At 72.4% G+C, this 51,340-nt stretch carries 33 protein-coding genes; 23 read left to right on the top strand and 10 right to left on the bottom strand.

All coding sequences use genetic code 11. The features are described 5' to 3' along the window. Positions 1-695: alcohol dehydrogenase catalytic domain-containing protein (locus AB1460_RS19150; protein ID WP_368962983.1), on the bottom strand; the 695-nt coding region annotated here is incomplete at its 3' end. 181 nt (positions 696-876) lie between these two features. Between AB1460_RS19150 and AB1460_RS19145 the strand changes: the two genes are divergently transcribed. The 4 genes from AB1460_RS19145 (at position 877) to meaB (ending at position 4,934) form a co-directional block, all read left to right on the top strand. Then, the gene (locus AB1460_RS19145; protein WP_051102613.1) at positions 877-1,434 is read left to right on the top strand and encodes a SigE family RNA polymerase sigma factor; all 558 of its coding nucleotides are present in this window, start codon (positions 877-879) and stop codon (positions 1,432-1,434) included. Then, on the top strand, positions 1,431-2,420 hold the full coding sequence (locus tag AB1460_RS19140) for an FG-GAP repeat domain-containing protein (RefSeq protein WP_368962981.1): 990 nt from the start codon (positions 1,431-1,433) through the stop codon (positions 2,418-2,420). Before AB1460_RS19145 ends, AB1460_RS19140 begins: the two co-directional genes overlap by 4 nt. A 256-nt stretch (positions 2,421-2,676) precedes the next feature. After that, positions 2,677-3,861 (top strand): acetyl-CoA C-acetyltransferase, encoded by a 1,185-nt coding sequence (locus tag AB1460_RS19135; protein WP_368962979.1) that lies wholly within the window; start codon positions 2,677-2,679, stop codon positions 3,859-3,861. Next, positions 3,858-4,934: a methylmalonyl Co-A mutase-associated GTPase MeaB gene (gene meaB / locus AB1460_RS19130; RefSeq protein WP_368962977.1), complete on the top strand. Its 1,077-nt coding sequence runs from the start codon at positions 3,858-3,860 to the stop codon at positions 4,932-4,934. Before AB1460_RS19135 ends, meaB begins: the two co-directional genes overlap by 4 nt. Before the next feature lie 101 nt (positions 4,935-5,035). Here the strand turns inward: meaB and AB1460_RS19125 are convergent, their stop codons facing one another. Continuing rightward, a complete protein-coding gene (locus AB1460_RS19125) occupies positions 5,036-6,505 on the bottom strand; it encodes an ATP-binding protein (RefSeq protein WP_368962975.1) in 1,470 nt (489 codons plus the stop codon). A 234-nt stretch (positions 6,506-6,739) separates the two neighbouring features. Here AB1460_RS19125 and AB1460_RS19120 point away from each other — a divergent pair, with 234 nt between their 5' ends. Beyond that, a complete protein-coding gene (locus AB1460_RS19120; RefSeq protein WP_368962973.1) occupies positions 6,740-7,036 on the top strand; it encodes a thiamine-binding protein in 297 nt (98 codons plus the stop codon). Positions 7,037-7,319: 283 nt separating this feature from the next. After that, the gene (locus AB1460_RS19115; RefSeq protein WP_368962971.1) at positions 7,320-8,249 is read left to right on the top strand and encodes a tetratricopeptide repeat protein; all 930 of its coding nucleotides are present in this window, start codon (positions 7,320-7,322) and stop codon (positions 8,247-8,249) included. Positions 8,250-8,442: 193 nt separating this feature from the next. On the opposite strand, the gene glgB is transcribed toward AB1460_RS19115, so the two are convergent. From glgB to AB1460_RS19095, 4 genes are all read right to left on the bottom strand, one after another. After that, positions 8,443-10,917 carry a 1,4-alpha-glucan branching protein GlgB gene (glgB, locus tag AB1460_RS19110; protein ID WP_368962969.1) on the bottom strand — a complete coding sequence of 825 codons (2,475 nt, stop codon included), beginning with the start codon at positions 10,915-10,917 and terminating at the stop codon, positions 8,443-8,445. Positions 10,918-11,036: 119 nt separating this feature from the next. Beyond that, entirely contained in the window at positions 11,037-12,452 is a 1,416-nt protein-coding gene (locus AB1460_RS19105; RefSeq protein ID WP_368962967.1) for a maltokinase N-terminal cap-like domain-containing protein, read from the bottom strand. Positions 12,453-12,626: 174 nt separating this feature from the next. Next, positions 12,627-14,372 carry a maltose alpha-D-glucosyltransferase gene (gene treS, locus AB1460_RS19100; protein ID WP_420497315.1) on the bottom strand — a complete coding sequence of 582 codons (1,746 nt, stop codon included), beginning with the start codon at positions 14,370-14,372 and terminating at the stop codon, positions 12,627-12,629. Then, a complete protein-coding gene (locus tag AB1460_RS19095; RefSeq protein ID WP_368962965.1) occupies positions 14,369-16,477 on the bottom strand; it encodes an alpha-1,4-glucan--maltose-1-phosphate maltosyltransferase in 2,109 nt (702 codons plus the stop codon). Before AB1460_RS19095 ends, treS begins: the two co-directional genes overlap by 4 nt. Positions 16,478-17,471: 994 nt before the next feature. Between AB1460_RS19095 and AB1460_RS19090 the strand changes: the two genes are divergently transcribed. The 13 genes from AB1460_RS19090 to glgP all read left to right on the top strand — a co-directional run bounded on the left by AB1460_RS19090 (position 17,472) and on the right by glgP (position 41,353). Further along, positions 17,472-18,047, top strand: coding sequence for a TerD family protein (locus AB1460_RS19090; RefSeq protein WP_368962963.1), 576 nt, complete (start codon positions 17,472-17,474; stop codon positions 18,045-18,047). A 443-nt stretch (positions 18,048-18,490) separates the two neighbouring features. After that, on the top strand, positions 18,491-19,711 hold the full coding sequence (locus AB1460_RS19085; RefSeq protein WP_368962961.1) for a DUF475 domain-containing protein: 1,221 nt from the start codon (positions 18,491-18,493) through the stop codon (positions 19,709-19,711). Between the two features lie 158 nt (positions 19,712-19,869). Beyond that, positions 19,870-20,547, top strand: a complete 678-nt coding sequence (locus AB1460_RS19080) for a TerD family protein (protein ID WP_368962960.1) — start codon at positions 19,870-19,872, stop codon at positions 20,545-20,547. A gap of 189 nt (positions 20,548-20,736) precedes the next feature. After that, on the top strand, positions 20,737-23,406 hold the full coding sequence (locus AB1460_RS19075; protein ID WP_368962958.1) for a hypothetical protein: 2,670 nt from the start codon (positions 20,737-20,739) through the stop codon (positions 23,404-23,406). A 203-nt stretch (positions 23,407-23,609) separates the two neighbouring features. Next, positions 23,610-25,334 carry an Hsp70 family protein gene (locus tag AB1460_RS19070; protein ID WP_368962956.1) on the top strand — a complete coding sequence of 575 codons (1,725 nt, stop codon included), beginning with the start codon at positions 23,610-23,612 and terminating at the stop codon, positions 25,332-25,334. 127 nt (positions 25,335-25,461) lie between these two features. Next, complete coding sequence (locus AB1460_RS19065; protein ID WP_368962954.1) at positions 25,462-29,286, top strand: zinc ribbon domain-containing protein; 3,825 nt, start codon at positions 25,462-25,464, stop codon at positions 29,284-29,286. A gap of 470 nt (positions 29,287-29,756) precedes the next feature. Then, complete coding sequence (locus AB1460_RS19060) at positions 29,757-31,493, top strand: glycoside hydrolase family 26 protein (RefSeq protein ID WP_368962952.1); 1,737 nt, start codon at positions 29,757-29,759, stop codon at positions 31,491-31,493. Positions 31,494-31,787: 294 nt separating this feature from the next. After that, on the top strand, positions 31,788-32,981 hold the full coding sequence (locus AB1460_RS19055) for an HpcH/HpaI aldolase/citrate lyase family protein (RefSeq protein ID WP_368962950.1): 1,194 nt from the start codon (positions 31,788-31,790) through the stop codon (positions 32,979-32,981). Further along, positions 32,978-34,450 carry a phosphoribosyltransferase family protein gene (locus AB1460_RS19050; protein WP_368962948.1) on the top strand — a complete coding sequence of 491 codons (1,473 nt, stop codon included), beginning with the start codon at positions 32,978-32,980 and terminating at the stop codon, positions 34,448-34,450. The genes AB1460_RS19055 and AB1460_RS19050 overlap by 4 nt, the downstream gene beginning before the upstream one ends. Next, positions 34,447-35,616 (top strand): cysteine protease StiP family protein, encoded by a 1,170-nt coding sequence (locus AB1460_RS19045; protein ID WP_368962947.1) that lies wholly within the window; start codon positions 34,447-34,449, stop codon positions 35,614-35,616. Before AB1460_RS19050 ends, AB1460_RS19045 begins: the two co-directional genes overlap by 4 nt. Beyond that, complete coding sequence (locus AB1460_RS19040; RefSeq protein WP_368962945.1) at positions 35,613-36,470, top strand: sucrose-6-phosphate hydrolase; 858 nt, start codon at positions 35,613-35,615, stop codon at positions 36,468-36,470. Before AB1460_RS19045 ends, AB1460_RS19040 begins: the two co-directional genes overlap by 4 nt. Before the next feature lie 193 nt (positions 36,471-36,663). Beyond that, complete coding sequence (gene acs / locus AB1460_RS19035; protein WP_368962985.1) at positions 36,664-38,691, top strand: acetate--CoA ligase; 2,028 nt, start codon at positions 36,664-36,666, stop codon at positions 38,689-38,691. A 100-nt stretch (positions 38,692-38,791) separates the two neighbouring features. Next, a complete protein-coding gene (glgP, locus tag AB1460_RS19030; RefSeq protein WP_368962944.1) occupies positions 38,792-41,353 on the top strand; it encodes an alpha-glucan family phosphorylase in 2,562 nt (853 codons plus the stop codon). A 10-nt stretch (positions 41,354-41,363) separates the two neighbouring features. Here the strand turns inward: glgP and glgX are convergent, their stop codons facing one another. After that, on the bottom strand, positions 41,364-43,556 hold the full coding sequence (gene glgX / locus AB1460_RS19025; RefSeq protein ID WP_368962942.1) for a glycogen debranching protein GlgX: 2,193 nt from the start codon (positions 43,554-43,556) through the stop codon (positions 41,364-41,366). 231 nt (positions 43,557-43,787) lie between these two features. Here glgX and AB1460_RS19020 point away from each other — a divergent pair, with 231 nt between their 5' ends. Further along, positions 43,788-44,564, top strand: coding sequence for an enoyl-CoA hydratase/isomerase family protein (locus tag AB1460_RS19020; protein WP_368962941.1), 777 nt, complete (start codon positions 43,788-43,790; stop codon positions 44,562-44,564). A 63-nt stretch (positions 44,565-44,627) separates the two neighbouring features. Here the strand turns inward: AB1460_RS19020 and AB1460_RS19015 are convergent, their stop codons facing one another. The 3 genes from AB1460_RS19015 to AB1460_RS19005 all read right to left on the bottom strand — a co-directional run bounded on the left by AB1460_RS19015 (position 44,628) and on the right by AB1460_RS19005 (position 47,877). Next, positions 44,628-45,917: an endonuclease/exonuclease/phosphatase family protein gene (locus tag AB1460_RS19015; RefSeq protein WP_368962940.1), complete on the bottom strand. Its 1,290-nt coding sequence runs from the start codon at positions 45,915-45,917 to the stop codon at positions 44,628-44,630. Between the two features lie 26 nt (positions 45,918-45,943). Continuing rightward, positions 45,944-47,413 (bottom strand): transcriptional regulator, encoded by a 1,470-nt coding sequence (locus AB1460_RS19010; protein ID WP_420497314.1) that lies wholly within the window; start codon positions 47,411-47,413, stop codon positions 45,944-45,946. A gap of 296 nt (positions 47,414-47,709) precedes the next feature. Continuing rightward, the gene (locus AB1460_RS19005; RefSeq protein ID WP_368962938.1) at positions 47,710-47,877 is read right to left on the bottom strand and encodes a hypothetical protein; all 168 of its coding nucleotides are present in this window, start codon (positions 47,875-47,877) and stop codon (positions 47,710-47,712) included. Positions 47,878-47,966: 89 nt separating this feature from the next. Here AB1460_RS19005 and AB1460_RS19000 point away from each other — a divergent pair, with 89 nt between their 5' ends. From AB1460_RS19000 to AB1460_RS18990, 3 genes are all read left to right on the top strand, one after another. Further along, positions 47,967-48,752 (top strand): electron transfer flavoprotein subunit beta/FixA family protein, encoded by a 786-nt coding sequence (locus AB1460_RS19000; RefSeq protein ID WP_368962936.1) that lies wholly within the window; start codon positions 47,967-47,969, stop codon positions 48,750-48,752. A 12-nt stretch (positions 48,753-48,764) separates the two neighbouring features. Further along, on the top strand, positions 48,765-49,727 hold the full coding sequence (locus AB1460_RS18995) for an electron transfer flavoprotein subunit alpha/FixB family protein (protein ID WP_368962934.1): 963 nt from the start codon (positions 48,765-48,767) through the stop codon (positions 49,725-49,727). Between the two features lie 173 nt (positions 49,728-49,900). Continuing rightward, a complete protein-coding gene (locus tag AB1460_RS18990) occupies positions 49,901-50,452 on the top strand; it encodes a PadR family transcriptional regulator (RefSeq protein WP_368962933.1) in 552 nt (183 codons plus the stop codon). Positions 50,453-51,340 lie beyond the last annotated feature (888 nt).

Genomic DNA, 51,340 nt, shown 5'->3' with positions numbered 1-51,340 from the left:
AGATGTGTATCAGAGCCAGTCCCCGCACCGTTCCGCGACACCAGCTGCCGATACGCCGTCGAGTTCACCAACCCCGGCGCCGCCGCCTCCTCCCAACTCAGATGATCAGGCTTCGGCATCAACTGGTTCGCCTTCACCAACGCCAGCTCCGCAAGACCACCGAAATTCGTCTCGAACCCCCAGATCCGCTGCTCCGGATCCAGCATCGTGTCGTTGTGACCCTCGGGCCGCTCCAACTCCACCGACAGACAGTGCGCCACCACCTCATCCCCCGGGAACCACGCATGCACCCCCGGCCCCGTCCGCAACACCACACCCGCCAGATCCGACCCCACCACGTGATACGGCAGATCATGCCGCGCCGCCAACGGCGACGTCCGCCCATAACGCTCCAGGAACCCGAACGTCGACAACGGCTCAAAAATCGACGTCCACACCGTGTTGTAGTTCACCGACGACGCCATCACCGCCACCAGCGCCTCACCCGGCCCCAGCTCCGGCGTCGCCACCTCGTCCACATGCAACGACTCCCGCGGATCCTTGTCCCGCGACACCCGCCCCTCGAACATCCCCACCTCGTCGCGGCGCACCACCACACCCCGGTACGACGCCGGAACCGGCAACGCGGCGAACTCCGCCCGCCGCTGCGCCGACCGCGGCGAACCGGCCATGATCGCATCAACCAGCTGCTTCATCTTCGAGCTACCTCCGGCTGTGATCGGGGGACGAGTGACGGTCCGCCGCCGGCCGGCCCTGCGGACCCGCAGGTCGGCGGGCCGGCTGAACTGAGGGGTGTCGGCGTGCCGCGCGACGCGATAGAACTTCTGGGACAACCTTGGAGCCTCGGCGCGCGTCAGACTTGTTGTGACCGCGCCCATGACAGTCGTGGAAGGGTGGCGACCCGTGCCTGCGCGGAGCGACGCCGCCCGTAGCGCAGTCGCGCGCGACGCCGACGCCGCTCTGACGGCCCTGTACTCCGAGCACTACCGTTCCCTCGTCCGTCTCGCCGCTCTGCTGCTGGATGACGTCGGTCTGTGCGAGGAGGTCGTGCAGGACGCCTACATCCGGGTGCACGGAGCCTGGGGTCGGCTTCAGGACCGGGACAAGGCCCTCGCCTACCTCCGTCAGACGGTGGTCAATCTCGCACGATCGACCCTCCGTCGTCGACTGGTTGCTCTGAAGCACGCTCCCAAGCCGATGCCCGACGCCGCGAGCGCGGAGGAGGGGGCCTACTCTCTGGTCGAGCGGGCCGCGGTGGTGCAGGCGCTGCGCGAGCTGCCCAGACGTCAACGAGAGGCGGTCGTGCTCCGCTACTACGCGGACATGTCGGAGGCCGATGCCGCCGCGGTCATGGGATGCAGTGTCGGGTCGGTCAAGGCCTACACCTCGCGTGGGCTGACGGCCCTGAGCGGCAAGCTGGAGGGCCTGCGGTGAATGGCGGGCTCGAACCGGAGGAGCTGACCCGGCTCCTGCGGGCGGCAGTGGAGCCGGTGCGCGCGTCCCCGGACGCGCTGCACCGCATCCGCGCCGGAGTGGAGCATCGTGCCTGGTGGCGGTTGCCGCTGATGGCTACCGGAGGTGTCGCGATGGCGGCGCTGATCGTCCTGGCCTTCGTCGCGGTCCGGCCGCACTCGTCCCCCTCGGAGCAGACAGTCGAGCCGGCGGCACCACCGCTGGTGTCCTCGGTGATCCCGGAGTCGAGCCGGCCTGTGGCCTCCTCGTCGCCGGACCGCGGTGGCACGGGCAGCGGCGGCCAGGGCTCGGGCGGCACCACGCCCCGGACCACGACAGCCCCCCGGGCCACGGCCACGACGACCCCGCCGACCAGCGCCGGGACGTCCACTCCGAGCGCGAGCGCGACGACCGGGCCGGGCGGTTCGGGCTCGCTGGACCTGCCTACCCCGGTCGCCCGCCCCGCCGGTGTGAACGACCTGGACGGCGACGGCGCCCCGGACCAGGTCCGGATCAATGGCACCAAGGTGGAAGTGACGTTCTCCCGCGGGGGCTCCGACTCCGTCGACCTGGTCGGTCTGCAGCTCCCCGCCTCCTACGCGGTCGTGGACGCCAACGTCGACGGGTTCGCCGACCTCCTGGTCCGCACGGCGACCCGGGACGGCGTCGTTGACTACGCCCTGCTGCGCTACGCCGCCCGCGGTGACCTCGCGCAGGCGACACTCGCGCCCGGCCTGCGCCTCGCGGCCGGGGCGACGGGCACCTCCGGCTCCGGTTTCCGCTGCGACGAGAACGGGCTCCGGATCATCGCGGGGACGTCGTCGGACGGCGCCGAGTTCCAGATCGTCACGACGGCCGTTCAGATCACGCCGGACGGGGTGGTCCCCACCGGAGCGCCGGTTCCCGGCCAGCTGACCCTCACGAGTGCCAACTCCCCGTTCATCCCGGCCTGCGGCGCCCTCTCCTGACCTACGCGGCCGCGGCCGTGGAGCCGGTCCGGGTCCTGTTGGGGGATGTTCGTCACATCGGTGCCGCCAGGTCCCCTTCTGACGGCCCGCGACCCCGGCGCGGGAACCAAGATCACGTTATTGTTACTGGGAGAGTTTTCTGTTTCCCCCCACCCGGCAGGCCGTGGTGCGAGCCCGACACGGCCCGTGCACCACGGGGAAGCCGTGGCGGGCCGGTACCGCGTGAACCGGTACCCGTGATCCCGAGGAGGCGTCCATGCCTGGTTCTGTCATCGTGGCCGGTGCCCGCACCCCCGTCGGCAAGCTCTCCGGCGCCCTCAAGGACTTCACCGCGGTCGAGCTCGGCGGCATCGCCATCGCGGGCGCGCTGAAGCGGGCCGGGCTGTCCCCCGAGGCGGTCCAGTATGTGATCATGGGTCAGGTGATCCAGGCCGGTACCGGCCAGGCGTCCGCCCGGCACGCCGCCGCCAAGGCCGGCGTGCCGCTGACCGTGCCGGCCATGACGCTCAACAAGGTCTGCCTGTCCGGCCTGAACGCCATCGCGCTTGCCGACACCTACATCAACCAGGGCGAGTTCGACATCGTCGTCGCCGGTGGCATGGAGTCGATGACCCGTGCGCCGCACCTCATCCCGGCACTGCGCCCGGGTGTGAAGTACGGCGACACGACCGTCACCGACGCGATCGCGGCCGACGCGCTCACCTGCGGCTTCGACCAGGTCTCGATGGGTACCGTCACCGACGGCTACAACGCCCGCTACGGCATCACGCGCGCCGAGCAGGACGAGTTCAGCGCCCTGTCGCACCAGCGCGCCGCCGCCGCGGCGAAGAACGGGCTGTTCGAGAACGAGATCGTGCCGATCGAGGTGCCGCAGCGCCGCGGGGAGCCGATCGTGGTCAGCGCCGACGAGGGCGTCCGCGGCGACACCACCGCGGAGGGCCTGGCGAAGCTGCGCGCCGCCTTCCGGGACGGCGGGACGATCACCGCGGGCAACGCCTCCCAGATCTCCGACGGTGCCGCCGCGGTGATCGTCATGAGCCGGGCCAGGGCCGAGGAGCTGGGCCTGCCGATCCTGGCCGAGATCGGCCACGCCGGCTACGTCGCCGGCCCGGACAACTCCCTGCAGTCGCAGCCGGCCGAGGCCATCAAGGCCGCCCTGGCCAAGGAGAAGCTCACCCCGGCCGACCTCGATCTCGTCGAGATCAACGAGGCGTTCGCCGCGGTCGGCATCCAGTCCATCCGCGAGCTGGGGATCAGCGCCGACATCACCAACGTCAACGGCGGCGCGATCGCGGTGGGGCACCCGGTCGGCATGTCCGGGGCCCGCATCGCGCTGTCCCTGGTGCTGGAGCTGCAGCGCCGCGGTGGCGGCATCGGCGCGGCCGCGCTGTGTGGCGGTGGCGGCCAGGGTGACGCCCTGGTGCTGCGCGTCCCGGCGTGAGCACCGGCTCCGCCGGGGTGAGGCCAGCGGCGTGGGAGGGCGATTCTCGCCGGTGGCCCGCCCGCCCGCGGCCCGCCCGCCCCGGCCCGGCGGAGCTCACCGCCGCCGCGCTGGCGGGTGACCGCCGCGCGGTGGCCCGGCTGATCTCGCTCGTCGAGCACGAGTCCGCCGCGCTTCGGGAGGTCAGCGCACTGCTGGCCCCGCACACCGGCCGTGCCCGGGTCGTCGGGCTGACCGGCGCGCCCGGGGTGGGCAAGTCGACGTCGACGTCCGCGCTGGTTGGCGCGTACCGGGCGCAGGGCCTGCGGGTCGGGGTGCTCGCGATCGACCCCAGCTCGCCCTTCACCGGCGGGGCGCTGCTCGGCGACCGGGTGCGGATGGTGGAGCACGCCACCGATCCCGGCGTCTTCGTCCGGTCGCTGGCCACCCGCGGCAGCCTCGGGGGGCTCTCCTGGGCCACGCCGCAGGCGCTGCGCGTGCTCGACGCCGCCGGCTTCGACGTCGTGCTGGTCGAGACCGTCGGGGTCGGTCAGGCGGAGGTGGACATCGCCTCGCTCGCCGACACCACGCTGGTGCTGATCGCGCCGGGAATGGGCGACGGCATCCAGGCGGCCAAGGCCGGGATCATGGAGATCGCCGACCTGCTGGTCGTCAACAAGGCGGACCGGCCCGGGGCCGACCACACCTGCCGCGATCTCGCCGCGGCCATCCGGATGTCGGGGTCGGACTCCCGGGCAGGCACCGCGACCGACTCGCCGGACGGCTGGCGGGCCGAGGTGCTGCGGCTGGAGGCGGTCACCGGGCAGGGTCTGCCCGAGCTGGTGGCGGCGATCGGTCGCCACCACAGCTGGCTGGAGGAGAGCGGAGAGCTGGCCCGCCGCCGGCTCCGGCGGGCCAGCGAGGAGATCTCCCAGATCGCCCTGGCCGGGCTGCGGGCCCGCCTCGGCGCCCTCGATGCCGGTGGACGCCTGGCCCGCCTGGCGGAGGCGGTGACCGAGGGCCGGCTCGATCCCTACACGGCCGCCGACACGCTGCTGCGCGAGCTGCCCCGGCCCCAGACCGCCGACAGCTGACATCCGCCCCCCAGCGGGCCCTACAGCCCCTTTCAGGGCGCAAGCAGGACCAGCGTGGCGCGCGCTCCGGTGCCGGTCACGGCACGGGAGCGCCGTCCGGCTCAGGAAGCGGTGAGCTGGGAGGTGGCGGCGACCAGCGTCGTGACGTCCAAAGGCATGCCGAGCACGTGGGCGGCGCCTGCCCGGCGCAGCCGGGTCCACTCGTCCGGGTCGGCATCCGAGGTCAGGACGAACGCCGGCACCATGCCGGCCACCGGGTCCGCGGCGAGGCGGGGGAGCAGGTCGACCGCGGCGACGTCCGGCATGTCCCGGTCGAGCAGCACCAGCGACGGGCGGGCCCGCCGGATGGCCTCGACCGCCAGCGCCCCGCGCGGCACGCTGATCGTGTCCGCCCCCAGCGCGCTCGCCAGGGTGTCGGTGACCAGCTCGCGCAGCCCCGGATCACCGCTGACGTGGACCACCCGCAGGCCGCCCGGCTCGAGCTGCCCCTCGCCGGTCAGTTCGCCCGCGTCGTCCTCACTGTGGTCGTAACGAACGTCCACCGCGTCGAGGACCACCGCGAACACACTGCCCACCCCGGGCCGGCTGGCCACGGTCAGCACACCGCCCATCGCTGTCACCAGCGCGTGCGAGAGGGCCAGGCCAAGGCCGCTGCCCTCGACCCCGGTGTCCTCCGCTCCGAGGCGCTCGAACGGGCGGAACAGCCGGGACAGCGAGGACGGCGACAGCCCGACGCCGTCGTCCTCCACCTCGATGCGCAGGCGCGAGCCCGTCACCGGGACGATGCCGACCCGGACGTTCCCGCCCTCGCGGCCGTACTTCAGCGCGTTGCCGATCAGGTTGAGCAGCACCTGCCACAGCCGGCGGCGGTCCGCGTCCGCGATCAGCGGTCGGGCGGGATGGATGATCCGCCGGATGCCGCGCCGCTCGGCCAGCGGCTCGACCAGCTCCACCACGCCCTGGACGATGTCCAGGACGTTCACCGGGCCCTTGTTGATGTCACCGCGCCCGGCGCGCAGCCGCGCCAGGTCCAGGACGTCGTCGATGAGGGCCTGCATGTGCCGGCCGCCGGTGATGATCCGCTCGACGTCCTCATGCAGGTCGGGCGTCAGCTGCTCGAGCTCCATGAGCTGGGCGAAGCCGAGCATGGCGTTGAGCGGCGTGCGCAGCTCGTGGCCGAGCCGGGCGACGAACTCGTCCTTCGACCGCGACTCGGCCTCGGCGGCGCCGCGGGCCCGGGCGTCGACCGTGTCGCGGGCGACGATGACGATGCCGCCGGCCGGGTCCAGCCTGGCCGTCACCGCGTACGGCGCCACCCCACCGGCGGTGTCCACCAGCCAGACGGTGCCCCGCCACACCCCGCCGCGGGTCAGCGCCTGGGACACCGGGCTGGCGAGCTCCGCCCGGCAGGTGGGCTCGACCACGCCGGACAGCTCGTGCAGATGCGGTGCCGCACCGACGCGCTCTCCCAGGAACGCGCGCGCACTGGCGCTCAGCTCCCGGACACGCCCGTCCGAACCGACGATCACCACCAGGTCCGTCAGCGTCTCGAGGAGGGTAGTCAGCCCCACCTAGACCTCGTCTGTCTCGTCATAAAACTGCATCCACCCCACGGCGGGTCATGGTAGGGCGTACCGTCTGCGGACGTTGTCCCGGGTTTGGCTCGAGCGGGTTGATTCACGCGTCCCGTTTACATCTGGTGACACCATCGTCGCGCAGGTGGTGCCCCAGGTGGGGGAGCGTCACCCGGTCGGGCCACACCGGGACCGCACCGGCGGCGCCGTCCCGCGTGGTACGCCTGTCGCATGCTTGTTGCCTTCAGCGTCACTCCCATCGGGGCCGGCGAGGGTGTCGCGGCCGCTGTCGCCGAGGCCGTCCGGATCGTGCGCGACTCGGGGCTCCCCAACGAGACCAACGCGATGTTCACGCTGGTCGAGGGCGAATGGGCCGAGGTCATGGACGTCGTACGGCGGGCGGCCGAGGCGGCCGCGGCCGGCGGCGGGCGAGTCAGCCTGGTGCTGAAGGCCGACATCCGGCCCGGCGTCACCGACGCGCTGCACGACAAGGTGGCCAGCATCGAACGGCACCTTTCGGGCGACTGAACGGGCGGCTGACCAGGCGGCCGGGGCTCCACCCGGCCCGTGCCGCACCCGTCCTGGCCCGTCCTGCCGGGGATCCGGCGGAGGTACGGCGGGGGCACGGCGTCGGTTCCTGCCGGGCGGCTGGTCACCCGGCGGAGCGCCCGTGCACTCGGCCGCGTGAGGGCCACGCGGGAAAAAGTCGACCGGTGGCGCCCGAGGTTCATCCGCCGGGTGTAACGATGGAACCATGCAGCGGAGGTCACCTGTCCCCCCCGGCTCGCCGCGCAGGGGCGGGCCGGGCCGAATGCCCGAGTCACTTGGCGGTCTGCGGCTGGCCGGCGCCGTGCCCCTCGATCCCAAGCCCGCCGCACCGCCGCCCCCGGCGGGGCGTCCCGGCACCCCCCCGGCGGGCGGGCCGGGCGGCTCCGGCGGCCAGCCGGGCGTCGCCACCGGTCCCGTCGTCATCGATGTGACGGAGGCGACGTTCACCACCGAGGTGGTGGACCGGTCCATGGAAGTGCCCGTCGTCCTCGACTTCTGGGCGGAGTGGTGCGGGCCGTGCAAGCAGCTCAGCCCGGTGCTGGAGCGCCTCGCGGTGGCCGACGGCGGCCGGTGGATCCTCGCCAAGATCGACGTCGACGCCAATCCCGGTCTCGCGCAGGCCGCCCAGGTGCAGGGCATCCCGGCGGTCAAAGCCGTCGTCGGCGGCCGGATCGTCGGCGAGTTCACCGGCGCGGTGCCTGAGCGCGAGGTCCGCAGCTGGCTCGACCAGCTGCTCAGCGCGGTCGGCGAGCTCGGTGGCGCCGCGGCGGGAGCGGAGCCGCCGCCGCACCTCGCCGCCGCCCAGGATGCGATGGCCCAGGGCGACCTGGACACGGCGGCGGAGGCCTTCCGGGCTCAGCTGGCGGAGTCGCCGGGCGATCCGGAGGCGACCCTCGGGCTGGCCCGGGTCGAGCTGCTGCGCCGGGTCGGCGGTTACGACACGGCCTGGCTGCGGGAGCGGCTGGCCACGGATCCGTTCGACGTGGAGGCCGGTCTGGCGGTGGCCGACCTGACGGTTGCCCAGGGCGACCCGGCCACGGCCTTCGGCCGGCTGGTGGAGCTGATCCGCCGCACCTCCGGGGATGACCGGGAGAAGGTGCGCGCCCACCTGGTCGGGCTCTTCCAGGCGCTGGGTGACGACGAGCCCGCGGTCGCCCCGGCCCGGCGGGCGCTCGCCGCGGCCCTGTTCTGAGCCGCCGAGTTCTGGTTCTGAGACGCCGAGTTCTGAGCCGCCGGCCTCTTCCCGCGTGACCGGCGGTCGCGCGAGACGCCCCCCGGACCTGCCCGCCCGTCAGCCGTCACGACTGGCGGGCGGGGGCAGCGGGGGGCGCGGCAGGCGGAAGCAGAGCCGTCCGCCGGGGCGCTGATCTGACCGGCGTGGTCTGTCAGTCGCCGGGGGCGGTGGTGGGAAGCGCCGACGGCTCCTCCGGCTCGTAGCGGAACCAGAGCGTGCCGAGCGGCGGCAGCGCCAGCGTCGCCGAGGCCGGCAGGCCGTGCGACGGTTCCGGCACCGCGGTCACCGCACCGAAGTTGCCCATGCCGCCGCCGCCGTACTCGGTGGCGTCGGTGTTGAGCACCTCCAGCCAGCGGCCCGCGAACGGGAAGCCGAGCCGGTAGTCGACGTGGCCGACGCCGGCGAAGTTCGTCACGCAGGCCAGCACCTGGTTGCCGTGTTCCGACCAGCGGGCGAACGCGAAGACGTTGCTCTCCGCGTCGTTCGCGTCGATCCAGGAGAAGCCGCTGGGGTCGGTGTCGCGCTCCCACAGTGTCGGGTTCGCCCGGTAGGTGTGGTTGAGGTCCTGGACGAGACGGGCGATCCCGGCGTGCCCCGGGTCGTCCAGCAGGTGCCAGTCGAGGGTGGTGCCCTCGTTCCACTCGTTGTCCTGACCGAACTCGCAGCCCATGAACAGCAGCTGCTTGCCAGGGTGGGCCCACATGTAGCCGTACAGGCACCGCAGGTTCGCCAGCTGCGCCCACCGGTCGCCCGGCATCCGGCGCAGCAGCGAGCCCTTGCCGTGCACGACCTCGTCGTGGCTGAACGGCAGGATGAAGTTCTCGGAGTAGGCGTACATCATCGAGAACGTCATCTGGTGGTGGTGGTAGGTACGGAAGACCGGCGCCCGGGACGTGTAGTCGAGGGTGTCGTGCATCCAGCCCATGTTCCACTTGAACCCGAAGCCGAGGCCACCGAGATGGGTCGGGCGGGTCACCCCCGGCCAGGCCGTGGACTCCTCGGCGATCATCATGGCACCGGGCACCACCCGGTAGACGGTGGCGTTGACCTCCTGCAGGAACTCGACGGCCTCCAGGTTCTCCCGGCCGCCGTGCCGGTTCGGCGTCCACTCGCCGGAGGGGCGGGAGTAGTCCAGGTAGAGCATCGAGGCGACCGCGTCGACCCGCAGCGCGTCGACGTGGAACTCCTCCAGCCAGTACAGCGCGTTGGCGACCAGGAAGTTGCGCACCTCGCGCCGGCCGAAGTCGAACACGTAGGTGCCCCAGTCGGGCTGTTCGCCGCGGCGGGGGTCGGGGTGTTCGTAGAGCGGGGTGCCGTCGAAGCGGGCGAGCGCGAAGGCGTCCCGCGGGAAGTGGGCGGGCACCCAGTCGACGATCACGCCGATGCCCGCGAGATGCAGGGTGTCGATGAGGAAGCGCAGATCGTCCGGACTCCCGAAGCGGGACGTCGGAGCGTAGTAGGACGTGACCTGGTAGCCCCAGGAGCCGCCGAACGGATGCTCGGCGACCGGGAGGAACTCGACGTGGGTGAAGCCGTTCTCCACGACGTACTCGACGAGCTGCTCGGCGAGTTCCCGGTAGCTCAGGCCGCGCCGCCACGAGCCGAGGTGGACCTCGTAGATGCTGACCGGCGAGGCGTGCCAGGTGGTGCTCGCCCGGCGCTGCAGCCAGGCCGCGTCCTGCCAGGTGTGGTCCGACTCGTGCACCACGCTGGCGGTGGCCGGCGGGCGTTCGGTGGCGAAGGCCATCGGGTCGGCCTTCTGCCGCCAGACGCTGTCGGCGCCGAGGATCTCGTACTTGTAGCGGGTGCCCACGCCGACTCCGGGCACGAACAGCTCCCAGACGCCGGACGTCCCCAGCACCCGCATCGGCAGCGCGCGGCCGTCCCAGAAGTCGAAGTCGCCGATCACGCGGACGCCCCGGGCGTTCGGCGCCCAGACGGCGAAGCTGACCCCGGACACCTCGACGTCGCTCCCGGGCGCGCGCAGCCGGCGTACCTGCGCGCCGAGGACCGTCCAGAGCTGCTCGTGCCGGCCCTCGCCGATCAGGTGCAGGTCGACCTCGCCGAGGGTCGGCGCGTGGCGGTAGGGGTCGTCGACGAGGTGGGTGGAGTCCGGGTAGGTCACCTCGAACTGGTAGTCGGGTACGCCGCTGTCGGAGGTGCGGCCGGAGCCGCGGCTGGTGTCAAAGCTGCGGCTGGGCACTGCGACGCCGAAGACCCCGCCGCTGTGCAGCCGGGCCATGGGGTGACGCTCGCCGTCCACGAGCACGTCGACGGACGTCGCGTCGGGGCGCAGCGCGCGCAGCACCGTCCATGCTCCGCTCGGGTGCGGCCCGAGGATGCTGTGCGGGTTGTGGTGCGCGCCGCCGACAAGGCGGTCCAGCTCCTCCCGCGGCAGGTCGGCCGGGGGCGCCCCGGCCGGTGAGGCCGCGGCGGCCGGCGCGCGCGTGCCGGCGGTGCTGGCGGGGTCGACGGGGTCGACGGGGTCGGCCGGCCGTGCCGGATCGGCGGAGTCGGCCGTGCCGGGCCGGTCCGCGACCGCGGTGTCGGCGAATCTCGTCAGGCGCACCGCGTCCGGGAGCCCGTTCACGGACCCGGCCCGCCCGATGTCGCGGGGATCGTCCACTACGGCCACCTGTCCCTCTCTCGTCGTCAGGGCCTCGTCATCGATGACCCCTCCCGCGGGCGCCGCGGGCGCTGCCGCGGTCACCACCGTGCCCGCCGCCGCGACACCCGCCCGACGGGCTACTGCGTGCTCTCGTCCGACCCCCGCAGAGCCGGCTGGGCGCGTTGCTGTTCAGGATCGCCGGTGAGCCGCGCCACCGAGCGCAGCGGGATGCCGATCCAGCCGGGCCGGTGGCGTGCCTCGTAGAGCACCTCGTACACGGCCTTGTCCAGTTCGAAGGCGCTCAGCAGGGCGCCCTCGTCGCGCGGGTCGGTGCCGGAGCGGGCGCCGTAGCCGCGGCAGAACGCGTCCCGGTTGCGGTCGGCCCACTCCAGCGCACGGTAGGCCAGCGCCGGCTCGTCCTGACGCTCGAGCAGCATCGACTGGGCGGCGTAGTCGAACGACCGGAGCATGCCGGCGACGTCCCGCAGCGGGGACTCGAGCACGATGCGCTCGGGTACCGGCCGGGCCGGCTCGCCCTCGAAGTCGAACAGCACCCACCCGGACTCGACCCGCAGCACCTGCCCGAGGTGCAGATCGCCGTGGATGCGCTGGAACGGCGCCGGATGCTCGATGCCGCGGACAGCGTCGTAGGCGGTCCGCAGCGCCGTCTCGAACGGCGCCAGCTCGGTCACCGCGGCCAGTGCGCCGTCGAGCCGCTGGTGCAGGTAGTCGGCGACCGCGCCGAGGGTGGCGGCGTCGGCCGGCCGGGTCGGCAGTGCGCTCGCCAGGTCACGGTGGACCTGGGCGGTGGCGGCGCCGAGACGCTCGGCCTCGGCGGCGAAGTCGCCGCCGACCTCGTCGGCGTGCAGATCGCCCTCGGCGTACAGATCGCGCACGCTGGCCAGGGCCAACAGCCAGCCCTCGGCACCGGTGCGCAGGTAGTCCTGCATGAACGCGAAGGTGGTGGGGATGCCGGAGAGCTGCCCGCTCAGCCAGGCGACCGGGCGCGCCACGTGACCGCTGCCAGCTCGCGCCAGCACCTGGGTGATCTCCAGGTCCGGGTTCATCCCGGGCCACAGCCGGCGGAACACCTTCAGGATGTAGGCCTCGCCGTACACGACCGAGGTGTTCGACTGCTCCGCGCCGACCGGGCGGGCGGTGAGGTCCTCCAGGGTCTCCACCGCGGTCGCGGTCAGGCCCTCGCGGCTCGCGCCGCGCCGCAGGTAGGTCAGCAGGGCGGCGTTGCCGTCGGCGTCGCGCAGGCCGTCGTAGACCATGCCGCCCGCCGACTCACCGATCAGGAAGCCCTCGTGACCGAACGGGGAGTCGCCCCGGATCACCACCGGGACCTGGTAGTAGTCGCCGGGCCCGCCGTCGTCGTAGCTGACCTGGATCACGAGCAGGCGCAGCACGGCCTTCGCATGCGCGTCCAGCGTGAGCCGGATGTCCTGTTCGACGCGCAACTGCCCGCCGGCCCGGCCCTTGCCCGCGAACCATCGCTGCCGGGGCAGCCAGTCCGAGAGCAGGGCCGTGAGCTCGGAGTGGTCCGTCATGCTCGACCTCCCTGCGCGTCGCTGCCGCTGCCGCGTCGTCGTCGGCGCGGCCTTCCGGCCACCGCTCGGGCGGGACCGACGTGCCGCGCGATCCGTGCGTGAGCGTGTGGGCCGGCAGACCTCATCGTGACGGCGGCACACACGAAGATCAAGGCGCGGCCGCCGGCTGCCTCACTAAGTCGTGAACTCCCCCGAACTGGTCAGCGCGAACCAGTAATGGCCGTGCCCCGGCAAAGTCAGCAGATAGGGCAGCTCGCCAACCGGCGGAAAATGGACCCGGCCGAGCAGCTCGACGGGCACCAGCCCGGTGAACCGCCGCAGGTCGAGCTCGACGGGCTGCGCGAACCGGGAGAGGTTCGCGACGCACAGCACCCGGTCGTCCCCGAACTCGCGGACGAAGGCGAACACCGACGGGTTCGATGCTCCGAGCTCCTCGTAGGTGCCCAGGCCGAACACGGGGTGCCGCTTGCGGACCTCGATCATCCGCTTCGTCCAGGACAGGAACGAGGTCGACATGCGCTGCTCGGCCTCGACGTTCAGCGCCTGGTAGCCGTACACCGGATCCATGATCACCGGAAGGTACAGCCGGGCCGGATCGGTGGTCGAGAACCCGGCGTTGCGGTCCGGGGACCACTGCATCGGGGTGCGCACACCGTCCCGGTCGCCGAGATAGATGTTGTCGCCCATGCCGATCTCGTCGCCGTAGTACAGCACCGGGCTGCCGGGCAGGGAGAGGAGGAGGGCGGTGAACAGCTCCATCTGGTCGCGGCTGTTGTCCAGCAGCGGGGCGAGCCGGCGGCGGATCCCGATGTTCGCCTTCATACGCGGGTCCTTCGCGTACTCGGCGTACATGTAGTCCCGCTCCTCGTCGGTGACCATCTCCAGGGTCAGCTCGTCGTGGTTGCGCAGGAAGATGCCCCACTGGCAGTTCGGGGGGATCTCCGGGGTCTGCGCCAGGATCTCCGAGATCGGGTAGCGCGACTCCCGGCGCACCGCCATGAAGATGCGCGGCATCAGCGGGAAGTGGAACGCCATGTGGCACTCGTCGTCGTTGCCGAAGTACTGCACGACGTCCGACGGCCACTGGTTCGCCTCGGCGAGCATGACCCGGTCGGCGTACTTGGCGTCGATCTCCTTGCGGACCCGGCGCAGGTACTCGTGGGTCTCCGGCAGGTTCTCCCCGTTCGTGCCCTCACGCACGTACAGGTAGGGCACGGCGTCCAGCCGGAAGCCGTCGAGGCCGAGGTCGAGCCAGAAGCGCAGGACCTCCAGCATTGCCTCCTGGACGTCCGGGTTGTCGTAGTTGAGGTCGGGCTGGTGGGAGAAGAACCGGTGCCAGTAGTACTGGCCGCGCACCGGGTCCCAGGTCCAGTTCGACTTCTCCGTGTCGACGAAGATGATCCGGGCGTCCGGGTACTTCTCGTCGGTGTCGGACCAGACGTAGAAGTCCCCGTAGGGGCCCTCCGGGTCCGAGCGGGAGGCCTGGAACCAGGGGTGCTCGTCCGAGGTGTGGTTCATCACCAGGTCGGCGATGATCCGGATGCCGCGCTTGTGTGCCTCGTCGACGAGGTTCACGAAGTCACCCAGGTCGCCGAACTCCGGCAGGATCTGGAAGTAGTCGGCGATGTCGTAACCGCCGTCGCGCAGCGGCGAGGAGTAGATCGGCAGCAGCCACAGGCAGTCGACGCCGAGCCACTCCAGGTAGTCCAGTTTGCTGACCAGCCCGCGCAGGTCGCCGGTGCCGTCGCCGTTGGAGTCGGCGAAGCCGCGTACCAGGACCTCGTAGAACACCGCCCGCTTGAACCACTGCGGGTCGTGCGGGGTGACCGGCGGGCCCGGGTCGGCCCCGTCGGCTCTCGCCGCGGCGGGCACCGACGGCAGGCGCAGGGCCTCCTCGGTGAAGGGCTCCGCGGCGCTCACGTCAAGCGTCGCACGGTCAGCACGTGGGCGGGCTCGCTCGGCTCCAGGCGGACGTAGTTGTCCCGGCCCCACCGGTAGGTGGCGCCCGTGATCTCGTCGTGCGCCTCGAAGGCGTCACCCCAGTCGAGGCCGAGGGAGGGCATGTCCAGTCGCACCGTGGTCTCCCGGGCCGTATGCGGGTCGAGACTGACGACGACGATCACGAGGTCGTCACCGGGGCCGAGGCGGTCGGGGACGGACGTGGTGGCGGCGGTGGTGGTGGTGGCGGTGGTGGCCAGGCCCGCCGCGGCCGTCACGGCCGGGGCGAGTGTCGGATCCGCGGCGTTGGCCGCGGCCGACGCCGCGGCGGTGAGCCGCTTCGAGAACACCATGATCTCGGGCGCGTCCGACTGGTGGATCCGCAGGTTGTGGAGCCAGTGCAGAGCCGGGTGGGCGCGCCGGATCTGGTTCAGCTGGGTGAGGTACGGCGCGAGCGAGCGGCCGTCCCGCTCGGCGCCGGCCCAGTCCCGCGGCCGGTACTGGTACTTCTCCGAGTCGAGGTACTCCTCGCTGCCGGCCCGCACCGGGTCGTTCTCGTACAGCTCGTACCCCGCGTAGACACCCCAGGTGGGGGAGAGCATGGCCGCGAGCACGGCGCGGATCCGGAACGCGGCGGGCCCGCCGCGCTGGAGGTACTCCGGCAGAATGTCCGGCGTGTTGACGAAGAAGTTCGGCCGCATGTAGTGGGCCGAGTCGACCAGCTCACGCGCGTACTCCTCCAGCTCCGCGCGTTCGTTGCGCCAGGTGAAGTAGGTGTACGACTGGGTGAAGCCGACCTTGGCGAGGCTGTGCATCATCGCGGGCCGGGTGAACGCCTCCGCGAGGAACAGGACGTCCGGCTCGGTCGCCTTGACCTGGCCGATGAGCCACTCCCAGAACTCGACCGGCTTGGTGTGCGGATTGTCGACGCGGAAGATGCGCACGCCGCGGGCCGTCCAGAAGCGGACCACGCGCAGGATCTCGTGGTAAATCCCGATCGGATCCGCGTCGAAGTTCAGGGGGTAAATATCCTGATACTTCTTTGGCGGATTCTCCGCGTAAGCGATGGAGCCGTCACTGCGGACGACGAACCATTCCGGATGGTGCTTGGCCCAGGGATGGTCCGGAGCGCACTGCAGCGCCAGGTCGAGCGCCACCTCCATGCCGAGGGAACGGGCCCGCGCGACGAAGAGGTCGAAATCGTCCAGTGTCCCCAGGTCGGGGTGCACGGCGTCGTGGCCGCCGTGCACACTCCCGATGGCCCACGGCGAACCGGGGTCGTCGGGGCCGGTGACGAGTGTGTTGTTGGGGCCCTTGCGGTTCACCTCGCCGATCGGGTGGATCGGTGGCAGGTAGACCACGTCGAAGCCCATCGCGGCGACGGCGGGCAGCCGCTCGGCGGCAGTCAGGAACGTCCCCGAGCGCGGCGGGTCCAGGCTGGCCCCTTCCGAGCGGGGGAAGAGCTCGTACCAGCTGCCGTACAGCGCCCGCTTCCGGTCGACCCAGACGCGGTACAGCGGCGAGCGGGTAACCAGCTCACGCAGGGGATGGGCGTCCAGCAGGACGGCCAGTTCCCGCGCGCAGGCCAGCGCGATGCGCTCGTGCGGGTCGGTGCGGCTGTCGTCGCGCAGGGCGGCCACCGCCCGGGCGACCTCGGCCCGCCGGGACTCCGGGACGCCGGGCAGTGCGCGGAGGAGCAGCCGGGCACCATCCTCGAAGTCGACGGCGAGCTCGTCGACGGACTGGCCGGCACCGACCTTGAGCTCGATGCCGTGGCGCCAGGTGGCGACAGGGTCGGCCCAGGCCTCGACACGAAAGCCCCACAGGCCCTCGCGGCCCATGACGAGATCGGTCTCGTAACGGTCCGTGCCCGCACCAGTCATGATCATCCGCGTGAACGGAGCACCCTGACCGTCGGGCCCGGAAAAGACGACATTTGCTCCGATCAGGTCATGACCTTCACGGAAGACCGTCGCGCTGACGGTGAGGGTTTCGCCCTCCACCGCCCGCGACGGCCACTGGCCACAGGAGACGACCGGGCGCACGTCGGAGATGACAACCCGGCCTACTGAACGTCCGATCATCATGGGGACCTTATCCAGACGAACCACGACTCAATGGTCGACCCTGCACATGGCGTTCGATGACACCGCCACGTGAACTGCATGCAACCACCGGATGGGTCTGCGTTGTTTCCACGGTGTGTCTGGTCGTGCTGTCCGGATGGTTACGGTCCTGACCGATGTTCCCGGCTTGCCGGGGTCGTTAACCCTCCGGCGTCGATATTGCTTCTGTTGATCTTGTTGGGTGTCCGGTGGGGGTCTGGCGCGGGCCGCGTCGAGGTCGTCGCGATCTGCGCTGCCGCCCATTTCTGACGGTGTGCCCATCGGGCTGGCGATGTCACTCCGCAGCCGGCTGATGTGTCGGCGACGTGACAGACCATCTGGACATCGATGGACCTTCGGTGGTGGCACGCTCATCGATCAGGGAACTTCGTCGAGCCGTCGTTCGTCTCGCTGGGCACGGAACTGTCGCACAGGAACTGCTGAACACCCACACTCATCGGCTGGCGCACCGGAGCGCAACCGCACCGGGCCGGGCGATGCACCGCACGGGGAGGCGTGGCCGGGGCTGTGGCAAGGGGACAGTACGGCCGCCGGGGCCGCCGCCCTCGCGCGTGTTCGCGTCGCCCGGGGTCGCCAGCTCGGCTTCGCCGTGCCCCGGCCGGTGCGCGGTCGCGTGCGCGGCGGGCCGGCCATGTGACGTTCGTGGGCACTTCGCGTGCCGGCGTGGGTGAGCGGTGGAAACTCCGGGCCCGCGTGGGGCCTTCGGCGTGAAGTGTGACGCAGTAGGCTGCCGCCGCCCGTACGCCCGGGTGGCGGGGCCTGTGCGCGACCGGTCCGGACGCGGGGGCGGCCGGGCGGCGGACCGGGTGCCCTGGGGAGCCTGACGCACGTGTCCGGCGAGCCTGGCGTGCGGCGCGCCTGACAGGCGGCGGGCCGGCACGGGCCCGGTCCGTCGTTGATCCGAAGCCCGAACCCGACCTGAACATCGACCCTGAACATCGAAACTGGAGGAGCAGTGGGAGTCAGCCTCAGCAAGGGCGGCAACGTTTCGCTGACCAAGGAGGCGCCCGGTCTCACCAACATCGTCGTCGGTCTCGGCTGGGACGTGCGGACGACCACCGGCGACGACTTCGACCTGGACGCCAGCGCCATCGCGTGCCGGGCCGACGGCAAGGTCGTCTCGGACGGGCACTTCATCTTCTTCAACAACCTGAAGAGCCCGGAGGGTGTCATCGAGCACCAGGGAGACAACCTGACCGGTGAGGGCGAGGGCGACGACGAGAAGATCAACGTCAGCCTCGTGGGTCTGCCGGCCGAGATCGACAAGATCGTCTTCCCGGTCTCGATCTACGACGCGGACAACCGCTCGCAGAGCTTCGGTCAGGTGCGCAACGCCTTCATCCGGGTGGTGAACGCGGCCAACCAGTCCGAGATCGCGCGCTACGACCTGACCGAGGACGCCTCGACCGAGACCGCCATGGTCTTCGGTGAGGTCTACCGGCACGGCGCGGAGTGGAAGTTCCGCGCGGTCGGCCAGGGCTACGCCTCCGGGCTCGCGGGCATCGCCCGCGACTACGGAGTCAACGTCTGACCGGTCCGCCGGTCGCGGTGGCGGTCCCGGGCGCGGCCGGTCGCGGTCCGTGCGGGCCCGCCCCGCTCTCCGCGGATCCGTGCGGCTGCGCGGAGAGCGTCCGGCTCTGCCGTCGTGCGGGCCGTGCTGTCGAGTGGACGGTGCTGTCGTGACGGCAGCGCCGTCCCGCCAGGGCACGCTGGTGCCCACCAGGCTGTGATCTCGCCATAGCCGCGGCGGACGAAGCAGGCCAGAGCCGATGTCCGTCAGATTTCGGTCGTGTCCCCGGGGCCGTGTCTTAATACGATGCGCTCGACCACACGGCCGGCACAGCCCGGTGAACTGGACCCAGTGTCCGGCGACAGCGCGGTGATCTGTAAGTGGTGGGGCCGGTACGGACCGCGGTCCCCGTCGCGAATGCCTGTCGGAACATCGCGAGCCGGTCCGGGAGGTGTTCCCCAGCAGTGCACGCACTTCGGATTTTCGGCTGGTCCATCGCGATCACAGTGATCGGGATCGCCGCGGCAGGCGTCATCGGCGGCGCCGACGCCGCGGCGATCGTCGCGATTCTGGCGGTCCTGGAGATCAGCCTGTCGTTCGACAACGCTGTGATCAACGCGACGATTCTCGGCCGGATGAGCGAGTTCTGGCAGCGGATCTTTCTGAGCGTCGGCATCATCATCGCCGTCTTCGGCATGCGGCTGGTGTTCCCCATCGCCATCGTGGCGCTGACCGCGCACCTGAACCCGGTGGAGGTCTTCGACCTCGCACTGAACGACGAGGCCGAGTACGCGGCCCGGCTGCACGAGGCGCACCCCTCGATCGCCGCGTTCGGCGGGATCTTCCTTTTCATGATCTTCCTGGACTTCATGTTCGACCCGGAACGTGACATCCAGTGGCTGAAGCGGCTGGAGGAGCCCTTCCGCAAGGCCGGGCAGCTCGACGTGCTGCCCGTCGTGACCGGGCTGGTCGCGCTGCTCGTCGTCGCCGAGGCGTTCTCCGGCGATCACACCCAGCAGGTGCTGACGGCCGGCGTCGCCGGTCTTGCCACCTACCTGGGCGTACGCGGGCTGGGCGAGTTCTTCGAGGCCCGCGGAGTCGGAGTCGAGGCCGACGATGACGACGAGGGCGCGGCGGACGCCGGCAGCGCCGTGGCGGGCGAGAGCGTGGCGGGCGGGGCACCGCAGCGCCGGACCGGCACGCCCGAGGTCGTGCTCGCCACCGGCCGGGCCGCGTTCTTCCTGTTCCTCTACCTCGAGGTGATCGACGCATCGTTCTCGTTCGACGGTGTCGTCGGTGCCTTCGCGATTTCACAGAACATCTTCATCATCGCGGTCGGCCTCGGTATCGGTGCGATGTACATCCGATCGGTCACGGTGTACCTGGTCCGGCGCGGAACGCTGGGCGAGTACATCTATCTCGAGCACGGAGCGCACTACGCGATCGGCGCGCTGGCCGTCATCCTGGCCATCTCCATCGAGACCGAGGTGCACGAGATCGTCACCGGTCTGATCGGTGTCGGGTTCATCGGGTTGGCGTTGCTGTCGTCGATCCGGCACCGCGCGATGCAGCGCAAGGCGGCAGGCGGTGGCACGGGTGCCGTCGACAGCGGGGACGGGGACGGCGAATCCGCCGCGGCCGGTGACGGCGAGGAGAACGCGCCCGCCATCGGAACCCGGACCTGACGGACGAATCCGGACTGTTCGGTGCTTCCGCGCATGCCCCGCCGGCCCGTTCTCCCGGGTCCTGATTCCGCGGGGCCACCGATCGAGATAATCAACGTCTGCCGTCGCTGACCGTCATCAGCTGTCGCCACACCCGCCAACCCGCGAAGGAGCGGATCATGGGAATCGACTACAACAAACGACCCGCGGCGCCGGCGGCCGGGCCTCCGGTTTCGCTGAGCAAGGTGACCCTGACCAAGTCCGCGCCGAGTGTGTCGCTGAGCAAGCAGGGCGGCGGCGGACGCCTGCACGTCAACCTCAACTGGGACCAGAACAACGCGGGATCCGGCGGGGGCAAGGGCGGCTTCCTCAAGCGCGTGCTGAGCGCGGCGGGCGGCGGCGTCGACCTCGACCTCGCGTGTCTGTTCGAGCTGGCGGACGGCCGCTCCGGTGTCGTCCAGGCGCTGGGGAACGCGTTCGGCTCGTTCGACAACCCGCCCTACGTCCAGCTCGACGCCGACGACCGCACCGGCGCGACGGCGGGCGGCGAGAACCTGCACGTCAACCTGTCCCGCATCGCGGAGATCCGTCGGCTGCTGGTTTTCGCCTTCATCTACGAGGGCGCCGCGTCGTTCGACCAGGCGAACGCCGTGGTCACTCTGACCCCGGCCCAGGGAGCACCGATCGAGGTGCGCCTCGACGAGCGCGCCGGCGGTTCGCGGATGTGCGCGATCGCCCTGCTCACGAACACCGGCAATGACTTCACCGTCAGCCGCGAGGTTCGGTATGTGGGCGGCCACCGGGAGCTGGACGCCGCCTACGGGTGGGGACTGAACTGGTCCGCTGGCCGGAAGTGACCGGAAGGTGAGGACCGGGCCGGAGTTGAGCGGATCGCCCGAAGAGGGCAGGCTGTGCTCTGGACCGGGCGCACAGGCAACGACGGAACGGATCTGTGCCGGCTCGGGCCGCTCCCGTGACCCGGGCCGGGCCGACCCACCGGGATGATCCATCCAGTGCCGTCGCCTGCAGGGGAAGGGCGTTACTCCATGTTCCAGCCACGCCGTTCCTCTCGCGCGGGCCGTTCGGGCGCGGTTCCCGACCCGGCCGAGCAGGGCGCGGAGCAGGACGAGGCCAACTACCGCTGGTTCGCGCCGGACCCGGCGCCCGAGGTGGACGAGCCGCCGGGCACCGGGCCGGACGGACCCGGCCGCGGTGACGCGGAGCCGCCTGGCCGCGACCCCGCCTGGTACGACACGGAGGACGGGACGGATCCGGGCCCCGGCGGCCATCCGCATCCCCGGGGCTACGTCGTCGCGGTGCCGGTCACGCGCCGCCGGCGCGACCACGGATCGCGCGGCGGCGTTGACGGCCGTCACGGTGACGGCCGCGGCGGTGACGGTCGCGCCGGTGCAGGCAGCCGGGAGTCGCTGTTCGCGCCCGAGAGCTACGAACGTGCGGGGTACGGCCCGCCGGACCGCGGTGCCGGCGACCCGGAGGCCGACTTCCGCGCCGCGTACCCTGGCGCGCCGTACGGGGCGCCGGTCGAGGAGTACCCCGCCGCCGGGTACCCGCCAGCCGAGGCGCGCGGTGGCGGCTACCAGGATTCCGGCTACCGGCTGCCGGCCGGGCCTGACGGCGGGTACGAGACGGACGGCCAGTTCGACCGGCCCGACACGCCCGACACTCCCGGCACCCGCGACCGCCGGGCGGACCCGCGGGCCGATCGCCTCGCCGAGGATCGCTCCGCGCCCGACGGGTACGTCGAGGGCGACCGCTACGGCGAGGCGGACGGTTATGCCGGGGGCGGCGGTTACGACGGTGCCGGCGGTTACGAGGGCACCCGCGCCTACGGCGGCACCGACGGCGGATCCGGCAACCGTGACTACGGGGCGGAGGCCGCCGGCTACGGCGAACCCGGTGGCTACGTCGCCGCCGACGGCTATGCCGGTGCTGACGGCTATGCGGGTGCCGACGGCTACGCCGGCAAGGGCGACTACGCCGGCAAGGGCGACTACGCCGGCGCGGGCGACTACCGCCCGGGCGGGTACACCAGCTCCAGGGAGTACACCGGCTCCGGTGACGGCAGCAGTCAGGACGCCGCCGAAGGGTACGAAGGCGCAGGCGGCTACGCCGGCGACCGCGCCGGGCGGGGTGACTACCGCGCGCCGGCCGGCTACGCGCCGGCCGGCAGCTACCAGGACGGCAACGGCTACCAGCCTGCCGATGGATACGACCGCGCGCCCGGGTACGACCGTTCCGGCGGGGCCGACCGCGCCGAGGGCTACGAGAGCCGCGGCTATGACGACGGTGCTGCCCGCTTCGACCGCGCCGAGAGCCGGCACCGGGCCGGCCTGCCCGAGGACTTCCGTGCGGCGGACCAGGCTGAGGACTTCCGGGCGGCGGACACGTACGACGCCACCGCGGTCAACGCCGACGCCGAGTACCCGGACAGCGGCTACCCGGCCGACCCGGGGTTCGCCGGCGGCCCGGCGTACGGCCGGGCGGAGTACGGCGGCGCCGACTACCCGGATCCGGACGCTGATCCGGCCCCCTACCCGGACGCGCCGCGCGCCGATGCCGAGGTGCCGGGGCCGCCGGCCGGGTCGGCCGCCCGGTCCGGGCCAGCTTCCGCGGACGGCGTGGCCAACGCTCCGAGCCTCCCCCCGCTGCCCGTCCAGAAGATCGACTTCTTCCGACGTGACAGCCCGCCGACCTTCGACGCCGGTCCGCCGCCCACGGTGCAGGCGCCTCTCGAGGAGGAGCATGCCAGCGGCCACGCCGCCCGTATGGACGAGTTCGATCTGCTCGACTACGAGATCCTCGGGGGCGGCCCCTCGGGTCGGCGCAGTGCCGACCCGGTCGTTGACGCCCGCGGCGACGCCGACGGCGCTGCGGGTCACACCCGGGACGCCCCTCGGAGAGCCGAGGAGCACGCCGCGGTCGTTCGGCCGGCGCCGGGGCTGGTGGACGACCTGACCGGGCCGGGCCTGCCGGGCGCGGTCGACCTCCCGGACGACGCCCTCGACTCCGGCGCCTTTGCTGCGGGAACGCCCGATCCCCGGACGTCTGATGACGGGACGTCCGGCGCCGCGGTCGGCGGGATCGAGATGCCGGACGCGGCGGACATCGTCCCGGCGCTGCCGGGGGTGCGCGGCCCGGACGGCTCCGCGGCCGCGACGCACGCCCCGGACCCCGGTGTGGACCAGGCCGACCGGGCCGACCGGGCCGCAGAGAACAGTGCCGCTGTCGCCGCGGCAGCCGCCGCGGCCGACCGGCTTGTGCTGGAACGGCTCGCCGAAAGTGTGGACGAACTCGTCCGCCTGCGGCGGCATGATGCCGAGCTCGTCGACCGCCTGCACGCGGAGAACAGCCGCCTGCGCGGGGGCGAGCTGACCGAGGCGATGGCACCGCTGCTGCGCGGGCTTGTCCGGCTCTACGACCAGATGAGCAGTCTCGGGGGCGAGGACTCGCAGAGCGTCGCCGGGATCCTGCGCAAGCAGTTGCTCCAGATCCTCGACCTGGCGGCGGACGTCCGTCCGTTCACCCCGGAGGTCGGGGAGTCCTTCGACCCGGGCCGCTTCCTCGGGGTCCGGCGCGTCGCCACGGACGAATCGGCGCTGGCGGGGACGGTCGCCCGGACGGTCCGGCCCGGCTTCGTACGGGGTGAGTCGACCGTCATCCGCCCGGCGGAGACCGAGGTGTACCGGGCGCGCTGACCCGCCCGATGACCACCGGATGGCCGTCCGGGGGACGGCCGGCTACAGCGGCCTGCGGCGACCCCGTCATCATCATGAGGCAGATGCCGGCGGGAGCACCGCCGGCGGCGAGGCCGGCGACGAGTTCCCGCCGGCGGTGTGGGGGCGTCGCCGGCTGCGGGCCGTCGGTGGCAGCAGTCGTCAGCGGAAGGGAAGATCAGACGGTGGCAGGCACCAAGGTGTTCGGCATTGACCTGGGCACCACCTACTCGTGTATCGCCCAGGTCGACGAGTACGGCCGCCCGGACGTGATCCGCAACATCGAGTCACAGCCCACGACACCCTCTGTCGTCCTGTTCGACAGCGCCAGTGAGAGCGCCGCGGCCGCGTCCGCGGGCGAAGCCGGCGCCGGGGGGGCCGACGGCGGAGGGTCGGGCTCCTTCGTGGTCGGGACGCAGGCCAAGCGCCAGGCCCGGATCCGCCCGGACGACGTCGCGCGGCTGGTGAAACGGCACATGGGCGCCTCGGACTGGCGGTTCGTGGCCCACGACGTCGAGTACAGCGCCGCGTCGGTCTCGAGCCTGGTCCTCAAGGCCCTCGCCGCGGACGCCCAGCGGGCGACCGGCACGCCGGTGACCGACGTGGTGATCACTGTCCCGGCGTACTTCGGTGACGAGGAGCGCAAGGCGACCAAGCTCGCCGGCGAGCTCGCCGGCCTCAACGTCGTCGACATCATCAACGAGCCGACGGCCGCCGCGTTCGCCTACGGGTTCGCGCAGGACGGCCAGTCCACCGCCACCGTGCTGGTGTACGACCTCGGCGGTGGCACGTTCGACACGACGGTGATCAGGCTCGACGGGAACGACATCACCGTGGTGGCCACCGACGGTGACCACGAGCTCGGCGGCGCCGACTGGGACAACGAGATCGTCCGCTACCTGGCGCAGAAGTTCGTCCAGGAGCAGCCGGACGCCGGTGACCCGCTGGACGACGTCTACGACGAGCAGGAGCTGCTCACCGGCGCCGAGGACGCCAAGCTCGCGCTGTCGGGGCGGGAGAGCGTCGACGTCCTGGTGGTGCACGGCGGGAAGCGGTGCAGCGTCACGCTGACCCGCGCGACCCTGGAGGAGATCACCGCACCGCTGCTGCAGCGCACGGTGGACCTCACCGCCTCGGTCCTGCAGCGGGCGAAGGAGAAGGGCGTCGACACCATCGACCTCTGTCTCCTCGTCGGCGGGATGAGCAAGCTGCCGGCGGTCGCCCGCCGGCTCAACGAGACGTTCGGCCTGAACTGCCGGCTCGCCGACCCGGACCTCGCCGTCGCCAAGGGGGCGGCTGTCTACGGCCAGAAGAAGGCGCTGGAGCGTGAGGTCCGCGCGGAGCTCGTGTCGAGCGGGCGGCTGCGCCCGGACCAGCCGCTCGACGCCGCCGCCGCCGGCGACCTGGAGGCGGCCGCGGCCGCGAGCGCGTCCGCCGCCGGGCTGACGACCTCCTCCGTGGTCGACCTGGTGCGCACCCGGGTGACGGACGTCACGTCCCGCGGGTTCGGCATCTTCGCGGAGGATCGCGGGTCGGCCGTCGCCGCCTTCCTCGCCCACCAGAACGACGCCCTGCCGATCCAGGTGAAGCGGACGTTCTACACGATCTCCGACGACCAGGCCGAGGTCGACATCCGCGTCTTCGAGCAGGGCACCGGCGTCGAGTCGACCCGCATCGACGACAACAAGGTGATCGTGGCCGGGGCGATCAGCGGTATCCCGGCCGGGCACCCCCGCGGCACCCCGGTCGAGGTCAGCTTCGAGATGGGCCGCGACCAGACCATCCAGGTGACGGCGACCCACGTGGGCGCGTCCGAGCCGCTGGTGCTGCGGGTCAAGGCGGGTGTGGGCAGCGAGAGCATGAAGACCGAGGAGTCGGCCAAGGTCAACCTGCTCAAACAGCGGGACTGATCGCCGCCGGGAGCCCGGGCGGGTCGGGATGACCACCACGGTGGCCGCGGGCCGGGACGGGATCCGTACCCTCGTCGGAGGAGCGGAGTGCCCGGCAGGCGGGCGGGGGCGGAACGAGGGTGGAGCGGTGAGCGCGGCATTCGACGGCAGCGGCTACCGGCGACGGGTCCTGGCTCCGCTGCGCGCCCGGACGCCGGTGGATACCACCGACCCGTTCCTGATCGCGGACCTCGATCCGGCCCGGGAGGACACCGACTCGGACGTCGCCGCCCGGCTGGCCCGGGTGATGGCCTTCCTACAGCGCGAGCGCAACTCGGCGAAGTACGCGGCGCTGGCGACGGAGCTCGTCCGCCGCCGGGCGGAGTGGGAGGCGCCGCTGCTCGACGGCGACACCCGGGCGCACCTGCGCCAGTTGGTGCTCGACGCCCGCCGCAGCGGGGACGCGGAGCGGCTCGCCAAGGTCGACGGCTATCTTGTCACGCTGCGTGATCGTTTTGGTGGCATTCCGGAGTCCCGCGTGGCGGGCCTGCGCCGGCTCGCCGCCGCGGCGGGCGTCACCGGCGCCGAGTTCGACGCCCGTCTCGCCCGCGAGCACATCATCGCCGACGGAGAGGGATCCGGCGTCGCCGCACTGGCGCCGGAGGTCCGCAGCCAGATCCGGCAGCGCCTCGAGGACCTGCGCGTGCTGCGCGGCGGCGACCAGGTCGGTACCGCGTCGCTGTGGGACTTCCTGGGCCTGCCGCCCGACGCCCCCCTGGACCGGATCCGGGCCGCCTGGGAGTCGGTGGCCGCGGGCAACGCCCGGCGGCCGCACGACCGGGAGAAGACGCTGACGGCGGACCTGCTGGCGATGGTGCGCTCCCGGCTCGTCGAGGGCGACCCCGCGGCGTACACCGCCGGCCTGCTGGCGGACGTCGCGGACGAGCTGCGCCCGGTCGTCGAGGAGCACGTGGTGCTCGACGGAGAGCTGACCGCGGTCGCCTACGAGGGCGCGGTCCGGGCGGCCCTGGCCGCCGGCCGCGGGCTCGGCGCGGAGCAGGTGAAGACGGTCATCCTCGGCATCGCCCGCGATCTCGGCGCCGCGGTGAGCACCGGGGGCGCCGTCGACTACGTGCTGTGCTCGGGCTGCGGGCGTCCCGAGCCGGTCGGCGGGTCGGCCACCTGCCGCTACTGCGACACAGGGCTCTACACCACCTGCCCCGCGTGCTCCGCGCTCACCGAGGCGGCAGCCGTGACCTGCCGGCGGTGTGGCCACAGCCTGCGCCAGGTCCGGGCCGCCGGCGACGCGCTGACCGCGGTCCGCCAGGCCCTCGAGGGCGGCCGGCCCCGGGAGGCCCGCGAGGGCCTGGCCCGCGCCCGCGCGGCGCTCGCGGCGGCCGGGCCGGCCGGGGGCAACACCGCCCGGGAGTCCGCGGAGGAGCTGGAATCACTGGTCCGTGCCGCCCTCGGCGCCGCCGAGGCGGGCTGGCGCGCCCTTCTCGAGGACCGCACCACCCTGCGGCCGGACGCCGCCATCGAACGCGCCCGCTGGCTTGTCGCCCGGGCCGCGGACGTGCCCGGCCCGGACGGCCGCACTCCCGCGGACGTTCTCGGCGAGCTGACCGCGGAGCAGGCGGTGATCCGGCGCCGGGTCGAGGCCGCTCGCGGGCTGCCCCCGCACCAGCGGGAAGCCGCACTCGTCGCGGTGCTCGCCACCGCCGTCGACAGCCAGGACGCGCTGCGCGCGCTCGCCGCGGTGCCGCTCGCACCCCCCGACGACCTCACCGCCGCGGTGGTCGACAACGCGGTTGTCCTGCGGTGGCGGCCGTCCCCGTCCGCCGGGCCGGTCACCTACCGGGTGGAACGGATCACCGAACAGCCGGGCTCGGCCCGGGCCGACCGGCGGGCGCTCGGCACGACCGGCGCCACCGAGCTCGCGGACGCCGGGGCGCCGGCCTGGGCGACGGTCCGGCACGAGGTGACGGCGCTGTCCGGCGACCGGCGGTCCCGACCGGTGACCACCCGGCCGGTCATCGCCGTCCGCGACATCGCGGACCTGCGTGCCGAGGCGACGCCGACCGGCGTGCGGCTCACCTGGCGGCCCGGCGGGCCCTCCGACACGGTCACCATCGAGCGGACCGTCGACCCGGACTCCGCGGTGACCGCCCCGCCGCGGCGTGCCCGCGTCACCGGCGGCAGCTTCCTCGACCCGGACGTGCTGCCCGGGGTGGGCTACCAGTACCGGGCGTTCGTCGAGTACACCGACATCGACGGCAACGCCGCCCGGACGGCGGGAGCGCAGGCCGAGTTCGGCGTGCCCTCCCGGCGCCGGCCGGTCACCGATCTGATGACCGGCTCGGAGGGCGATCAGGTCACGTTGCGCTGGAACGCCCGGGCCGGGGCGGAGGTGCGGGTCTACGCGGTCCCCGTTCCGGTGGCCGGGCCGGTCACGTTCGCCGGCGCCGGTATCGGTGCGTCCGGTGGCGCCGGCGCATCCGGCCGAACCGCCGCGGCGGGGGCGGGTCTGCCTGGCGCGGTCGACCCCGGCTTCGCCGGTCCCGGGGTGAACGCCCCCGGCCCGGGCGGCGACGCCGGCCTTCCCGGAGATCCGACATCCGGGCCGCTCGCCCTGCTGGGACAGGAGGGGGCGGAGGTGCCGCTCGCCGCGCTGCTACCGCCGCTGCGGCTGGTCGGCGCCAGCCGCTACGGCCAGCTGCGGGACGCGGCCGTCCCCGGCAGCTCGGGCCTGCGGGAACTGATCTACACCCCGGTGACGGTCACCGGCGATCTCGGTGTGGTCGGGCGATCGGTGCGCCACCGGATGCCGGCCCCCGTTCCGCCCCCGGCGCCGCGGGCCGCCGATCACTCCGGGCGAGACGCCCCGGCCGCCCTCAACCGTTCTCCGCTGCCATCCCTCTCGCCGGGCACGCAGCCGGTGGTGATCGACGTGATGCCGATGCCTCCCGCCATCCAGCTGGTCGAGACGCCGGTGCCCCTGGCGCCCGCGGTGCCTGCGGTGCCCGCCGCGCCTGCGGCGTCCGCGGTGCCTGCGGTGCCTGCGGCGCACGCGCCGGTGGCGGGGCCGTCCGATGACCTTGCCGTGGCCGCACCCACGACCGGCGCCTTCTGGCTGCCGACCGGCCCGCCGATCTCTGGCCTTCCGGTGGCCGGCCGGGCGGTCGTCGGGCAGGCGGCCGGCGGGCATGCACCCGCCGGCCCGCCGCCCGTCTCACAGCCACCTGCCGGTCCATCGCCTGCTGGTCCACCGCCCGCCGGGCAGCTGGCGGCCGGGCAGATGATGGCCGGGCAGATGATGGCCGGGCAGCTGATGGCGAACGTCGGTCCGTCCACCGTCGGGATGCCGGTGCCCGGCCCGCTGGCGGCCGGAGTCCCGATTCCGGACCAGATCGCCGCGGGGCTGCCGGTTCCCGGGGCGGCGACGCCGAACGGCGCCACCGAGCACACCGGGCCGTACGGCGCGCTCTGGCACGGTGTTCCACCCCTGCATGCAATGGCACCCGTGACTCCGATGAATCAGAACGGCCGGGGCGGCGTCGGCCACGCCGACGGATCGGAGCCGGGGCTGCTGACGGCCGCCGGTGCCGGCGCGCAGCAGACGCTCCCGCCGGCCGCGATGCCGGCGCCGGACCCGGCCGAGCTGAGCTCGGTGTCGTACACGGTGTCGAAGGCGGGCTGGCGGCGCCGGACGCTGCGGGTCCAGGTACGGTCCACCGGCCCGACCCCGCGGCTTGTGCTGGTGGCCCGGCCCGGCGAGGAACCGCCCTCGACGCCGGCCGAGGGCCAGCCGCTCACCGAGCTGCAACCTGCCGGGTACGCCGGGTCCTGGACCATGGAGGTCACCCTTGAGGGCGCGCAGCTGCCGTGGGGGGTGCGCCTTCTTCCGGTGGTGACGCCGGACGGGCCCGCCCTGTGGGTGGATCACCCCGAGGACAGCCAGCTCGTCATTCGCTGAGGGCCGATCCGAATCGCGCGGAGACCTCCGCCGCCTGGCCGATGTCGCTTCGCGGAGAACCGCGAAGAAATTCGCCGTAGCGAACCCGATGTGGCCTTGATCGCCTGAACGACACGGTTCGTTGTGTATCCGTTACTTAAGTGCACTGTGTCTGGGTGCTAGTTGATCGCCGTCTTTCCCGTTACCACTCCGTATATTTCCCGGTAGTACCGCCCCCGTTCGGGTTGGTCCCTTACGATGAGTCCGTTCAGTCGTGTGCAGTTTGGTCGGATTCTTCTGAGGTCCGGCCGGCGAACCGGAGAATCCGTCGGACGCCGTCGGCTCTGGCACCGCAGCGGCGCGCTGGGTCACACCACGGTGGTGGCGACCCGGAGGGGACGAGCCGCGGGGAGGCACCACGAGTCCTCCCGCGTGTGCCGGTCGTGTGTCCGCCGATGATCCGCGCCACAACCGAAAGGCGGCCCGCGAGCATGGCCTCGACACTCGGCGGCCGACCGACCCCTCGGGTCGACCGCCCATCCCGCGCTGGTCTCCGCCAGCGCCTCGCTGTCTGTCCTCCCTCCCGCACGTCCGGCCAGCGCAGGTCCGGCCAGTTCGGGCGCAGGCGTGGCCGCCGGGTCGGCCGCGGGCCCCGGCTGGGCCTCGCCGCCGCGTTCGCCATCCTGCTCTCGCTGGAGCTGGTGTCTCCCGCGGGCGCCATGGCGACCGGTGCGGCGCCGACTCCGTCCCGTTCACCGGCCGGCGGCGCTGGTCCGGGCGACCCGCAGAGTCCTGCCGGCCCGGGGGGAGCCGGTCAGCAGGTTCCCGTGGCCGGCCTGACGTCCGGCCCGGCGGTGACCGGGCGGGCGACTCTGACGGTCGTGCTGTTCGACGGCGACATCGTGCTTGTCGGCGGCCGTGGTTTCAGCGCCGGCGGCGATGTGACCGTGACCGCGGCCACCACCGATCTCGGTGGTTCGGCAACGGCCCGCGCCGGCGCGGACGGCCGGTTCATCCTCGGCTTCCAGGTGCCCGCCGGGTTCGCCGGCCGGGTGACGGTCACCGCGCGGCAGGGCTCGCTGGAAGCCAGCGGAACTCTCGACGTCGTCGCCACCGAGGCGGTGGCCCCGGAAGGCGCCCCCGCGGAGGACGCTCCGGAGAGCCCGGCACCGGAGGACGGGGGCCGGGTCGTCTCCGCTCCGACCTCCTCCGCTCCGACCTCCTCGGCGCCGTCCACCTCGGCGCCGTCCACCTCGGCGCCGTCGGCCACCGGCGCTCCGGCACCTGCGCCGAGCCCGGCCCCGCGGCCGGCCCCCGCCGGTTCCGGCGGCGGCACCAGTGGTGAGCACTCGGGCCTGCCGTGGATGTCGGGCGTCTACCCGTCGCACGTCCTGTCGCAGGTCCTGTCGTTCGGCAACTGGCGCGGCCGCCCGAACGACGTCGCGCACGTGTTCACCGTGCGGACCAAGGGCTGGTCGGCGATGGTCGAGCCGCGCTGGCCGCTGGACCTGTACAAGGGCTTCCAGGGCAAGCTGGTGATCAGTCAGCCGACCTACCCGAAGGGCCAGGGCAACCACGCGGCCTGCGCCCGCGGCGAGTACGACGAGCACTGGAAGAAGTTCGGCACCTTCCTGAAGAACAACGGCCGCGCCGACTCGATCGTGCGTATCGGCTGGGAGTTCAACGGGACGTTCATGTACTGGCATTCGGACCCGGCCGGAACGCAGTTCCGGGACTGTTTCCGCAAGATCTCCACGGCTATCCGGTCGACCGATCCGGACGTGAAGATCGACTGGACGTTCAACGCGCACGCCTCGCCGGTGCCGAAGGGCGGATCGCCGTGGGCGGCCTACCCCGGGGACGAGTACGTGGACTACGTGGGTATTGACTCGTACGACTGGTACCCGGCATCCCGCAACGAGGCCGAATGGAACCGCCAGTGCGACACCCCGAACGGCCTGTGCTACCTCCTGGACTTCGCCCGCCAGCACGGCAAGAAGGTCGGTGTGGGTGAGTGGGGTGTGGCTTCCTGCAGCCGAGGCGGCGGCGGTGACAACCCCTTCTACATCCAGAAGATGTACGACACGTTCATGGAGTACAAGGACGTGATGGCGTACGAGGCGTACTTCCACGACGCCGCGCCCGGGAACGTCTGCTCGACCATTCAGAACGGCGGCCAGAACCCGAAGGCCTCCGCCACCTACAAGCGGCTGTTCGGAAAGGCCTGACACCGCTTCGCAGAGTGACCGACCAGTTCCTGGCACGGGCCGGCGTCCCCAGCGACAGGGGCGCCGGCCCGTTTGCCTGTCGACAACTGTTGTGCACCCAGGTGTCGTGCGGTGTTTCGTCCCGGATCCCCGAAGAGGCGGGGTACCGTCTGCGACGGGCCCTCTGTCCCGCGCTGACCGCCCTGCGACCCGCGCGGCTGCGGGTTGGGTGAGGGAGACGGCCTGGCCGTTCCCGATTCCGTGGATCGTCGTGCACCGTCCTGCTGCCGGAACGTCCTGACAGGAGCGAGCCGCTTGCGTCATTTCAGTTTCCTGGACGACGCCAGCGCCGGTGCGCTGTTCCACCGTGCTCCCCGGGAGATCGTCCCGACCGACGACCGACGGCTGGTAGCCACGGCGCTGGGCGCCACCCTGTACGCCCCCGGCACCAGGCCCCGCCTGGCCAGGGACGTCCGACGGCAGGTGGCGGCGGGTGTGACGTCGATGGTCCTCTGCCTGGAGGACGCCATCGCCGACCACGAGGTGATCGGCGCGGAGTCGAACGTCGTGGCCGCCCTGGACGATCTCGGCGCGGATCCCCCGCGCTGCGGAGCCGGCCCGCCGATGTTGTTCGTCCGGGTACGTGCCGTGGAACAGATAATGACGCTGCTGGGCCGTCTGAGCCGCCCGGCACGCGCCCTTGTCGCCGGATTCGTGCTGCCGAAGTTCGGCATCGAGAACGGCGGCCCGGGCCTCGCCGCGGTGCTGCGCGGATCGGAGGTGCTGGGCCGCCCGCTGTGGGCCATGCCGGTGCTGGAAAGCCCGGCGGTCATCTTTCGTGAAACGCGGGTCGACGAACTGGGCGGCGTGCGCCGGCTGATGGACGAGTACACCGACAACGTCCTTGCCGTGCGGCTGGGTGCGACGGACCTCTCCGGTCTCTTCGGGCTGCGCCGGGACCGGGATCTCACCATTTACGACATCGCGGTGGTCCGGGACTGCATCGCCGACATCGTGAACATCTGCGCCCGCGGCGGTGACCATGTGGTCACAGGTCCGGTGTGGGAGTACTTCGCGCAGCCGGAGCGATTGTTCGTCAGTGCGCTGAGGGTCACCCCGTTCGAGGAGGCCGACCTGGTCCACGGCAGCGAGCAGGGAGCCCGGATCCGGTCCGAGCTGGTGTCCGCCGACTTCGACCGGCTCATCCGGGAGGTCGTGCTCGACAAGGCCAACGGGCTCATCGGCAAGACGGTGATCCATCCCACCCATGTGCCGGCCGTGCACGCGCTGCACGTCGTCACCCAGGAGGAGTACGAGGATGCGGAGGTGATCCTTGCCGGTGACACGGGCGGGGTACGGGCGAGCAGCTACGAGAACAAGATGAACGAGCTTCGTCCGCACCGGCTGTGGGCCGAGGCGGTGCAGCGGCGGGCACAGGCGTTCGGCGTGCTGCGCGAGGGCCTCACGTTCGTCGACGTGCTGGCCGCGACCCAGGACGCGCTCCGATGACCGCGCTGGTCCCCGGCGGGCTGGCGCCCGGCGGGCTGGCTCCGTCCGGCCCGCCGGCGAGCCGCCCGTCCGGTCCGGACTGGCTGTGGGAGGCGCTCGGGCTGCGGATCGAGGTCCGTCAGGACGGGGAGCACGAACCACCACAGGAGGCACCGCAGGAGCACCACGGGGAGAAGCTGCGGGAGCTGGTGGGTCTGGCTCTGCGCCGCAACCCGCGACGGGCCCACCTGCTGGTCAGCCGGGTCCTCGGCAAGCACCTGCCGGTGCCGCCGGCCGTCGCGCTCGACGCGGGCGCCCGGCTGGCCGGCCTGGTCCGAGCCCTGCCCGAGCCGGGCCACGGGCCCGGTCCGGTGCCGGCAGCGGCGCCGGCGCCGGTGGTCATCGGCTACTGCGAGACCGCGACGGCGCTGGGCCACGCGGTCGCCGACGGCCTGCCGAACAGCCACTACCTGCACACGACCCGCCGGGCCGTCCCGGGCATGACCCCGCTGCTGGAGTTCGTCGAGTCGCACTCGCACGCCACCCACCACTGGCTCATGCCGGAGGACCCCGACGTGCTCGCCGCTCCGGGCCGGCTGGTGCTCGTCGACGACGAGCTGTCGACCGGGCGCACGGCTCTGGGGACCATCCGCATCCTGCACGCGTTCGCCCCCCGGACGGACTACGCCGTCGCCGCGCTCGTCGACGCCCGGCCCCCCGCCGCGCGGGCCGCGTTCGCCGCCCTCGCCACCGAGCTGGGCGTGCGCCTGGACGTCGTCTCACTGGTCGCGGCCACGGTCTCGGTGCCCGAGGACGTCACCGAGCGCGCCAGCGCCATCCGCGGCTCGTACGCCGCCCTCGCCCCCGTGCCCGACCCGGTGGCCGCTGGCGGCCCGTCTCCGGAGGGCGCGGTCGACGCGGTGGCGGCGGCCCCGCCAGCGGCAACGGTGACCCGGGTGGCGGTGCCCTGGCCGGCCGGGCTGCCGGACGGGGCGCGGCACGGCTGGTCGCCGACCGTCCGCGAGCGCCTGACCGAGGCACTTCCCGCCGCCGCCCGGGACGTCCTGGCCGCCCTGCGGTCAGCGCAGGGAGACGGGGCCGCTCGCGGTGGCGACATCCTGGTACTGGGCACCGAGGAGCTGATGTACGTGCCGATGCGGCTGGCGCACGGTCTCGCCGAGCTGACGGAACGGCACGTCGTCTACCAGTCGACGACCCGGTCCCCGGTACACCCGCTGGACGTCGACGGTTACGCCATCCGGTCGTCGCTCACCTTCCCCGCGCCGGACGACCCGGGGCGGGTCAGCCATGTCTACAACGTCGGGCCGGGCCGCTACGACGACATCGTGGTCGTCGTCGACTCGGGGATGGACGGCCGCGGCCCCGTCCCCGGCGGGCCTGCCCTGGACGGGCTGCTCGCCGAGCTGGCGGCCTGCGCGCCGGTGACCGTCGTGACGCTGCCCTGCTACGTCCCGGAGCGTGCGGCATGACCATCTCCCCGCCCGCGGGTGTCGGCGGACGCCCCCTGATCGGCTCCGGGTCGTACCTGCCCGAGGACGTCACGTTCCTGCTGACCGACCTGAGTACGGCGAACCTGGAACGGCCGACGGAGGACCGGGAGGAGGGCTTCCAGTCCGGCCGGCACTACTCCGAGGACCTGCCGATCGAGTACCAGCCGGACGCCGCCTACCTGGAGATCTACCAGCAGGCCCTGGAACGTTCGGCGCGCCGGGTGGCACTGGCGACCGGGATCGTCGCCGAGCTCGTCCGGCACACCAAGCCGGCGCCGGTGCTCGCCTCGATCGCCCGCGCGGGCACGCCCATCGGCATCCTGATGCGGCGCTGGTACCTGTTCCGGCACAGCCTGGACGTCCCGCACTACGCCATTTCGGTGATCAAGGACCGGGGCGTGGACCTGAACGCGCTGCGGCACATCACCGACCGGCACCCGGCCGCGGCGGTCCAGTTCGTCGACGGCTGGACGGGCAAGGGTGTGATGACCCGGGTCCTCACCGAGGCGGTGCGCGGGCTCGGGCTCGACGACACCCTCGCCGTGCTCGCCGACCCGGCGCGCTGCGTGTCGCTCTTCGGCACCCGGGACGACTTCCTGATCCCCAGCGCCTGCCTGAACTCCACGGTCAGCGGCCTGGTCAGCCGCACGGTGCTGAACGCCGACCACATCGGCCCGGACGACTTCCACGGCGCCAAGTTCTACGGCGAGCTCACCGAGCACGATCTCTCCCGGCACTTCGTCGACACGATCGTCAGCCGCTTCGACGAGGTGGCCGACGAGGTCGACGGCGAGTGGCCCCGGCTGTGGGCCGCCGACCGGACACCGACCTGGGAGGGCTGGGCCGCCGTCGAACGCATCGCCGCCCGGTTCGACATCCCCGATGTGATCATGGTCAAGCCCGGGGTGGGGGAGGCGACGCGGGTACTGCTGCGCCGGGTGCCCTGGCGGATCCTGGTCGCGCCCGACCGGGTCGACGAGCTCGCGCACGTGCTCGCGCTGGCCGAGGCGCGGGGGGTGCCGGTGGAGGAGATGGAAGGCCTGCCGTTCTCCTGCGTCGGCCTGGTCCGGCCGGTGCGGTCGGAGGCGGAGGGTGCTCCCGTGTTCCACACCCCCGCGGCGCGCTGGCGCCCGGTCGCGCCATGACCTCGGTGGCGTCCTCGGTGCCCGGCGGCTCCGTCCCGCCGGTGCGCGGGCGGGCCATGCTGGCCTGTGACCTGGACCAGACCCTGATCTTCTCCCGGACGTCGTTTCGCCTCCCGGTGGGAGCCGCGGAACCGTCGATCACCGTTGTCGAGCTGATCGACGGCGCCCCGTCCGCCTACCTGACGACCCGCGGCCTCGCCGTGCTGGCCCGGCTGCACCAGGCGGCGGTCTTCGTCCCCGTCACCACCCGCACCCTCGCCCAGTACCGGCGGATCGACCTGGGGGTCCGTCCGGCGTTCGCGGTCGCCGCCAACGGCGGGCACCTCCTCGTCGACGGCGAGCCCGACCCGGCGTGGGCGGAGCAGGTCGCCGCCCGGCTGGCCGGGGCCTGCGCACCGCTGGCACAGATGCAGGACCTCGCCGCCCGGCTCGCCGCCGACGGCTGGGCCAGGCTGGTGCGCACCGCCGACGACCTGTTCGTCTACCTGGTCGCCCACAGCCGGGACGTGATCCCCGACCTGTCCGCCGTCGCCGCCGAGGTGGCCGAGGTGGGCTGGTCGCTGTCCGCGCAGGGCCGCAAGGTGTACCTCGTCCCGGCGGCGCTCACCAAGCAGGCGGCGGTGGCCGAGGTGGCCCGCCGCGCCGGGGTCGGCCGGGTGCTCGCCGCGGGCGACTCCGTCCTGGACGTGCCGATGCTCGCCGCCGCGGACCTCGCCGTCCGCCCGGCCCACGGGGAGCTGCACGACCAGGACTGGCACGCGCCCCACCTGACGGTGACCACCGCCACCGGCATGCTCGCCGCCGAGGAGCTCCTGGACCTCCTGCACACCTGGGCGACCACGACCGCCTCCTAGTCCTCATGCACTCCCGTCTCGTCCCGTCCGGGCTGGTCCCGTCCGCGGGCCAGCGGGTTCTGGGAGGACGTCGGTGCTTCGTGATACACCGGTGAAACCGTGGGTGACCATGCGCTTCGGGTCACCGCGCCGCAGGACCGTCCGCCGTTCGGAACCTTCGCCGCCGCAGGAGGAACGCGTGACCGTGACCGGCATGAACACAGGTGGTGCCGCCGACGGCAGCGCCGAGGGTGGCGAGCTGGAGGCTGAGCTGACGCGCCTGCTGGGCGTCGAGCGCTTCGAGCCGCCGGCCGGTTTCGTCCCGCGCCAGTCGGCGGCGGACGAGACCGCCACCGCCGACGCGGCGGCCGACCCGCTGGCCTTCTGGGCCGCCCGGGCCCGCGAGCTGCTGGTGTGGGACAAGCCCTTCACCCGTGTCCTCGACGACACGAACCCGCCGTTCTACCGCTGGTTCGACGACGGGGAGCTCAACGTCTCCGCCAACTGCCTCGACCGCCATGTCGCGGCCGGGCTGGGGGAGCGGGTCGCCTACCACTGGCACGGCGAGGAGGGCGAGCGCCGCAGTGTCACCTACGCCGAGCTGCTCGCCGACACCCAGAGGCTGGCGAACGGCCTGCGCGCGCTCGGCGTTGTCCCCGGCGACGTGGTGGGAATCTTCCTGCCGATGATCCCCGAGGTCGCGGTCGCCATGCTGGCCTGCGCCCGGATCGGCGCGGTGCACAACGTGGTCTTCGGCGGGTTCGCTCCGTCGGCGGTGCGGGAGCGCATGGAGGTCTCCGACGCCAAGGTGCTCATCACCGTCGACGGAGCCCGCCGCAAGGGGCGCACGGCGGCGGTGAAGGCCGGCGTGGACGCCGAGCTCGGCGACCTGCCGAAGCTGGAGCACATCGTGGTCGTCCGCTCCACGGGCCCGGTGGGCGGGGCCGAGACGGCGATGACCGCGGGGCGCGACGTCTGGTACCATGACCTGCTCGCGGCGGCGGACCCGATCTGCCCGCCGCTGCCGGTCAGCGCCGAGCACCCGCTGTTCATCCTCTACAGCTCGGGGTCGACGGCGAAGCCGAAGGGCATCCTGCACACCACCGGCGGCTACCTGCTCGGCGCGACCTACACCCACCGCGCGGTCTTCGACATCGATCCCGCGACCGACGTCTACTGGTGCTCCGCCGACGTCGGCTGGATCACCGGGCACTCCTACATCGTCTACGGGCCGCTCTCGAACGGCGTGACCAGCGTGATGTACGAGGGCGCTCCGGACTATCCGGACTACGACGTCTGGTGGCGGCTGATCGCCGAGTACCAGGTGACGATCTTCTACACCGCGCCGACCGCGATCCGCGCCTGCATCAAGTGGGGAGCCGAGTACCCGGGCCGGCACGACCTGTCGTCGCTGCGGCTGCTCGGGTCCGTCGGCGAGCCGATCAACCCGAAGGCCTGGCTGTGGTACCACCGGGTGATCGGCGGCGGGCGCTGCCCGATCGTCGACACCTGGTGGCAGACGGAGACCGGTTCGATCATGATCTCGCCGATCCCCGGGGTGACCGCGACCAAGCCCGGGTCGGCGACCAGGCCACTGCCCGGGATCACCCCGGCCCTGGTGTCGGAGGCCGGCGAGCCGCTGACCGAGGGCACCGGCATCCTGGTGATCACCAGTCCGTGGCCGTCGATGCTGCGCACGCTGTACCGCGACGACGAGCGCTTCGTCGAGACCTATTTCTCCCGCTTCGGCCCGCGGACCTACGTGGTCGGCGACGCGGCCCGTCTCGACGCGGACGGCTATTACTGGATCATCGGCCGGATCGACGACGTCATCAACGTGTCGGGGCACCGGCTGTCGACCGCGGAGGTCGAGTCGGCGATCGTCTCGCACGAGGCGGTCGCCGAGGCGGCCGTGGTGGCGCAGGCGGACGAGGACACCGGCCAGGCGATCGTGGCCTTCGTGACCCTGCGCGGTGAGCGTGCCGGCGCGGCCGGCGAAGCCGGGGACGACGCCATGGTCGAGCAGCTCCGCGAGCATGTGGCCCACCGGATCGGCAAGCTGGCCCGGCCCCGCCGGGTGATCTGGGCCGACGACCTGCCCAAGACCCGCTCCGGCAAGATCATGCGAAGGTTGTTGCGGGATGTCGCCGAGGGCCGCGAACTCGGCGACGTCACGACACTGCGCGACCCCGCGGTGATGGCCGCACTGGCGGCGAAGGTGGCCTCAGCTCCGGACGAGTAGTCGTTCCGGCCGGATTGCGGCGAAGTTGTTCCTCCTTCTTTACCGACGCGCCGAACCCGGGTGTCGCGAGTTCATGCGCCCTGTTTAGGCTTCCCGTCTCGTGAGAGCGCTGCGCAGATTCACTGTCCGTGCCCAGCTCCCGGAGCAGCTCGCGGCTCTGGGCGAACTGGTTCTGAACCTCCGGTGGTCGTGGCACCCGGAGACGCTCGACCTGTTCGAGTCCGTCGATCCGGAGCTGTGGCGGGCCTGCAAGGGAGATCCGGTCCGCCTGCTCGGCGAGGTCGACCACGATCGCCTCGTGGCGCTCTCGACGGACCGGAAGTTCCTGCGCCGCCTTTCCGACGCGGCCGACGACCTTCAGGAGTACCTGACCACCGACCGCTGGTACCAGAAGCAGGCGATCGGGGACGCGCCGCGCGCCATCGCCTACTTCTCGCCGGAGTTCGGCATCACCGAGGTGCTTCCGCAGTACTCGGGCGGTCTGGGCATCCTCGCCGGCGACCACCTGAAGACCGCGAGCGACCTGGGCGTCCCGATCGTCGGCGTCGGTCTGCTCTACCGGGCCGGCTACTTCGTCCAGTCGCTGTCCCGGGACGGGTGGCAGCAGGAGCGCTACCCCGGGATCGACCCACACGGCCTGCCGCTCACCCAGCTCACCGACGCCGACGGCGCCCCGGTGAAGGTCGCCGTCGGCCTCCCCGAGGGCCGCACCCTGCACGCGCAGATCTGGAAGGCGCAGGTCGGACGGGTCCCGCTGCTGCTGCTCGACTCCGATGTCGAGGACAACCAGTCGTCCGAGCGCAGCGTCACCGACCGCCTCTACGGCGGGGGGACGGACCACCGCCTGCTCCAGGAGATGCTGCTCGGCATCGGCGGGGTGCGGGCGCTGCGGGCCTACGCGGCGGTCACCGGCAATCCGGCGCCGGAGGTCTACCACACCAACGAGGGGCACGCCGGCTTCCTCGGCCTGGAGCGCATCCGCGAGCTCACCGAGACCGGGCTGAGCTTCGACGAGGCGCTGGAGGCCGCCCGCGCCGGGACGCTCTTCACCACGCACACCCCGGTGCCCGCCGGCATCGACCGGTTCCCCAAGGACCTGGTGGCCCGGCACTTCGGCGGCGACAACAGCTGGCCGGGTGTGCCGGTCGAGCGGGTGCTCGAACTCGGCGACGAGCCGGACCCGAACGTCTTCAACATGGCCCACATGGGCCTGCGCCTCGCGCAGCGCTCCAACGGTGTGAGCGGCCTGCACGGCATCGTCAGCCGGGAGATGTTCGCCGCGCTGTGGCCCGGGTTCGACCACAGCGAGGTGCCGATCGGCTCGGTGACCAACGGGGTGCATGCGCCGACCTGGGTCTCCCGGTCCATCGTCGAGCTCGCCGACCGCCAGACCGGGCCGGGGCTGCTCAGCGGTGACGCCGGTTTCGCCCAGTTCGACCGGGTGCCCGAGGAGGCCATCTGGGCCACCCGCCGCGAGCTGCGGGAGCAGCTCGTCGCCGAGATCCGGCGCCGGGTGCGCGCCTCCTGGCTGCAGCGCGGCGCCGCCCCCGGCGAGCTCGACTGGGTGGAGTCGATCTTCGACCCGGACGTCCTCACCATCGGTTTCGCCCGCCGGGTGCCGTCCTACAAGCGGCTGACGCTGATGCTGCGCGACTCCGAGCGGCTCAAGCGCCTGCTGCTGCACGCCGACCGCCCGGTACAGATGGTCATCGCGGGCAAGGCGCACCCGGCCGACGACGGCGGCAAGCTGCTCGTCCAGCAGATCGTGCAGTTCGCCGACAACCCGGCGGTGCGGCACCGGATCGTCTTCCTGCCCGACTACGACATCGGCATGGCCCGTTTCCTCTACGCCGGCTGTGACGTCTGGCTGAACAACCCGCTGCGCCCCCTGGAGGCCTGCGGCACGTCCGGGATGAAGGCGGCGCTCAACGGCTGCCTCAACCTGTCCATCCGGGACGGCTGGTGGGACGAGATGTTCGACGGCCAGAACGGCTGGGCGATCCCGACCGCCGACGGTGTGGAGGACCCCGACCGGCGGGACGACATCGAGTCCGCCGCGCTGTACGACCTGCTCGAGAACACGGTGACGGCGCACTTCTACGACCGGGCGCAGCCGTCGGCGCACCCGCCCCGGTGGACGGCGATGGTCCGGCACACCCTGTCGACCCTGGGCCCGCAGGTACTGGCGACCCGGATGGTGCGCGAGTACGTGGAGCGCTACTACGTCCCGGCCGGGGCGTCGGCGCGTCGGGCGACCGAGGACGACCTCGCGGGGGCCCGTGACCTCGCCGCCTGGAAGCAGCGGGTGCGGGCTGCCTGGCCGGGTGTGCGGGTGCTCAACGTCGACTCCGCCGGGCTCGGGGACACCCCCCAGGTGGGCCAGTCGCTGGTCGTCCGGGCGACTGTCGACCTCGGTGGGCTCGACCTCGCCGACGTCGACGTGATCGCCTCCTACGGCCGGGTGGACGAGACCGACCGCATCCTCACGGCCGCCACGCTCTCGTTGAGCGAGGTGGGGGAGGGCGAGGGCGGCCACGGCCACCGCTTCGAGGGCACCATTCCCCTGGGGCGCACCGGCCCGTTCGGCTACACGGTGCGCGTCCTGCCGCGCCATCCGCTGACGGCCAGCTCGGCCGAGCTCGGCCTGGTCACGAACCCCTGACCCGATCCGGTCAGGGAACCGCCCGCAGAACGACGACCCCGCGGCCCCGGACCAGCAGCGTCTCCCCGGCGGACAGCCTCCGCCGGGGAGCGGTGACCGTCTCCGGGAAGCCAGCAAGATCGTCCTCGGCGGTGTCGAGCAGCAGCTCGTAGCCTGCGGCCCACGGCTGCCCGGGCAGAGTGACCGGCCGGTCGGCGCTGTCCGGGTGGATGACGATCAGCAGGCTTTCGCCGCGGATCGGCTCGCCCACCGCGTCCGTCCACTCGATCGCGGTGCCGGCGAGGTGGGCGACGAGGGTCGCCACCTGCGGCGCGTTCCAGTCCGCCGGCGACATCACCGTGCCGTCGGCGCGGAACCAGGTGATGTCGGGCAGTGCGTCCACGGTCGCCGCGCCGCCGCGGAGGAACCGCTCCCGCCGCAGCACCGGGAACGTCCGCCGCATCCGGTTCAGCCCGCCGATCAACGGGATCAGCGCCGGATCAGGCCCGGCCGGATCCGCCGCCGGTGCGTCCCCCGCCGGTGCGTCCGCCGGCGGGGTGGCGGGCCAGGCCAGCCACGAGACGGCGTTGTCCTGGCAGTAGGCGTTGTTGTTGCCGCCCTGCGAACGTCCGAGCTCGTCGCCGGCGACCAGCATCGGGACGCCGGCCGAGAGCAGCAGGGTGGCGACCAGCGCCCGGCGGGACCGCCGGCGCGCGGTGAGGATCTCCGGATCGTCGGTGGGGCCCTCCACTCCGTGGTTCGACGACCGGTTCTCCGATTCCCCGTCCCGGTTGCCCTCCAGGTTCGCCTCGTTGTGCTTCTCCTGGTAGGAGACCAGGTCGGCCAGCGGGAATCCGTCGTGCGCCGTGACGAAGTTGACCGAGGCCCAGGGGCGGCGGCCGCTGTGCTGGTAGAGGTCGGAGGAGCCGGTGATCCGGTAGCCGAGGTCGGCGACGCTGCCCGTCCGGCGGCTGAAGATCTCCCGCAGCGTGTCGCGGAACCGGCCGTTCCACTCCGCCCACGGCGCCGGGAATCCGCCGACCTGGTAGCCGCCCCAGCCCAGGTCCCACGGCTCGGCGATCAGCTTCACGGAGCTCAGGTGCGGGTCGGCGTGGATCGCGGTGAGCAGCGGCGCCGCCGGGTCGTATCCCTCCGGCGCGCGGGCCAGCGCCGTGGCGAGGTCGAAGCGGAACCCGTCCACCCCCATCTCGGACACCCAGTAGCGCAGCGAGTCGCAGATGAGCCGCACCGCGTGCGGGGACGTCGCGTCGACCGTGTTCCCGCAGCCGGTCACATCCCGGTAGCGTCGCGGGTCGTTCGGCTCGACGCGGTAGTACGCCAGGTTGTCCAGGCCGCGCAGGCTCAGTGTCGGCCCGCGTTCGCTGCCCTCGGCCGTGTGGTTGTAGACGACGTCGAGCAGCACCTCCAGCCCGGCGTCGTGCAGCGCGCTGACCATCGCGCGGAACTCCCCGATCGGGTCGCCGGTGGCCGCGTAGCCCGGGTGGGGGGCGAAGAAGCCCAGGGTGTTGTAGCCCCAGTAGTTGGTGAGCCCCTGCTCCAGCAGGGTCGTCTCCGAGATGTGCGCGTGGACCGGGAGCAGCTCGACGGCGGTGACCCCGAGGCCGCACAGGTGCTCGATGACCGCCGGGTGGGCCAGGCCCGCGTAGGTCCCCCGCAGCGGTTCGGGGACCGCGGGGTGCAGCCGGGTGAGGCCGCGGACGTGCGCCTCGTACACGACGGTGTCGGTCCACGGTGTCGCCGGCCGGTTCCGGGTCGGATCGGGCCCCGCGGGCGCCCCGGTGACGACTCCCCGGGGCACGTACGGCGCCGAGTCGCGGTCGTCGGGGCCCAGCCCGTAGGGGTCACCGTGGGTGTATCCGTGCACGGCCGGATGGGGTACGAACCCGCCGGTGACCTGACGGGCGTAGGGGTCCAGCAGGAGCTTGGCCGGGTTGTACCGGTAGCCCCGCTCCGGGGCGTACAGGCCATGGGCCCGCAGCCCGTACACCTGCCCCGGGCGGACCCCGGGCAGGTAGCCATGCCAGACACCACCGTCCCGTTCGGGGAGCCGGAAGCGCGTCTCGCCCGGCGCCGCACTCCCGCCGCCCGGGTCGTCGAAAAGGCAGAAGTCCACGGCCTGGGCGTGCGGGGCCGCGACGGCGATGTTGACCCCGGCGCCGTCCCAGTGGACGCCGAGTGGCTGGGTCGAACCGGGGCGGATCATGGCTTCGACGCTAGCCCTCAGCCGCGCGGCGGTCCCGGAAACGACTCTTGCGCCCTGTCAGGTGATCTGCATCACGTCCGGTTGGTTGGACGGCAGGCGTCGAAGGCCCCGGGCCCCGGGGCCGGACTCCTGAACGTGCACGTGCGCTCGTCTAGGGTTGGCGAGGGCCCGCCAGGGACTGCCTGGTGGGTGGGGGTGTCCCACCCGTTCGCGGTGATGCGGAGGTCTGTGATGGCGGTCGTGCGGCTTGAGGTCTCGGACGGAGTCGGGACGATCAGGCTCGATCGCCCACCCATGAACGCCCTCAACGCCGAGCTCACCGTCGAACTGCGGGCCGCGGCGCTGGAGGCCACCAGTCGGACCGACATCCGCGCCGTCGTCATCTACGGCGGGGAGAAGGTCTTCGCCGCCGGCGCCGACATCAAGGAGATGGCCGGCCTGGACATCGCCGGCATCGCCGCCTGGGTCCGCGACCTGACCTCGACCTTCGAGCTCATCGCCCGGATCCCCAAGCCGGTGGTCGCGGCCGTCACCGGCTTCGCCCTCGGCGGCGGCCTGGAGCTCGCGCTGTGCGCGGACTTCCGGGTGCTCGCCGAGAACGCCAAGGTCGGCCTGCCCGAGATCACCCTCGGCGTCATCCCCGGTGCTGGCGGCACCCAGCGCCTGCCCCGGCTCGTCGGCCCGAGCAGGGCGAAGGAGCTCGTCTTCTCCGGCCGCCAGGTGCGCGCGCCCGAGGCGGAGGCGATCGGCCTCGCCGACCGGGTGGTGCCCGCGGGGGAGGTGTACGCGGCGGCGCTCAGCCTGGCCGGGACGTTCGTCAACGGTCCGGCGGTGGCGCTCGCCGCGGCGAAGCAGGCGATCGACGACGGCTCCGAGCTCGCCATCTCCGAAGCGCTCCGGCTGGAGAGCGCCCTGTTCACCGGCCTGTTCGGCACCGAGGACCGGCGCCGCGGCATGGAGTCGTTCGTGGAGCGCGGCCCGGGCAAGGCGGAGTTTGTCGGGCGGTAGCCGTCCCGGGCAGCCGGCCGCGGGCGGGCGGGGCCGGAGCTCCCGGGCCGGAGCTCCCCGCGGTCAGCGCAGGGCGAGATCGACGGTCACGGGCTTGTGGTCGCTGCCGAACTCGGTGCCCACCTGGTAGCTGGTGATCGCGAATGCCGGTGAGGCCAGCACGTGGTCGATCCGGAGCACCGGCGGGAACATGACCATGTCGGCGTTCCAGGTCGGCGTCCACCCGGCGCCGACGACGTCATGGGCGTCCCGGACGCCCGCCGAGATCAGCCGGCGCATCGGCCGGTGGTCCCGGGTGGCGTTGAAGTCCCCGGCGAGTACCACCGGCAGCCGGGCCGCCCGGACCTCCTCCTGCAGCTGGTCGAGCTGGGCGCGCCACCGGCGGGCGTAGTCACCGGACGTGGGCGAGATCGTGTGCACCGCGTAGACGACGAACGACCTGCGCTCGTCCACCCGTACCGTCGCCCGCAGCGACATGGACCCGGCCACCTCGGGCGCCGCGGCGTCCGAGAGGGGGAAGCGGGAGAACACCGCCGCGCCGAACGCGCCCTCCTCCGGCCGGGCCTCGGAGTAGCGGTATCCCGCCAGCGCACCCGACTCCCGGACCTTCGCCAGCGTCAGCGGCGAGACCTCGACCAGGACGATCACATCCGGGCTGGCCTGGCGGATCTGCTGGCCCAGCCGTCCCGCCTCCGCGTTGCGGTACAGCAGGTTGGCGGTCATCACCCGCAGCCGGGCCGAGCCCTGTCCGGCCTCGTCCGGGTTGCCGGGGATCACCTCCGGCGCCGTCCAGACCAGGTGGGCCGCCGCGACCAGGACGCACAGGATCATGAGCCGGCTGCGCCTCAGCGCGAACCCGATCGCCAGCGCCGCGTACACCGGCAGGTAGAGCAGCGGAGTGAGGGCGTTCGCCGCCGATGCCGGCCAGGCGACCGCATCGTCCAGGTGGACCAGCCGCCCGGCGGCGATGAGCGCGAGACCGGCCGTCGTGATCCAGGCGGCAAGCACGAGCAGGGTCCGGCCCGGGTGGGTCGGCCACGCGCCGTCCGTCCCTCGCCCGAACGGACCGGACGCCCCGACGGGCGGCAGCGCCGGGATGGGCCCGGTTCCTCCGGCGGCTCCCGGGTCGCCTGGCCCATCACCTCCGCCACGCGGGCCTCTCCCACCCGACCGGTCATCCCCGCCGTGCGGGCTCCCGCCACCCCCACCGGCCGGGCCGCCCCCACCGCGCGGGCCGCCCGTGCCTGCCGGGTCCCCGCCGTGCCTGGTCGGGTCACTGCTGCCGGGCACGCCACTGCCAGATCTCGGTGCGCGGCGGGCGAACCGCCGGCCGGCGTCCTTTGCGAGGCTCACCGGACAAGCGTGCACGGTAGCCGGGGTCAGACGGCCGCGGGGTCCGTCTGGTCCCGTGAGCGGGCCACGACGCCGGTGGCCCGCGCGCGCCACTCCCGCGCGGCGACAACCGTCGAGAAGCCGGCCATGGCCCCGTCCAGTTCGGTCAGCTTGTTCGTGATCCGGGTCGACGACACCGAACCGGCGAGCTCGACCGCCCGGTACCCGGCCTCGAGCGCCGCGTCCAGATCAGGCCGCGGCCGCCGCAGGTAGGAGAGCGCGAGGTCCGCCTCCGCGTAGGCCCGGGTACGGGCCCGTGCCGGGCCCTGCAGGTCGCGGGCCTCCAGCAGCCGCTGCTCGGCGATGACCGCCCGACCCAGCAGCATGAAGCAGTGGCCCTGGCACTCGGCCACGTCACCGGGGTTGTAGTGCCCGGCCCAGGACGGCGCGTCACCCGGCTCGCGGGCAATCACCCGCTCCAGCTCGGCCAGCGCGCGCAGGCATCCCGACTCGTCACCGTTGCGGGCCAGCGCCCAGGCCAGCCTGTCCTGCAGCATCGCCTGAACGGGGGGTGCGGACTGCCGGGCCGCGCGGTCGATGGCCGCCCGGGCGAGTGCGAGGCTGTGCCGCGGGTGCCCCAGTGCCGCGGCCTGGTCGCTCATGGCCGACAGGACCCGGCCGGCCATCATCACGTCGTCGGCGTGCTCGGCGAGCGTCAGGGCCTGGATGTAGTAGCGCTGGGCCAGCGCCTGCCGGCTGGTGTCCTGCGCGAGCCAGCCGCTGAACTGGGCCAGCTCGGCGAGCGCGCTGAAGGTGTCGGTGTCCGCCGGCCCGTCGACCGCGGCCCGCGTCCGGTCGTGCAGGAAGGCGACGACCTGGGGCCGGATCTCGCTGCTGCCGAACCGGGCGTCCAGCCGGCGGAAGGTCGCCGTCATGTCCCGGATCATCGTGCCGCCGGACGGAGACGCCGGGACGTCCGAGGCGATGCGGTGGATCACGCCGGTGAGGCTGGACAGCACGGGGTCGGCGAACGCGGCCGCGGCGAAGGCCGCACCGTCGTGAAGCACGTCACGTCGCCGCATGTCCCGTCCCGACAGTCCGGCCAGGGTCCTCAGGGTGTCGTCCGGGACGTCGGCGGCGGCAAGGCCGAGATCATCACGTTCGTAGGACTCGCCCCGCCAGCCGAGGTCGGCCGGCGGCACCGGGTACCCGACCAGGGCGGAGAGCTCGGCGGCGGCGAGTTCCGCGACCATCGGGTCGCGAGGCTTCATCCCGCGCCGCCAGTGGCCGACCGTGGTTCTCGCGAGGCCCAGCTCGATGCGTCGCTGGACCTTGGCACGGTTGTTGACCTGGCGGGCGAAGCGGGTGTCGGAGACGCCGGCTTCGGCGAGGAGCCGGGCGAAGAGCCCGGGGGTGACGCCGCGGGCCTGGGTTCTCGCCGGTGGCGCGGCCGGCGTCGGGGGTGGCGACGCCGGCGGGCCCATCGACCGCGCCACCGCGATCGATGGGAGTGGCATGAGCTGTGTGGGTGCCGATCGGGATCCCGTTGGGCCCGGGGCGCGGACGCCACCCGGGTACTCGTCTGTGACCATGCGTCCCCCGTTGACCATGCGTCCCCCGTCCGGTCCGTGTGGCCGGCAGCGGCCCTACCAGGTGCGCAACTGCCCCGCGAGGCAGAAAGTAGCCGATTGGTCACGCATTTAGAAGAGGGGTGTGCAGTAGTAGGCCACAATGCACGGTCATGGTGGGACCCGGGACCCTTGTGTGTTCCGTGCCCAGGCGCCCGACACGTGAACCCGGGTGGAGACCGGTGTCAGGCGGTAGGGGTCACGTCACGGGACCCGTGGAGGACCCGGGGCGGGTAGCGCGCTGCCCGCTCGGGCGGTACGAGCGGTTGACCGTCCGTTCGGCAGATGTCCGTGGATGTCGTCCCGGTGTTGGCCTCGCCACCGGTGAGCAGCCCGATTGCGGCTTGCGTCACGGCCGCGATCATCGGGCACGTCGGCGCGTCAGATGCGACGATGCGGGGAGGACCGACATCGATATTGCTGGCTACGGAGGCCCCAAGGCGTGAACATCGTGGTTACCGTCAAGCAGGTTCCCGATACCTGGGCGGAGAAGAAGCTCGACGCCTCGGACAAGACGGTCGACCGCAAGAGCGTCGACAACGTCATGAACGAGATGGACGAGTACGGGGTTGAAGAGGCCCTCAAGATCAAGGAAGCCCACGGCGGCGAGGTGACGGTCGTCACGATGGGTCCGGAGAAGGCCGTCGAGACGATCCGCAAGGCGCTCTCGATGGGCGCGGACAAGGCCGTCCACCTCAGCGACGAGTCGCTGCACGGTTCCGACGCGCTCTCCACGTCCGCCGCCCTCGCAAAGGTGATCTCCACCCTCTCGCCCGACATCGTCATCACCTCCTCGGAGGCCTCCGACGCCCGGGGTGGCGTCATGGGCGCGCTCCTTGCGGAGCGGCTCGGTCTCCCGCAGCTCACCCAGGCCCGCAAGGTCACGGTCGACCCGGGCGCCGGCAAGGTCTCGGTCGAGCGTCTCGCGGACAACGGGTACGCCCTTGTCGAGGCGTCCCTGCCCGCGGTCGTCGGCGTGGTCGAGAAGATCAACCAGCCGCGTTACCCCTCGTTCAAGGGCATCATGGCGGCGAAGAAGAAGCCGCTGACGAAGCTCTCGGCCGCGGACGCCGGCCTGGACGCCGGGTCGGTCGGCCTGCCCGCCGCCGCCTCCACCGTCCTCGAGGCCCAGCCGGCCCCGCCGCGGGAGAGCGGCACCATCGTCAAGGACGAGGGTGACGGCGGCGCCAAGGTCGCTTCGTACCTCGCCGCCCAGAAGCTCATCTAGGAAGGTTGTTCGATGGCTGAAGTACTTGTTCTCGTCGAGCACACCGACGGTGAGCCGAAGAAGGTCACGGCCGAGCTGCTGACCCTGGCCCGCACTCTGGGCGAGCCCTCGGCGGTCTTCCTGGGCGGCCCGGGCACCTACGCCAAGGCGAAGGACTACCTCGCCCAGTACGGCGCGGCCAAGGTCTACCTGGTCGAGTCCGAGGACATCGCCGACCACGTGGCGGCCCCCGCCGCCGAGGTCCTCTCCAAGCTGGTGGCCGACACCTCGCCGGTCGCCGTGCTCGCCGCGGCGACGCCGGACTCCCGCGAGATCGCGGCGCGCACCGCGGCCCGGACGGACTCGGGCCTGATCTGGGACGCCACCGCGCTCACCGCGGACCTCACGGCCACCCAGGGCATCTTCGGCGGTTCGACGATCGTCAGCTCGAAGGTGACCAAGGGCACACCGGTCGTCGTCGTCCGCCCGAACTCCACTGCGCCCGAGGCCGCTCCGTCGACGCCGGCGGAGACCCCGGTCGACATCACGATCTCCGACGCCGCGAAGGGCGCGAAGATCGTGGACAGGGTGGTGGAGGCCAAGTCCGGGCGCCCGGACCTCACCGAGGCCCAGGTCGTCGTGTCCGGTGGGCGTGGTCTCGGCGCGGCGGAGCACTTCGCCCTGGTCGAGAAGCTCGCCGACACGCTCGGCGCCGCTGTCGGCGCGTCGCGTGCGGCGACCGACGCCGGCTGGTACCCGCACCAGAACCAGGTCGGCCAGACCGGCAAGACCGTGTCGCCGCAGCTCTACATCGCTGTCGGCATCTCCGGTGCGATCCAGCACCGGGCCGGGATGCAGACCTCGAAGACCATCGTGGCCGTCAACAAGGACCCCGAGGCCCCGATCTTCGAGTTCGCGGACTACGGGATCGTCGGCGACCTGTTCAACGTCGTCCCGCAGCTCACCGACGAGATCCAGAAGCACAAGGCGGGCTGATCCTCGGTCGGTCCGGGCGCTGGTCGCCGGAACCGACCGCGGCCACCTCGCACGGCATGACGGCCGGGTGCGGTGCCTCCGAACCAGGAGGCCCGCACCCGGCCGTCGGCGTTCCGGATCTCTCGCCTCTGTCGGCTACTCTACGTAGCGAGACAGCGGCGAGAGGTGTTTGCGTGTCACTGCGTCACGGGTTGCTGGGCCTGCTGGCCGAAGGTCCGGCCAGTGGCTACGACCTGACCCGCCGGTTCGAGCAGGTACTCGGAGCGGTGTGGCCCGCCGGTCACCCGCAGATCTACGGCGAGCTGAGCCGTCTCGCCAGCGACGGGCTGATCGAGATCGACAGCGAGGGCCCGCGCGGTCGCAAGGCCTACCGCATCACCGAGTCGGGCCTGACGGAGATCAGGCGCTGGTTGCGGGACTCGTCCGAGGTGGACCACACCACCCGGCTCCAGTCCCTCCTCCGGTCCTTCTTCTTCTGGCTGATGGAGCCCGCGGATCTCAACGACCATCTGATGCGCGAAGCCGACTTCTTCGCCGCCGCGGCCGGCCGGTACCGGACGTACGCGGATGCCGCGGATCGGGCCGAGGGCATCGACACACCGCAGCAGAGATCGCAGCGCATCGCGATCGAAGGCGGCGCGCGGCTCTACGAGGCACTTGCAGCCTGGGCGCGCTGGGCCGCGGACCGGACAGAACTGACGGGCGACCGACGCCGGCCGCTGTGATCTGCCGACTCCGCGCCGCTCCGCCCACCTCGGGCCCTGCGCGGCCGGGTGCCTACCCGCGCGGCGAACATCCTCGTTGCTGTCCGCGCTGTCCGTTCTGTTCACCCCGGGGTCGCTCTGCCTCCGTACGCGGGGTCTCGGGACGACCGCACAGTCGCCGACGGAAACGCCCCGACCCGAGCAGGGCCCGCGAGCCGGGGAGGGATTGTCCTCGTCCGGGTCCCGACGGACCGGGCGAGAGCGACGCACAACGGGCCTTCGCCAGGCCACGAATGCATGTCAGGTGGGGGCGCGTCCACCCCCCGGATCGCTCGTGTATAGTTCCGTCTCACCGCAGCAACCGGGGCTTAACGGCCCCGACGTCCGCGGGCCCAGGTTCCTCCGAGGGGGCACAGACCCCCCGAGGCAAGTGGCTCCCAGACAGTGCGGTACGGTTAGGAAAGTGGCAGTCGCCGGCAAACGCCGGAGCGATTTGACACAAACTCGAAAGCCTCGGTAACTTAACCGAGTCGCCACAGCCGAGGCCGAAAGGCCGAAACGGATGAGGCACCCCGGCACAGGAATGAATCGCAGAGAACAGCGATTTGACACCAGCCGGAAAGGTCGGTAACTTGACCAAGTCGCCACAGCCAGGGCCGAAAGGCCGAAACGGATGAGGCGAAAGCCGAAGGAAAAATCGCCAGAACAGCGATTTGACACCGGCGGGAAACACCAGGTAAATTAAAGAAGCTCCGGGGAACGCCGAAGGGCAAGAGCCGGAAGCATCTGCTCCTTGAGAACTCAACAGCGTACCGAATAGTCAGTGCCATATTTTTTAACCCCCGTCCATGGCCAGGGCTTGTGTGTTCTGGTGATGGTAGGGAAATTCCTTTGGCAATGATAGACGAT

It is taken from the genome of Parafrankia sp. FMc2, assembly GCF_041008525.1.
Taxonomy (GTDB): Bacteria; Actinomycetota; Actinomycetes; order Frankiales; family Frankiaceae; genus Parafrankia.
Note: the sequence above shows the minus strand (reverse complement) of the source record. Positions and strands in the feature narration are given on the sequence as shown.

What these genes read in the sequence shown, in the direction of transcription:
- AB1460_RS19050 (WP_368962948.1), top strand. Translation starts at nt 32,978, where the DNA reads ATGACCGCGCTGGTCCCCGGCGGGCTGGCGCCCGGCGGGCTGGCTCCG.
- AB1460_RS19145 (WP_051102613.1), top strand. Translation starts at nt 877, where the DNA reads ATGACAGTCGTGGAAGGGTGGCGACCCGTGCCTGCGCGGAGCGACGCC.
- AB1460_RS19010 (WP_420497314.1), bottom strand. Translation starts at nt 47,413, where the DNA reads ATGCCACTCCCATCGATCGCGGTGGCGCGGTCGATGGGCCCGCCGGCG.
- acs (WP_368962985.1), top strand. Translation starts at nt 36,664, where the DNA reads ATGAACACAGGTGGTGCCGCCGACGGCAGCGCCGAGGGTGGCGAGCTG.
- AB1460_RS19075 (WP_368962958.1), top strand. Translation starts at nt 20,737, where the DNA reads ATGTTCCAGCCACGCCGTTCCTCTCGCGCGGGCCGTTCGGGCGCGGTT.
- AB1460_RS19020 (WP_368962941.1), top strand. Translation starts at nt 43,788, where the DNA reads ATGGCGGTCGTGCGGCTTGAGGTCTCGGACGGAGTCGGGACGATCAGG.
- AB1460_RS19095 (WP_368962965.1), bottom strand. Translation starts at nt 16,477, where the DNA reads ATGATGATCGGACGTTCAGTAGGCCGGGTTGTCATCTCCGACGTGCGC.
- AB1460_RS19040 (WP_368962945.1), top strand. Translation starts at nt 35,613, where the DNA reads ATGACCTCGGTGGCGTCCTCGGTGCCCGGCGGCTCCGTCCCGCCGGTG.
- AB1460_RS19060 (WP_368962952.1), top strand. Translation starts at nt 29,757, where the DNA reads ATGGCCTCGACACTCGGCGGCCGACCGACCCCTCGGGTCGACCGCCCA.
- AB1460_RS19080 (WP_368962960.1), top strand. Translation starts at nt 19,870, where the DNA reads ATGGGAATCGACTACAACAAACGACCCGCGGCGCCGGCGGCCGGGCCT.
- AB1460_RS19120 (WP_368962973.1), top strand. Translation starts at nt 6,740, where the DNA reads ATGCTTGTTGCCTTCAGCGTCACTCCCATCGGGGCCGGCGAGGGTGTC.
- AB1460_RS19105 (WP_368962967.1), bottom strand. Translation starts at nt 12,452, where the DNA reads ATGACGGACCACTCCGAGCTCACGGCCCTGCTCTCGGACTGGCTGCCC.
- AB1460_RS18995 (WP_368962934.1), top strand. Translation starts at nt 48,765, where the DNA reads ATGGCTGAAGTACTTGTTCTCGTCGAGCACACCGACGGTGAGCCGAAG.
- AB1460_RS19045 (WP_368962947.1), top strand. Translation starts at nt 34,447, where the DNA reads ATGACCATCTCCCCGCCCGCGGGTGTCGGCGGACGCCCCCTGATCGGC.
- AB1460_RS19135 (WP_368962979.1), top strand. Translation starts at nt 2,677, where the DNA reads ATGCCTGGTTCTGTCATCGTGGCCGGTGCCCGCACCCCCGTCGGCAAG.
- glgX (WP_368962942.1), bottom strand. Translation starts at nt 43,556, where the DNA reads ATGATCCGCCCCGGTTCGACCCAGCCACTCGGCGTCCACTGGGACGGC.
- AB1460_RS19115 (WP_368962971.1), top strand. Translation starts at nt 7,320, where the DNA reads ATGCCCGAGTCACTTGGCGGTCTGCGGCTGGCCGGCGCCGTGCCCCTC.